Annotated in this window: 51 protein-coding genes and 1 pseudogene (2 of these 52 cut by a window edge); 27 read left to right on the top strand and 25 right to left on the bottom strand. The window is 70.4% G+C overall.

Annotation, left to right across the window (positions count from 1 at the left end; translation table 11 throughout):
• Nucleotides 1-392, top strand: partial view of a M28 family peptidase gene (locus ABZS40_RS02010; RefSeq protein WP_354940884.1) — the final stretch only. It extends 1987 nt beyond the left edge of the window; the window shows 392 of its 2379 coding nt (coding positions 1988-2379); its start codon lies beyond the left edge, outside the window; it ends in the stop codon at nucleotides 390-392.
• A 54-nt stretch (nucleotides 393-446) separates the two neighbouring features.
• Here the strand turns inward: ABZS40_RS02010 and ABZS40_RS02005 are convergent, their stop codons facing one another.
• Entirely contained in the window at nucleotides 447-935 is a 489-nt protein-coding gene (locus ABZS40_RS02005) for a hypothetical protein (RefSeq protein ID WP_238678090.1), read from the bottom strand.
• Nucleotides 936-1216: 281 nt separating this feature from the next.
• Here ABZS40_RS02005 and ABZS40_RS02000 point away from each other — a divergent pair, with 281 nt between their 5' ends.
• Nucleotides 1217-3367, top strand: coding sequence for a tetratricopeptide repeat protein (locus ABZS40_RS02000; protein WP_354940817.1), 2151 nt, complete (start codon nucleotides 1217-1219; stop codon nucleotides 3365-3367).
• 4 nt (nucleotides 3368-3371) lie between these two features.
• Here the strand turns inward: ABZS40_RS02000 and ABZS40_RS01995 are convergent, their stop codons facing one another.
• The 3 genes from ABZS40_RS01995 to ABZS40_RS01985 all read right to left on the bottom strand — a co-directional run bounded on the left by ABZS40_RS01995 (nucleotide 3372) and on the right by ABZS40_RS01985 (nucleotide 5795).
• Nucleotides 3372-4313 (bottom strand): threonine/serine dehydratase, encoded by a 942-nt coding sequence (locus tag ABZS40_RS01995; RefSeq protein WP_354940814.1) that lies wholly within the window; start codon nucleotides 4311-4313, stop codon nucleotides 3372-3374.
• Nucleotides 4314-4329: 16 nt separating this feature from the next.
• On the bottom strand, nucleotides 4330-5130 hold the full coding sequence (locus ABZS40_RS01990; RefSeq protein WP_354940811.1) for a proline hydroxylase: 801 nt from the start codon (nucleotides 5128-5130) through the stop codon (nucleotides 4330-4332).
• A gap of 524 nt (nucleotides 5131-5654) precedes the next feature.
• Nucleotides 5655-5795 (bottom strand): hypothetical protein, encoded by a 141-nt coding sequence (locus ABZS40_RS01985; RefSeq protein WP_354940808.1) that lies wholly within the window; start codon nucleotides 5793-5795, stop codon nucleotides 5655-5657.
• A 97-nt stretch (nucleotides 5796-5892) separates the two neighbouring features.
• On the opposite strand from ABZS40_RS01985, the gene ABZS40_RS01980 reads away from it, so the two are divergent.
• Nucleotides 5893-7167 carry a helix-turn-helix transcriptional regulator gene (locus tag ABZS40_RS01980; RefSeq protein ID WP_354940805.1) on the top strand — a complete coding sequence of 425 codons (1275 nt, stop codon included), beginning with the start codon at nucleotides 5893-5895 and terminating at the stop codon, nucleotides 7165-7167.
• Between the two features lie 85 nt (nucleotides 7168-7252).
• On the opposite strand, the gene ABZS40_RS01975 is transcribed toward ABZS40_RS01980, so the two are convergent.
• From ABZS40_RS01975 to ABZS40_RS01965, 3 genes are all read right to left on the bottom strand, one after another.
• Nucleotides 7253-8194 carry a fructosamine kinase family protein gene (locus ABZS40_RS01975; RefSeq protein ID WP_354940797.1) on the bottom strand — a complete coding sequence of 314 codons (942 nt, stop codon included), beginning with the start codon at nucleotides 8192-8194 and terminating at the stop codon, nucleotides 7253-7255.
• 30 nt (nucleotides 8195-8224) lie between these two features.
• Nucleotides 8225-8722 (bottom strand): NUDIX domain-containing protein, encoded by a 498-nt coding sequence (locus ABZS40_RS01970; RefSeq protein ID WP_354940794.1) that lies wholly within the window; start codon nucleotides 8720-8722, stop codon nucleotides 8225-8227.
• 313 nt (nucleotides 8723-9035) lie between these two features.
• Entirely contained in the window at nucleotides 9036-9728 is a 693-nt protein-coding gene (locus ABZS40_RS01965; RefSeq protein WP_354940791.1) for a hypothetical protein, read from the bottom strand.
• Between the two features lie 23 nt (nucleotides 9729-9751).
• On the opposite strand from ABZS40_RS01965, the gene ABZS40_RS01960 reads away from it, so the two are divergent.
• Nucleotides 9752-9961, top strand: a complete 210-nt coding sequence (locus ABZS40_RS01960) for a hypothetical protein (protein ID WP_354940788.1) — start codon at nucleotides 9752-9754, stop codon at nucleotides 9959-9961.
• Between the two features lie 174 nt (nucleotides 9962-10135).
• Entirely contained in the window at nucleotides 10136-10621 is a 486-nt protein-coding gene (locus ABZS40_RS01955) for a GNAT family N-acetyltransferase (protein ID WP_354940785.1), read from the top strand.
• Nucleotides 10622-11316: 695 nt separating this feature from the next.
• Here the strand turns inward: ABZS40_RS01955 and ABZS40_RS01950 are convergent.
• Nucleotides 11317-11640: a hypothetical protein gene (locus ABZS40_RS01950; protein ID WP_354940782.1), complete on the bottom strand. Its 324-nt coding sequence runs from the start codon at nucleotides 11638-11640 to the stop codon at nucleotides 11317-11319.
• 148 nt (nucleotides 11641-11788) lie between these two features.
• On the opposite strand from ABZS40_RS01950, the pseudogene ABZS40_RS01945 reads away from it, so the two are divergent.
• Nucleotides 11789-13200, top strand: a pseudogene (locus tag ABZS40_RS01945) (helix-turn-helix transcriptional regulator).
• Here ABZS40_RS01945 and ABZS40_RS01940 read toward each other — a convergent pair.
• Nucleotides 13201-13767 (bottom strand): NUDIX hydrolase, encoded by a 567-nt coding sequence (locus tag ABZS40_RS01940; RefSeq protein ID WP_354940779.1) that lies wholly within the window; start codon nucleotides 13765-13767, stop codon nucleotides 13201-13203.
• Between the two features lie 1563 nt (nucleotides 13768-15330).
• Between ABZS40_RS01940 and ABZS40_RS01935 the strand changes: the two genes are divergently transcribed.
• Entirely contained in the window at nucleotides 15331-15630 is a 300-nt protein-coding gene (locus ABZS40_RS01935; protein WP_354940776.1) for a hypothetical protein, read from the top strand.
• A gap of 57 nt (nucleotides 15631-15687) precedes the next feature.
• Here the strand turns inward: ABZS40_RS01935 and ABZS40_RS01930 are convergent, their stop codons facing one another.
• The 3 genes from ABZS40_RS01930 to ABZS40_RS01920 all read right to left on the bottom strand — a co-directional run bounded on the left by ABZS40_RS01930 (nucleotide 15688) and on the right by ABZS40_RS01920 (nucleotide 17508).
• A complete protein-coding gene (locus ABZS40_RS01930) occupies nucleotides 15688-15942 on the bottom strand; it encodes a Smr/MutS family protein (protein WP_007465523.1) in 255 nt (84 codons plus the stop codon).
• A 287-nt stretch (nucleotides 15943-16229) separates the two neighbouring features.
• Complete coding sequence (locus ABZS40_RS01925) at nucleotides 16230-16598, bottom strand: tetratricopeptide repeat protein (protein ID WP_112584722.1); 369 nt, start codon at nucleotides 16596-16598, stop codon at nucleotides 16230-16232.
• Between the two features lie 139 nt (nucleotides 16599-16737).
• Nucleotides 16738-17508 carry an ROK family protein gene (locus ABZS40_RS01920; RefSeq protein WP_354940772.1) on the bottom strand — a complete coding sequence of 257 codons (771 nt, stop codon included), beginning with the start codon at nucleotides 17506-17508 and terminating at the stop codon, nucleotides 16738-16740.
• 62 nt (nucleotides 17509-17570) lie between these two features.
• Here ABZS40_RS01920 and ABZS40_RS01915 point away from each other — a divergent pair, with 62 nt between their 5' ends.
• The 3 genes from ABZS40_RS01915 to ABZS40_RS01905 all read left to right on the top strand — a co-directional run bounded on the left by ABZS40_RS01915 (nucleotide 17571) and on the right by ABZS40_RS01905 (nucleotide 20487).
• Nucleotides 17571-19208 carry an ABC-F family ATP-binding cassette domain-containing protein gene (locus tag ABZS40_RS01915; protein WP_354940769.1) on the top strand — a complete coding sequence of 546 codons (1638 nt, stop codon included), beginning with the start codon at nucleotides 17571-17573 and terminating at the stop codon, nucleotides 19206-19208.
• Nucleotides 19209-19246: 38 nt separating this feature from the next.
• Nucleotides 19247-19555 carry a hypothetical protein gene (locus tag ABZS40_RS01910; RefSeq protein WP_354940766.1) on the top strand — a complete coding sequence of 103 codons (309 nt, stop codon included), beginning with the start codon at nucleotides 19247-19249 and terminating at the stop codon, nucleotides 19553-19555.
• Between the two features lie 206 nt (nucleotides 19556-19761).
• Complete coding sequence (locus tag ABZS40_RS01905; protein WP_354940763.1) at nucleotides 19762-20487, top strand: methyltransferase domain-containing protein; 726 nt, start codon at nucleotides 19762-19764, stop codon at nucleotides 20485-20487.
• Nucleotides 20488-20503: 16 nt separating this feature from the next.
• On the opposite strand, the gene ABZS40_RS01900 is transcribed toward ABZS40_RS01905, so the two are convergent.
• Nucleotides 20504-21511, bottom strand: coding sequence for a LacI family DNA-binding transcriptional regulator (locus tag ABZS40_RS01900; protein ID WP_354940760.1), 1008 nt, complete (start codon nucleotides 21509-21511; stop codon nucleotides 20504-20506).
• 146 nt (nucleotides 21512-21657) lie between these two features.
• Here ABZS40_RS01900 and ABZS40_RS01895 point away from each other — a divergent pair, with 146 nt between their 5' ends.
• The 5 genes from ABZS40_RS01895 to ABZS40_RS01875 all read left to right on the top strand — a co-directional run bounded on the left by ABZS40_RS01895 (nucleotide 21658) and on the right by ABZS40_RS01875 (nucleotide 27430).
• Nucleotides 21658-23172 (top strand): alpha-N-arabinofuranosidase, encoded by a 1515-nt coding sequence (locus ABZS40_RS01895; protein ID WP_354940757.1) that lies wholly within the window; start codon nucleotides 21658-21660, stop codon nucleotides 23170-23172.
• A 61-nt stretch (nucleotides 23173-23233) separates the two neighbouring features.
• Nucleotides 23234-24565 (top strand): ABC transporter substrate-binding protein, encoded by a 1332-nt coding sequence (locus ABZS40_RS01890; protein WP_354940754.1) that lies wholly within the window; start codon nucleotides 23234-23236, stop codon nucleotides 24563-24565.
• Between the two features lie 6 nt (nucleotides 24566-24571).
• A complete protein-coding gene (locus ABZS40_RS01885; protein ID WP_354940751.1) occupies nucleotides 24572-25537 on the top strand; it encodes a sugar ABC transporter permease in 966 nt (321 codons plus the stop codon).
• A 10-nt stretch (nucleotides 25538-25547) separates the two neighbouring features.
• On the top strand, nucleotides 25548-26405 hold the full coding sequence (locus ABZS40_RS01880; RefSeq protein WP_354940748.1) for a carbohydrate ABC transporter permease: 858 nt from the start codon (nucleotides 25548-25550) through the stop codon (nucleotides 26403-26405).
• Complete coding sequence (locus tag ABZS40_RS01875) at nucleotides 26402-27430, top strand: glycoside hydrolase family 43 protein (RefSeq protein WP_354940745.1); 1029 nt, start codon at nucleotides 26402-26404, stop codon at nucleotides 27428-27430. The genes ABZS40_RS01880 and ABZS40_RS01875 overlap by 4 nt, the downstream gene beginning before the upstream one ends.
• Before the next feature lie 51 nt (nucleotides 27431-27481).
• On the opposite strand, the gene ABZS40_RS01870 is transcribed toward ABZS40_RS01875, so the two are convergent.
• Complete coding sequence (locus ABZS40_RS01870) at nucleotides 27482-28978, bottom strand: amino acid permease (RefSeq protein ID WP_354940743.1); 1497 nt, start codon at nucleotides 28976-28978, stop codon at nucleotides 27482-27484.
• A 202-nt stretch (nucleotides 28979-29180) separates the two neighbouring features.
• Here ABZS40_RS01870 and ABZS40_RS01865 point away from each other — a divergent pair, with 202 nt between their 5' ends.
• Both ABZS40_RS01865 and ABZS40_RS01860 read left to right on the top strand, forming a co-directional pair.
• Nucleotides 29181-30839, top strand: coding sequence for a family 10 glycosylhydrolase (locus tag ABZS40_RS01865; RefSeq protein WP_354940740.1), 1659 nt, complete (start codon nucleotides 29181-29183; stop codon nucleotides 30837-30839).
• A 180-nt stretch (nucleotides 30840-31019) separates the two neighbouring features.
• The gene (locus tag ABZS40_RS01860) at nucleotides 31020-31556 is read left to right on the top strand and encodes a phospholipase (protein WP_354940737.1); all 537 of its coding nucleotides are present in this window, start codon (nucleotides 31020-31022) and stop codon (nucleotides 31554-31556) included.
• A gap of 148 nt (nucleotides 31557-31704) precedes the next feature.
• Here the strand turns inward: ABZS40_RS01860 and ABZS40_RS01855 are convergent, their stop codons facing one another.
• Both ABZS40_RS01855 and ABZS40_RS01850 read right to left on the bottom strand, forming a co-directional pair.
• Nucleotides 31705-34545: an NB-ARC domain-containing protein gene (locus ABZS40_RS01855; RefSeq protein WP_354940734.1), complete on the bottom strand. Its 2841-nt coding sequence runs from the start codon at nucleotides 34543-34545 to the stop codon at nucleotides 31705-31707.
• 152 nt (nucleotides 34546-34697) lie between these two features.
• Entirely contained in the window at nucleotides 34698-34913 is a 216-nt protein-coding gene (locus tag ABZS40_RS01850) for a zinc ribbon domain-containing protein (protein WP_354940731.1), read from the bottom strand.
• Between the two features lie 55 nt (nucleotides 34914-34968).
• Here ABZS40_RS01850 and ABZS40_RS01845 point away from each other — a divergent pair, with 55 nt between their 5' ends.
• The 5 genes from ABZS40_RS01845 to ABZS40_RS01825 all read left to right on the top strand — a co-directional run bounded on the left by ABZS40_RS01845 (nucleotide 34969) and on the right by ABZS40_RS01825 (nucleotide 42541).
• Nucleotides 34969-36408 (top strand): lytic murein transglycosylase, encoded by a 1440-nt coding sequence (locus tag ABZS40_RS01845; protein WP_354940881.1) that lies wholly within the window; start codon nucleotides 34969-34971, stop codon nucleotides 36406-36408.
• Nucleotides 36409-36480: 72 nt separating this feature from the next.
• Nucleotides 36481-37497, top strand: a complete 1017-nt coding sequence (locus tag ABZS40_RS01840; RefSeq protein WP_354940878.1) for a GNAT family N-acetyltransferase — start codon at nucleotides 36481-36483, stop codon at nucleotides 37495-37497.
• A 92-nt stretch (nucleotides 37498-37589) separates the two neighbouring features.
• A complete protein-coding gene (locus tag ABZS40_RS01835; RefSeq protein WP_354940728.1) occupies nucleotides 37590-40868 on the top strand; it encodes a lamin tail domain-containing protein in 3279 nt (1092 codons plus the stop codon).
• Nucleotides 40869-41024: 156 nt separating this feature from the next.
• Nucleotides 41025-41594 carry a sigma-70 family RNA polymerase sigma factor gene (locus tag ABZS40_RS01830; protein ID WP_354940725.1) on the top strand — a complete coding sequence of 190 codons (570 nt, stop codon included), beginning with the start codon at nucleotides 41025-41027 and terminating at the stop codon, nucleotides 41592-41594.
• A gap of 17 nt (nucleotides 41595-41611) precedes the next feature.
• Nucleotides 41612-42541: a CU044_5270 family protein gene (locus tag ABZS40_RS01825; RefSeq protein WP_354940722.1), complete on the top strand. Its 930-nt coding sequence runs from the start codon at nucleotides 41612-41614 to the stop codon at nucleotides 42539-42541.
• An 8-nt stretch (nucleotides 42542-42549) separates the two neighbouring features.
• On the opposite strand, the gene ABZS40_RS01820 is transcribed toward ABZS40_RS01825, so the two are convergent.
• From ABZS40_RS01820 to ABZS40_RS01795, 6 genes are all read right to left on the bottom strand, one after another.
• The gene (locus ABZS40_RS01820) at nucleotides 42550-43053 is read right to left on the bottom strand and encodes a helix-turn-helix transcriptional regulator (protein WP_354940719.1); all 504 of its coding nucleotides are present in this window, start codon (nucleotides 43051-43053) and stop codon (nucleotides 42550-42552) included.
• 266 nt (nucleotides 43054-43319) lie between these two features.
• Complete coding sequence (gene hemB / locus ABZS40_RS01815) at nucleotides 43320-44303, bottom strand: porphobilinogen synthase (RefSeq protein ID WP_354940716.1); 984 nt, start codon at nucleotides 44301-44303, stop codon at nucleotides 43320-43322.
• 20 nt (nucleotides 44304-44323) lie between these two features.
• Nucleotides 44324-45904 (bottom strand): uroporphyrinogen-III synthase, encoded by a 1581-nt coding sequence (locus ABZS40_RS01810; RefSeq protein ID WP_354940713.1) that lies wholly within the window; start codon nucleotides 45902-45904, stop codon nucleotides 44324-44326.
• On the bottom strand, nucleotides 45901-46869 hold the full coding sequence (gene hemC, locus ABZS40_RS01805) for a hydroxymethylbilane synthase (RefSeq protein ID WP_354940710.1): 969 nt from the start codon (nucleotides 46867-46869) through the stop codon (nucleotides 45901-45903). The genes ABZS40_RS01810 and hemC overlap by 4 nt, the downstream gene beginning before the upstream one ends.
• Nucleotides 46866-48275, bottom strand: a complete 1410-nt coding sequence (locus tag ABZS40_RS01800; RefSeq protein ID WP_354940707.1) for a glutamyl-tRNA reductase — start codon at nucleotides 48273-48275, stop codon at nucleotides 46866-46868. Before ABZS40_RS01800 ends, hemC begins: the two co-directional genes overlap by 4 nt.
• Nucleotides 48272-49042: a redox-sensing transcriptional repressor Rex gene (locus ABZS40_RS01795; RefSeq protein WP_354940704.1), complete on the bottom strand. Its 771-nt coding sequence runs from the start codon at nucleotides 49040-49042 to the stop codon at nucleotides 48272-48274. The genes ABZS40_RS01800 and ABZS40_RS01795 overlap by 4 nt, the downstream gene beginning before the upstream one ends.
• Nucleotides 49043-49520: 478 nt before the next feature.
• Between ABZS40_RS01795 and ABZS40_RS01790 the strand changes: the two genes are divergently transcribed.
• Entirely contained in the window at nucleotides 49521-50825 is a 1305-nt protein-coding gene (locus ABZS40_RS01790; protein WP_354940701.1) for a sensor histidine kinase, read from the top strand.
• A gap of 79 nt (nucleotides 50826-50904) precedes the next feature.
• A complete protein-coding gene (locus tag ABZS40_RS01785) occupies nucleotides 50905-51558 on the top strand; it encodes a response regulator transcription factor (RefSeq protein ID WP_030329744.1) in 654 nt (217 codons plus the stop codon).
• Here ABZS40_RS01785 and ABZS40_RS01780 read toward each other — a convergent pair.
• Genes ABZS40_RS01780 through ABZS40_RS01770 form a run of 3 tightly spaced genes read right to left on the bottom strand, consistent with a single transcriptional unit; the run spans nucleotide 51539 to nucleotide 54073 of the window.
• Entirely contained in the window at nucleotides 51539-52201 is a 663-nt protein-coding gene (locus tag ABZS40_RS01780; protein WP_354940698.1) for an HAD hydrolase-like protein, read from the bottom strand. The two genes, ABZS40_RS01785 and ABZS40_RS01780, sit on opposite strands and share 20 nt — an antisense overlap.
• Nucleotides 52202-52221: 20 nt before the next feature.
• On the bottom strand, nucleotides 52222-52476 hold the full coding sequence (locus tag ABZS40_RS01775) for a glutaredoxin family protein (RefSeq protein ID WP_030490173.1): 255 nt from the start codon (nucleotides 52474-52476) through the stop codon (nucleotides 52222-52224).
• Nucleotides 52466-54073: an AMP-binding protein gene (locus tag ABZS40_RS01770; RefSeq protein ID WP_354940695.1), complete on the bottom strand. Its 1608-nt coding sequence runs from the start codon at nucleotides 54071-54073 to the stop codon at nucleotides 52466-52468. Before ABZS40_RS01770 ends, ABZS40_RS01775 begins: the two co-directional genes overlap by 11 nt.
• 586 nt (nucleotides 54074-54659) lie before the next feature.
• Here ABZS40_RS01770 and ABZS40_RS01765 point away from each other — a divergent pair.
• From ABZS40_RS01765 to ABZS40_RS01755, 3 genes are all read left to right on the top strand, one after another.
• Nucleotides 54660-55616 carry an ECF subfamily RNA polymerase sigma factor, BldN family gene (locus ABZS40_RS01765; protein WP_354940692.1) on the top strand — a complete coding sequence of 319 codons (957 nt, stop codon included), beginning with the start codon at nucleotides 54660-54662 and terminating at the stop codon, nucleotides 55614-55616.
• Between the two features lie 289 nt (nucleotides 55617-55905).
• Complete coding sequence (locus ABZS40_RS01760; RefSeq protein WP_354940689.1) at nucleotides 55906-56775, top strand: DUF5667 domain-containing protein; 870 nt, start codon at nucleotides 55906-55908, stop codon at nucleotides 56773-56775.
• Between the two features lie 129 nt (nucleotides 56776-56904).
• On the top strand, nucleotides 56905-57106 hold the 5' end (the start) of the coding sequence (locus ABZS40_RS01755) for an HAD-IB family hydrolase (RefSeq protein WP_354940685.1). It continues 668 nt past the right edge of the window; 202 of the gene's 870 nt are visible here — the first part of the coding sequence; it begins with the start codon at nucleotides 56905-56907; the stop codon falls past the right edge of the window.

Genomic DNA, 57106 nt, shown 5'->3' with positions numbered 1-57106 from the left:
AGGTGCTCTCCGACACGCGCTCCGGTGACGAACGGCTCGTGCGGGTACGTGTCCTTCCACAGCGTCCGGTCCGCCTGCTCACGCTGCACGTGAACGGACCGACGGAAGTGACGTCGGCGACGGTGAACGGACGACAGTTCGACGTTCGGATGGCGCCGACTCAGAAGCCCTGGGGCTTCGGCGTGGTGTTCCACGCGCCACCAGCGGAGGGGGTCGAAATCGCGCTGACCATGTACCCGGGGCCGGATGACGACCCGGTCGCGCTGCGGGCCATGGACGCCAGTGACGGGCTGGACGCGCTGCCCGGCTTCCGCCCCCGGCCGCCGGCCGTCGGCGTTGTCGGGTCGCACACCTCCGAGATGCTGGCTGTCGCCCGCACCTACCCCCTCTGAGGTGAAATGGGTGGTCCGGCAGGAGCACTTCTTCCGCCGGACCACCCAAACCGGTCAGCCCACCGGCTCCGGTTGGCCGGCACCGATCCGGTGCCAGCGATTACCGTCGTGGTCGGTGAAGGTGAGGTCCACCAGAACGGTGTCGGCCGGGCGGAGCCGGTGCTCCGCCGCGACGGTGACGAAGAGGTCGTGCACGTCGTGGCCGGGGATCCGACGGACCTGTTTCGCCGCGGCCAGCCCGACCGGTGGGGCGTCCGGATCGTCGGGCGGAACGAGTCGAGCCAGCACCACCACGTCCAGCACCGGGGCGTCGCTCTCGTTGGCCACGCCGACCCGCAGCACCGAGGTGCCGCGAATCTCGGCCACCGCCGAGACCAGCCGGGCCTGGGTGGCGCGAATTCGGAGATCGTCGTTGCGGCGCGCGCGAATCTCCCGCCGCAATCCGAGGTAGACGAAGAGCACGCTGGCGATGGAGCCGACCGCGCCGAACCAGTCCGGCACGGTTCCCCAGTCGATGACGTCCTGGATTGACGACCAGTTCATAAGTCCATCGTGGAGGCACCTGTCGAGCGCCGGGCCCGGCGGATCGGCCGGAATCAGTCGCGAATTGGGAATTCCGGCACCGATTCCGGTCAGTCGGGCGGCCTAAACGGAGAGTGTGCAACCCGGTACGGGGATGGATACGCTTGCGGTCGACATGGCGCCTGTGGCAATCCCTCCGACTGTCCACCAGATGGACAGGATCTTTCGCCGCCGGCCCATTGTGAATTCGCCACCGAAGGGGGACCGCATTGACTGCGGACGTTCCACCCGAGGATGCCGGCGTGCCTCGGCCTGCGTACGACAGGCCGAGTCGGGTCTCCGTCGACCCACCGCTCGGGCGACTGGACAGCCCGCTGCACGGGCGCGACGACCTGATCGACGAGATCGTCCAGCCGGGGGAGATCGCCGGAGGCCGGCCCTCCGTGCACATCCTGTGCGGCATGGGCGGCTCCGGCAAGAGCCACGTCGCGCTGGAGATCGCCCGCCGGGCCCGCGCCGACGGCCGGACGGTCTGGTGGGTGCAGGCCGGGCGGCTCAACTCCGGGATGCGGGAGGTGGTCAGCCAACTCGGCGCGTCGGAGACCCAGGTCGACCAGGCCTGGGCCGGGATGATCAGCGCCACCGACCTGGTCTGGCGCTACCTCAACCAGGCCGCACAGCCCTGGTTGTTGATCTTCGACAGTGCGGACGAGCCCGCCAGCCTGGGCCCCACCGACGGAGTGCTCGCCGACGGCACCGGCTGGCTGCGCAGCCCGGAGGCCGACGACGGCATGGTCATCGTGACCAGCCGGGACGGCAACCGGGCCACCTGGGGCACCTGGTCGGTGCTGCACCAGGTGCGCCCTCTCGGCGCCGACGCCGGCGCGCAGGTGCTCGTCGACCGGGCCGGCGCCCAGGCCGGCGGCCCGGCCGACGCCCGGGAGCTCGCCCGGGAGCTGGGCGGGCTGCCCCTCGCCCTGCGCGCCGCCGGCAACTACCTGCGGTCGGTCAACGCCAGCCCGGTCTGGCGCGGCTCGTCCACCATCACCACCTTCGCCGACTACCGGACGGCCGTGCAACGTCGGTTCCGCTCACCGCGCGACGCTGACGACATCGATCTCGACGAGTCCCTCGGCCTGGAGATCGTCCGCGAGGTCGACGACATCTCTCTGGACCTGCTGGCCCGCCGCCAGCTTCAACAGAGCCGGCCACTGCTCAACGTGCTGGCCTGCCTGAGCATCTCCCCGGTGCCCTACGAGGTGGTGCTCAAGCCGGCCATCCTGGCCGGGTCGCCGCTCTTCAAGGGGCTCACCGGCCGGCAGCGGGTGAAGGTGCTGGAGGGCATCGGCAACCTTGCCCTTGTCGACTTCGACGTGCAGGAGGAGGTCACCGACCCGGCGTTCGCGCACGTGCTCTCGCTGCACCCACTGGTGCACGCGATGTTCCGCGACCGCGACGAGGTGCGTGAGCAGATCGCCGAATACCACGGGCTGGTCATGAAGCTGCTGCTCGCCGCCACCGAGGGGCAGAACCCGGACGACTCGGCGGCCTGGACCAACTGGGACGTGCTGGTGCCACACCTGGTCGAGGCCGTGCGCGAATACCTCGTGCCGCAGAAACACAAGCACGACCCCGAGACGGTACGCCGCGCACTGGAGTTGACCCGACTCACCGCCCGCTACCTCATCGCGGTCGGCCTACCCGGATCGGCCTTCGACATCCTCGACCCGATCGTGCGCGGTTGCGCCGCGTACGACCACGACCTGGACCGGCCGCAGGTGCTCGCGCTGCGCCACGAGCTGGGTCGCACCTGGCTGGAGCGCAACCAGCCGGAGATGGCCGACCGGGTGCTCCGCGAGGTGATCGCTGACCGCACCAGGGTGCTGGGCAGCGACGACGCCGACACCCTCGCCAGCCGGCACAAGCTCACCAAGGCGATCATGGCGCAGCGCCAGTGGCCGGAGGCCGAGCTGGAGCTGCGGCAGATCGTCGCCGCCGAGGACCAGGTACGCGGCCCGGAACACTGGGACACCATGATCGTGCGGCACAGCCTGGCGCTGGCGGTGCTGGCCCAGCAACGGGCGCCCGAGGCCGAGGAGATGTTGCACGCCATCCTGGAGGTCCGCTACCGGTTGTGGCCGCTCAACCAACCCGAGACCTGGCAGGCCCGGCACACGCTGGCCCGTTGCATGCAGGCGCAGGGCCGGCTCACCGAGGCCGAGGCCGAGCTGCGGGCAACAGTGGCCACTGTGGAACCCCGGCACGCCGACCGCAGCGAGGTGCTCGCCATCCGATCCACCCTGGCCCTGGTGCTGCTGCTGGAGGAGCAGGTCGACGCGGCGATCGAGGTGTACGAGCAGTTGCTGGCCGACCGTCGACGACTCCTCGGCGACACCCACCTGGACACCCTTCAGGTGGAGCACGCGCTGCGCCGGCTGCGCGACGGCGACTGACAGGTCAGTGCGGCGCGGCCGGGCCCAGGTCACTCGGGTCGGTGTTGCCACCACAGATGATCACTGCCACCCGCTCCCCCGGCTGCGGCACGTACGCGCCGCCCACCAGCGCGGCCAGCGCGGCGGCACCACCCAACTCGGCGACGACCCGCAGCTCCGACCAGAGCAACCTGCGCGCCCGCACCAGGTCCTCGTCGCGGACCAGCACCGACACCACCTCGGTTCGGCGGGCGGTGTCGAAGGCGATCTCGCCGATCCGCCGGGCACCCAGCGAATCGGTGGCGATGCCACCCACCTCGATGTCGACCGGCCGACCCGCCTTCAGGGCCGAGTGCAGGGTGGGGATCTGCTCCGGCTCGACCGCCACGACACGTACCGAGCCACCGAACCAACTGGCGATACCGGACACCAACCCGCCGCCGCCGACCGCCACCAGCACTGTGTCGATCCCGTCCACCTGCCGCTCCAGCTCGCGGCCGACGGTGCCCTGACCGGCCACCACCTCCGGTTGGTCGTACGCGTGCACTACCAGCGCGCCGGTCTCCCCGGCCCGCTGGGTGCTCGCGGCCAACGCCTCGGCGTAGTGCTGGCCCACCTGGCGCACCTGTGCGCCCAACCCCGCCAACCGCTGCACCTTCACCGGCGAGGCGGTGACCGGCACGAAGACCTCCGCCGGCACGCCCAACGACCGGGCCGCGTACGCGACGGCGAGGCCATGGTTGCCACCCGACGCGGCGATCACTCCGGCCGACGGCAACGACCCCTGGAGCATCCGGTTGAACGCGCCACGCGGCTTGAACGAGCCGGTGTGCTGGTGCAGCTCCAACTTGAGGCTGAGCTGCCCGGGCACACCGAGGTCGGCGCCGTCGACGGCGATGACCGGGGTTTCCCGGACCCGCCCCTCGACAAGGGCCGCTGCCGCCTCGACGTCGCTTCTGTCCACCATGGGGAAACGCCCTTCACTACGACCAGAGGGCCAGTCGACCATCGTCGGTGAGCCCGACGAAACATCCTATGGAGATCCGTCGGCCATCCGACGCCTGACGCACCGTGTGATAGTGCCGCGGATCAAACAGAAAGCCCTCCCCGAGCGTGGGGCGCAACGTCAACGACTGCGTGTCGGCGGCCACCGCCTCGTGGAAGCCGTACCCGCCGGGGATCCGTAGCGGCTCGTCGTCCGGCTGCCAGCGCCGCCGCCACAGCACTGTCTCACCACCGGCCGGTGGCACCCGGATGTAGATGTTGAACGCCAACTGGGCCACCACCTCGCTGTCGAGCAGCCGGCCCGCGTACTCCCGTACCGCGTCGTCGAAGTGCACCTGGAGCCCCGCGTTGATCTCGCGGACGATGCCGACGTGCATCTCCCGACCCTGCCGCCGCCCGGGTGCCACATCCGGCCAGGCACCACGGAACGCGGCCAGGCACAGGTCGCGGGGCGAGTCCGACAGGCCCAGCGTCGACCAGCTCTTCTCGGCCGCGCGGGCCGCGTCCCAGTAGTCCTCGCGGAGTTCCCCAGCGGACCGGTGGTCGTTGATGGCCGGACCGAACTTGGCGACGACGGGAAAGACCCGGCTCTCGTCGTAGCGGTCCATCGGCGCGTTGGCGAGCGCGGCGGTGATCGCCTGGCAGCGGGCTGCGGAGAGCAACCCCGGCACCCGAACGGCGGCCAGCCGCCCCGCGATGAGCCCGGCGACATCCGCTCGGGTGATCGAATCTGCCTCGACGGCGACGAACAAGGGATCGGTCCTGCTCGAATGCTGCACGGCGGTCCTCCCGTAACGAAGATCCCTCACCGGACTTGTCGCGCCCCCCGACCCGCGCACCGTGCAATGTACAAAGCGCAGGCAAGACCAGGTAATCGCAGTTCCGGGCAGCCTGGCGCGGCCACCGCTACCATCGGCGCAACCGGGGTAAGTGACACCGAGCCGTACGGCGGAAGCTTTCCACCGATCGGGGAGTGGTGACGATTCTCGGCGTGACGCATGATGCGACTAGTTCGAACGCTGACAAGGAGTTCGAGATGGCAGGCGCCGGCCCGACGGATCTTGACTTGCACATCGACCGCCTGGAAATGGCGCGTCGAATAGCCCGGGAAATGATCGAGTCCGACCATCAGGCTCTGGAGCTCGCCGTCCGGCAGCGCCCACAGTGCTGGTCCCGACGCCCGGTCGGCCACGGCTCTCGCGTCGACACTTCGGGCCACTGACCTCGTCAACCGGCCCACCGCACCATCGGTGCGACCAGTCGGAGTAGTGCACACCCTCGTCGCCCGGCTGGATACTGCCCATCAGCGCGTCCACGCCACAAAACGCTCGTACAGCTCTGGCGGCGCCACGTCGGGCAACTCCGCGGCGACGATGAAGAGCAGGCCGCCGACGTACATGGAAAGGCCGATACGGTCACGTCCATACGCCTCGGCCAGGCGCACCCGGGCGGGATGGCACGGCCAGGGCTTATCCGCCTCACACGTCAGACACCACCACTGCGGCCGGCGCGGCCACCACGCCTCCCACCGGTCACTGCGCGTGCTCGTCCGGTCCACCCTGCGGCGGTACGCTCACATCGGTCGACGGGTTGCGGGTTGCCAATCCGCTCCGGCAACCTGGCAACTCCGGCGGGAGGCGCGAGACATGCCAACATTCGGCGTCCGAATGCGGAGAGCGCGAGAAGCGCGTGGCCTCAGCCTGGCCGCGCTCGCCGAGCTGTCGCCCGCCGACAAGGGGCATCTTTCCCGGCTTGAGAACGGCCGTCGCCGCCCCGGCGAGGATCTGGCCCGCCGGATCGACGACGTCCTCGCCGCTCGCGGGGAACTGATCGCTTGCGCCGCCCTGGATGTCGCCGCCGCTTCCGACACCCGGCCGTCCGAGACCGTCGAACTGCTACATCGAATGCACGCCAGCGACACCGCCCCCGCCACCATCGAGACGTTGCAGGCGACCATCACCGAGCTGTGCTGCCAATACGGGTGGCGCGACGCCGGGGAACTCCGCACCGAGGGTCAGGGTTGGCTGCGGGAGGTCGCGCGGCTGCTGCAGCGACCGACCGGGCTACGGCAGCACCGCGAATTGTTGGTGTGCGCGGGCTGGCTGGCACTACTGATTGGCTGTGTCGAGTACGACCTCGGCGTGCGCGCCAGCGCTGAAGCCACCCGTATCGCCGCCCGCCAGCTCGGCGACGAAGCCGGTCATGCTGACATCACCGGCTGGGCGTGGGAGATGACGGCCTGGTTCGCACTCACCCAGTCCCGACACGAGGCGGCGCTGACCGCTGCCCGAGCCGGCCAGGAAGTCGCCGGCCGGCACCGGGTGGGGGTTCAACTGATCGCACAGGAAGCCAAATCGCTGGCACGGCTCGGCGACCTCCACGGCGCGCGGACGGCACTCGATCGAGGTCGACGGCTACTCGACGAACTCGGTACGCCTGACCGCCCCGACAACCACTTCGAGGTCGATCCAGGCAAGTGGCTGTTCTATGCGATGGATACCTGCCGGCTCGCCGAACACGACGCTCTCGCCGAGCACTACGCCAACGAGGTTCTGCGTCTCGGCGCTGGCCCTGACGGCATCGAACGCTCACCTATGCGGATGGCCGAAGCCCGACTCACTCTCGCCGCCACGGCCCTGCGCGCCGGCGAGCTGGATCGGGCCATCGAGCAGGGGGTGGCGGCCTTTGCTGCTACTCGCCGGTCCCTACCGTCGTTGCTGCTGGTCGCTGGCGAGGTTGACTTCGAACTTCACCGTCGCTACCCGCGCGAGCATGCCACCTCCGACTTCCGCGAAGCACTGAATGCGGTTCGGTAGCTACCCTCGAAGCTAGATGCGATCTTACTTCGGAGCGATCTACCTACTTCCAAGGTCGCTACGGTTACGCCGTCGCTGGGACTGGCTATTCGTATGTCGCGATGGCCTGGGCGACGCGGTTGAGGAACGGACGTCCGAAGGCCGACGTGCCGTCGACGGTGATCACGGCGAGGTAGCCGAAGAGACGCCAGAGTTCCCGCCGATACCGGAACCCCGGGTCGATCGGCGTGATCTCGGCGTAGGCGTCGAAGACCGCTCTGGGGACCGGCTCGAAGTAGTCGACCAGGGCAAGGTCGATCTCGGGGTGCCCGAAGTACGGGGCCGCGTCGAGCAGGATCGCCTGGGTGGCGGTGGTCAGGAAGTTGTTCTGCTGAGCGTCGCCGTGCAGCAGCGTGGGCCGAGTTTCCGGCCCGCAGAGGGCGGGCAGTCGGTTGATGAGCCGTTCGACGCCGACGGCCAACTCCACGGGCAGGTGACCGCTGTCGACCGCCGACGTCAACCGCGGCAGCAGACGACGCTCAGCGTAGAAATCGACCCACCGGTTCGAGGCCACCGGGCGGTTGTCCTGGCGCAGCGGGCCGAAGAAGCCGTCGAACTGCTCAAGACCGAACCGCTCCTCGTGAACCTGGTGCAGGGCGGCCAAGGCATGTCCGATGGACCGCCAATGGTTCACCGAGCGCGCCTCGACGGGAATCTCAGGGATCGCCTCCAACAGCAGTAGCGAGTCAGCACCGAAGTCGATCACCCCCGCTCCGACGGACGCGGGCGTCACGACGGCGGCTCGCTGGCGCAGCAGGTTGAGGCCACGCAACTCGGCGACGAACTGCTCGTGTCCCTCAGCTGAGGCGTCAAGCTTCGCGAAGACCGAGAACGCGTCGCCGTGCAGGAGCCCGCACGGGTGGGACGCACGATCGTTCAGGTCGGTGAAACCGGACGCCGCCCACGCTCGTCCGAGATGAGCTGATGCCGCCCGTTCGATCTCGCGGACAATCGGCGCGTGCGCGAGCGGATGATTCCTCAGCAGCACCAAGATGTTAGGTCGTCTGCCCCCACTCGTTCACAGGCCGAGCGCCACCGGTTGGGTTGGTACTCCGTCGGCGATCAGTGCGGCCAACGGCGTGGCGAGATCGCGCGGCGAGAACAGTTCCGGGCCGAGGTACTCCCGGATCTCTGACAGCGACCACCAACGCCAGCCGATGACGTGCTCGGCGGCGAGTTCTTCATCGCTCATCGCACCGCGCGGCGTGAACGATGCGGTCCGCACGAAAAAGTAGTCATTTACAACGCCATCGTGGCCGGGTGTGTGCCCAGGGGCGATTATTTCCTGGCGCCAGACCTGAGGCGGGTTGGCATCGAGAGCAAGACCGACCTCTTCGTGCAGCTCTCGCCGCAGGGCGACCAGCGGCGTCTCACCGTCCTCGACGCCACCCCCGGGAGTGATCCACACAACGATCGTGCCAGCGGGGTCGGGAATGGCGAGTCTGAGCAGCAGAACACGGTGATCGTCATCGACGACGACCGCACGCGCCGATCGCCGTAGGTTCACCGTCGACATCAGGACACTCTATTGGGTCAGGGATACCGCCTATCGCATCGCGGCGGAGACGTTAGTAGCAAAGGCCCACCTCTCCAGGGCCACCTTGGGCTCGGCTGCCGAGCACCACCAACCCGCTGCGCCCAGCCACCCCAGAGCGCCGATGCCCCACAACACCGCACTGAACAGGAACTGCCGTTTACTGGCCCGGATCAGTGACATCAGCTTCAGCCCAACGACTTCGGCCTAGTTGCGGTGGTTGACTCGTTCGAGGACGCGAACACGATGGTCGCTGAGATCGGGGCCTGACGCGTGTGGTGCCGCAGTAAGCGCGCTAGAGGCCGACCGGCGGGGCTACGACCAGTTCGGTGGCCGGGTCGTGGTCAATCCCCGAAGAGCCGGCGACGATCAGGGTGGCTCGGGACCACGGTCGTTCTTGCAGCATGAAGGGCAGTTCCTCCCGCAGCCAGTTCGTCGCGTGCTCCTGCTGTTCGGAGGAGTCGCCGTCGCGAGCGACCATCAAGCGCTCTTGCTCATCAAGATCGCCCTGTATGTACACCGAGGCGTCCAACCACGGGACAAGTTCGTCTCTGATGATGCCGGTGCCCTCGACCCAGACGAAGTCAGCGCCGGCAGGGATGGTGATCGAGCCAGCCCGGTCGTGGCTGATCCAGGCATCGGGACGGAAGTTCACCGACTCCCCTCGGTGCAGGGGTTGCAAAATGTTCTCGGCGAGCACGGTGCCCCAGTCGAAATAGGCGTGGTTCCAGGCGACGTCGTCGGTGTGCACGATGGCGGAGTTGGACTCCACCTTGCGCAGCCTCTCGGCTAAGGTCGTCTTACCCGCACCACCCCGGCCATCGATCGCAATCACCCTTGAGCGTCCGGCGACATCAGGTGATGCATCCCGCAACTGCCGGACGACGTCGGACAGGGTCACCAGCCGCCAACCGACGGCTTCGGTCTCACCGGAATGTAAACGCATCGACGGTTCGTACCCCAACGCCTGCCGATGATGCCGCGCCATGGCGTGTCACTAGGGTGAGCGGCATGGATCTCCGGTACACCCGCAGCGGACCTACCCGAGTCGGCGGCAACGTGGCGCTTGGAGCTGGTCTGCTGATTGCTGCGCTGATGGTCAGTCCGGAGAATCCTCAGACCGGCGGGTACGTCTTGGCCGGCGTGCTCGTGTTGACGGGTGTGGGATTACGGGTCGAAGCAGCGCTTATCGCCTTGCACGAGCAGCGCGGCGGCCAATGATCCAGGGGATTTGGACCCTTACACTTTTCGACTTCGATGATCGTTTGACACGGATTGTCGGTTCCCGGTCGTGCCGGATCTGAGTCCGATGATCCTCGCAACCCCATGACGACTGCGTAGCCCGGAGCTCGCCCGAAAGCATCCGGTTGCTTGACCGTCGGCCACACTTACGGCGTGACGACGACAATCGTGCCGATGGCCTCCGCTCATCCGGCGTTCGATCAGCTAGCTGCTCTGTTCGACGACTACCGGGCGCACTACGGCCAACCGTCATCTCCTGAGATCACCCGCTCCTGGCTGCACGACCAGCTCGCACAGCACCGGATTTCCGCAGCCGCCGCCATCCGAGCCAATCAAGTCTGCGGCTTCATCACGGCCACGATCATGCCGGCATCGCTCATGCTGGGTACCGCATGGTCTATCCGCGACCTCTACGTGGTCCCGCACCATCGCCGTGGCGGTATCGCGAACTCCCTCCTTCAGCACGTCATCCGCAACGCGCGTGCTGCTGGCGCGCATCGCGTGTCACTTCAGACCGAGACCGACAACATCCCGGCTCTGACGCTCTACTCCGAAGTCGGCTTCCAGCCCGTCACCGGCCTGGAACTACTCAACCTCACCCTCGATCCCACCCACCAAATTCCAGAAGGCACCCCTTAACCGAGGTCGCGGAGTTCGCCGATCCGAGTTGCGCTGTAGCGCTCGAGGCCATCCGCCTGTTCGCGCGCATCTCGGTCCGTTTCTGCCGGCACGGGTTGAACAATCGCTGGATTCAGACGAGACGCTGGATGCGTACCTTCGGGTGCTCGTTCCTCAGGTGGGCTTGCTTGTGCTGGCGGACCTCTTCGTCCCAGACCGCTTGGTCGTAGTCCGGGTTTGGGGGATCCACTTGTGGGAGCCATCGTTGTAGTGGAACTTTTCGTCGCCCGCCGGAGGACGCTCATCGGGTCCAACCGAGAAAGCGACGGTGCAGGACCCCCGCCGGCACCCAGGTCAGGTCCCGCGAGGCGCAGACCAGTTGAGCACTCATGTAGAGCGCGAGGGAAACAGGTGCGCCCTCGTACTCCGCGCGTAGTTCCTGCTGTCGGGTCCGGCAGGGCCAGGCCGCATTGCAACCTCCGCAGGTCCAGATCGGCATCACCGGGCCGTGGGTGGTCACCTTAAGTCGCCGATGAGGTGTACGAAGTGCGCCCGCCTCTGGAGCCACCTCAATCGCTCTGGGCAGGGGTGCGGCCGGCCGCATCGGCACAGGTCGAGTCCGACCTCGTCGTGGCGGTTCAGGAGTTCGTCGGCAGCGTCGACTTGAGCTTGTGCGTGGCCAATGAGGGCCTCCAGGCCGTAGATCGCAGCCATCCTCACCCCGTCAGGCCCGCACGGCTGCGGTGCCAGCCTGCCTCCGCCATGACGGCGGCGAGGTTGATGTCGCCCGTGGCGATGCGGCTCCGGGCGACATCAAGCCACAGCGGTGACGCGACGGCCTGCTCGCCGCTAGCGGTTCGCAGGCCTTCTACGGCGAGGCGTGCCAGGCGGCACGGCACGAGTTGGTCGTCGTGCACGCAGCCGACGATGAAGTAGCGGGCGGCACGGTCCTCCCACAGTGCTCGGCACAGACGCCACAGCAGCCTGTGGCGACAGCCGTCGGGCGGCTCGACCGGTGGGTTTTCGACATCGAACAACATGCCCAAGACGGTCCTGCCAGCTGCGGTCTCCCGGCCATGTCCGCTAGCCATGTCACGGTGACATGAGCGTGCTCGACCTGCACCGGAACCAGACTCAAACTCCAGGTCGTGCACGATGCGTAGTCACTCGACGACGGTGGAGGCGGTTGTGCCACTCGACGATCTTCGGATTCCGGACGGCTTCTGGTCGCGGGAGGACGTCAGGACCGCAGTGCATACCCGGGACATCGGCACTCTGTTCCGGCTTCTTGCCAGACACGCGGGAGCGAGTCAAACGCGCATCGGAGCCGTGGTCGGCCTCGAACAGGGTTACGTCAGCCGGGTGATTGCCGGCCGGAAGGTGACCTCCATCGACGTGTTGGAGCGGATCGCCGACGGCTGCGGTATGCCGGACGAGGTCCGGATGTCGCTCGGCCTCGCACCGTGCCACCAACCACGCCACCCCACCCCCGGCAGCCATCGGGGTGATGTGCCAAACGACCGATCCTGGCGCGAGGACGTCCGCGCCGCCACGCAGTTGTGGGAAGGCGACGTGAACCGCCGAGACATGCTCCGTCAGACAGTGTTCAGCTCCGCTGGCTACACCCTGCCCGCGCTGCGTTGGTTCACCGCCCCCACCACACAACCCGTCACCCAGAAAGTTCACCGGTCAGTCGGTCAACCCGATATCGACACCATCCGTGAGATGACCTCGACCTACCGACGACTCGACAACCAGCACGGAGGCGGTCACGCCCGCGAAACCCTCGCCCGCTACCTCAACCAGGAGGTCACGCCCCTGCTGACCGAGGGTCGCTACGATCCGGCGACCGGCCGAAAGCTATTCGCCGCCGTCGCCGAGCTGACTCAGCTCGCCGGTTGGCAGGCATACGACACGGCCGAACACGGCCTCGCCCAGCGCTACCTCACCCACGCCCTCGACCTCGCCCGAGCTGCCGACGATGCTGGGCTCGGCGCCGAAATCCTCGCCGCGATGAGCCACCAAGCCACCTACCTCGGTCACAACGCCACCGGCGTCGACCTCGCCCGCGCCGCCCGGCAGACGGCACAACGCGCCGGCCTCGCGGTGCTGACCGCCGAGGCACTGGTCATGGAAGCTCATGCCCACGCAGCCGCGCGCAACGAACGCGCCTGCGCCACCGCGCTGCACCAGGCAGAACAGACCCTCGACCGAGCCGACCGCAGCAGCGACCCGCACAATGGCTCGGCTACTTCGACGAGGCGTACCTGTCAGCCAAGTTCGGCCACTGCTTCCATGCCCTCGGCCACCACCAGCAGGCTGAACGCTTCACCGTCCGCTCACTGCAAATGGACGAACGCTACATACGCGGAAAGGCCTTCAATCTCACTCTCCTCGCGTCCATCCACGCCCATAACGGCGAGCCCGATCGCGCCAGCGCCATCGGCGGCAAAGCGCTCACGCTGACCACTCAACTGCGATCAGCCCGAGCCGTCCGGTACCTACGCGACCTGCAGACCGAACTCACAGCGCACCGCCGCCGGCCAGCCGTACGACACTTCATCAACCGCGTCGACGCGACCCTCGGTCAACGCCGCTGACTACAGCTCACCCCGGGCTTTGCGCGCGACCAGTTCCAACACGGCGATCACCGTGCCGGATCCCACGATCTCGCCCCTAGACACGAGGTCCCGCGCTTGCGCCAACGGCATCCAGGCCACCCGCTCGGCCTCGTTGACGTCCGCCGGTGGACCGATATGTGTCGCATCGCGCGCAAGGAACAACAGGTTCTCCGCGTCCGCGGTTGCCACCCACGGCTGGAACGACAGCATCGGTTCCACCGCACCCGGACGCCATCCGGTTTCCTCCTCGACCTCCCGGACCGCGCATGCCGAAGGCTGTTCGCCGTCGTCGACGTAACCCCCAGGCAGCTCCCACACCCACCTGTCGAACACGAACCGGTGCCGCCGCATCAGCAGCAGGCGCTCCTGCTCGTCAAGCACCGCAACCATGGCCGATCGAGGTGCACGAATCACGTACTGCTCGAAACGGACCCCATCCGGCAGTTCCACGTCGGCAATGCTCAAGCGCGCCCGCCGGCTGCCGTCCACCACCCGCTCACCGTGAATCGTCCACCGCGTCGACTCGGTAACCTGCTCCTCCGTCACCCGCCCAGTATCCGACCACTGGCGCAGACGCATTGCTGGGCCTCGACACGAAGATTCGGCTCCAGTGGGCAAGTCAAGGCCGATCGGGCTCCTACTTCCAGCGGAATTGATCTAGGGTGGGGCCACAGTCGACCAAACCAGACAACTGATGCACTGAGCTGCTGTTACACCTGGCATGGATGGTCAACAATGGTCACTACTGGCTCTCGTTCGACGGCCTACAAACGGCATGATCTTGGAAGCCTCCCCCTGTAGCCGCGTTGGTGATCCTCTGGCATTGTGATCTCGGCCGGGCCAGCCGGCGCGAAGGGCGACCGACTTCCGCCTGTGGGCGGCTGAACGCCGAGACACGAGAGCGGGGAACGTGGCAACGCTGCTTCTGAGCCGGCCGTTTGACGCTGGCGCTGTGCTTCGGCGGATTTGGGTGAGCGTGAATGGGCGTCGAGTCGCCGGGCTGAAGCCTGGTCAATCCGTCAGCCTCAACATCGGGGGTGGCACGTGCGTCGTCCAAGCTGCCCTGGACTGGATCCGCAGTGAGCCCCTGTCCATGCAGCTAGGCGACGCAGAGGCGGTTGCGCTGGAAGTGTCGTTCCCTGTCCGCGCCTACTGGGGAACGTGGGTAAAACCGAGAACGGCACTGGACATCCGGCGGTCCCCGCTTCCCCCTTACCGTTACGCCTCCTAGCCATCCCGTCGGCCTTCGTCCGCACACCGTGAAGTGGGTGGGGCCTGCCCGGTCAAGGTGGAGCACCCCACCGTCTGAACGACCTTGACCGGGCAGGCCCCACCTGCTCGGCTTCGCCCGGACGAAGGTTGTCGGGATGGCACCAACCATCCCAGAGCGCCCGAGCGCCCCGCCAGAGGCACTGCCTGCGTCTCGACCAAACCGAAGCCCCGGAACTGCCATCGATCATGGCGGCCCGGGGCTTCTTCGTATGTCGCGCCGCCGGCGGGCTATCACCGATCGCGCTGTGGCCGAAGGCCTAAGGCGCGAGCGGCGGGCCATCGGCCCGGCCCAGGTTCGGCGGCGCGAGCGGTCCGCGAAGCGGGCCGCCTTGATCTCGTACAGAAAGTTCTCACACCGTTGGTTCGGCCCGATCATAACTGGAAGCGAACATCACCTGCTGAATCAGGCAAGCTGCTCTTGCTGGTGAGGTGACCGACGTGTCGATAGCTAGGTCTGGACTATCCAACCGAGCAGTCTCATCCCACGCATCAAGCCGGACAAGCGTGTCATCGGTCGCTCGCTCAGCGATTCGGATAGCTGCTACCTCCCGCCGGCACCAAAGCTCTACGACCGTCCACGAAATCTCGGGCACTCCGCGAACGACAGCCTTCACTGCAGATCACTCGGCAGATCAAACTCGTTCGCGGTTCGCTGATCTTCGCGCCGCCGAAGGGCGGCAAGTCCCGCGAGGTCCCGTTACCGGACTCGGTAGCCGGCCGGCTCAAGCAGCACACGCGGGATTGCCCGCCGGTCCCGGTGACCCTGCCGTGGGAGACGCACCGGCGAGCCGCGGACCGTCGAGCTGTACCTGACCCGGTCAGGCGCTGTCTCGCTCGATGTTCAACTCCGGTGTCTGGAAGCCCGCGATCCGGGCGACCGGCATCCCCGATGACCGACACAACGGCATGCACGTCCTGCACTACACCTACGCCTCGGTCCTCCTGGACGCCGGGGAGAGCATCAAGGCTCTGTCGGCCTACCTGGGCCACGCAGACCCGGGCTTCACCCTCCGGACCTACACCCACCTACTGCCGGCCAGCGAGGATCGCACCCGCCGGGCCATCGACATGGCACTCGGTGAGGACCAGGCCGGCAATGATGCTCCGCAAGCCCTTGACGGCCGGGACACGGCATGATCATGGTTTCGCGACCCTGGCAGCGGCCTTATATGCAGGTCAGAGGCTATTCCGCTCTCATTTCCAGCGGAAATGGACGAAGAGGCGGCCGAAGTTCTTCGAGTCCTTCTCGACGCGGTGATAGAGCTGCTTGACGTCCTTCTGGTCGAGGAACCGCAGCACTCGCTTCTTGAGCTGGCCGGACCCCTTGCCGGGGATGATCTCGACGAGGGTGGCCTTCTTCGCCACCGCCTCGTCCATGATCCCGCGCAACGCCCGGTCGATGTCCTGGCCCTTGTTGAAGATCTCGTGCAGGTCCAGCTTGAGCTTCATGCCGCAGCCCCCCGCCGGTCAGGTCCCATGTCCGCCATCCTAGGGCGTGTGTCGAAGCCCCTGGCCGGCCTGCGGCGGGCCCAGACCACGGCCGGCCGCGTTGGAGGTTGGCCCGGATACAACACCGGTATCCGGGCCAACCTCCGCCTTGCCGGACCGCCGCCTGGACTCCGCCTCGGCTCGACCGAGGACTTCGACACACGCCCTGGGCACGTCCGACAGGTCGCCCGCCAGACGACGAAGGGGCGGCCCCGAAGGGCCGCCCCGCACGCGTCACCGGGTCAGGCTCAGCGCCTGCCGCCGAGGCGGGTCTCCACCCGCTCCAGCGCGGTCCGGTAGTCGTCGTTGGCCGCGTACATCGCGGCGGCGATCCGCAGGTGCCGCAGCGCGTCGGTGTGTCGGTTCAGCCGTTCGAGCGTCCGACCGAGCACGTGGTGCGCGTAGTGGTCGCTCGGGTCCCGCTCGACCAACTCACGCAGGTGCTCCTCGGCCCGGTTGAGCTGGGCCGACTGGAAGTACGCCCGGGCCAGCAGTTGCCGGACCGCCGCGTTGCCGGGTTCGGCGTCGATGATCGGCTCCAGCAGTCGGGCTGCCCCGCTGGGGTCACCGGTTTCGAAGAACATGGTCGCCCGCCGGTAGTCCGCCAGAAGATCCATCTGCCACCTCCTCGGGTCGCACCGTCACCTGTTCCGACGCTGGCACAACACCGGAAGTTTGGCGACTGTTCCCGGCGTCGAGATCGGGTCAGTTCGGGCCGCCGAAGGCCGCCGACGGGCGCCGACGGGCGCCGAAGGCTCAGGCGCGGGCGTCCCGGCGTCCGGCGGAGAGTTCCCAGGCGCGGACACCGCCGACGATTCCGGCGGTGTTCGGCACCACCACCACGTCGTCGCCCATCCGGGCCAGCTGCTCGGGCCGGATCAGTCGGGAGTTGCCTCCGCCCAGGTAGAGCCGGTCCCAGCGGAACACCGGGCGGAGCCCGTCCACCACCTGCCGGATCCGACGGGACCAGAAGGCGTCGCCGAGCCGCCGCCGTTCCGGCTCGCCGACGTACGTGTCGTAGGTGGTGCCCCAGCGCACCGGCGCGTGCGACAGCTCCAGGTGCGGTGCGAGCACCCCGCCGTCGAAGAGCGCGCTGCCCAGCCCCGTCCCCAGGGTCAGCACCAGCTCGCACCCGGTGCCGGCGACCACCCCGGCGCCGTGCACCTCGGCGTCGTTGAGCACCAGCGCCGGCACCCCGAACGCGTCGGCAAGCGCGCCGCGCGCGTCCCAGCCGGACCATTCGGCGACCAGGTCCGGGTCGACCCGGCTTCGGGGGCCGCTGCGGGTCACGTAGTGCGGCGTGCTCACCACCACTCCGTGCCGGATCATCCCGGGTACGCCGACAGTGAGCCGGTCCGCCGTCGGCAGGCGCCCGCCGAGATCCCGCAGGGTCCGGACGAACAACGCGGGCGGCAGCGGGTACGGGGTGGGCACCCGCAACGGCCGGGCCCGCATCGTTCCCGCCTCGTCGAGCACGGACGCCTTGATGCCTCCGCCGCCACAGTCGATCGCCAGTGTGGTCACCACGTCGTTGAGTCTGCCCGCTGCCGGCCGGTCGTATGCGGGCGGCCGGATAGGCTGCCGTCCTGATGAGCGCCACGATGATCGTCAAGGACCTGGCCGCCGGGCACGGCGACCGCCCGCTCTTCGCCGGATTGGACCTGGTGGTCGCCCCCGGCGACGTGGTCGGGCTGGTCGGGCCGAACGGGGCCGGCAAGTCGACGCTGCTGCGTACCCTCGCCGGATTGTTGCCGGTCGAGGCCGGCAGCGTGCGGCTCAGCCCGCCCACCGCGAGCGTCGGACACCTGCCCCAGGAGCCGGAACGGCGACCGGGCGAGACGGTACGGGACTTCCTGGCCCGCCGGACCGGGGTGACCGCCGCGCAGGCGGCGTTGGACGCGGCGACCGAGGCGCTGACCGCCGGGGCGGCGGGCGCCGACGACGCGTACGGCGACGCGCTGGAGCGCTGGCTCGCCCTGGGCGGCGCGGACCTGGACGAACGCGCCGAGCAGGTGAGCGCCGACCTGGGGCTCGCTGTCGATCTGGACCACCCGACGATCGGGCTCTCCGGCGGTCAGGCGGCCCGGGCCGGGCTCGCGTCGCTGCTGCTCAGCCGGTACGACGTGTTCCTGCTCGACGAGCCGACAAACGACCTGGACCTGGCCGGGTTGGAGCGGCTGGAGGAGTTCGTCACCGGGCTGCGCGCCGGCACGGTGCTGGTCAGCCACGACCGGGAGTTCCTCACCCGCACTGTGACCCGGGTCGTGGAGCTGGACCTGGCACAGCAGCAGGTGCACCACTACGGCGGCGGCTACGCGGCCTACCTGGAGGAGCGCGAGGTGGCGCGCCGGCACGCCCGCGCGGACTTCGAGGAGTACGCCGACACCAAGGCCGGGCTGGAGGCTCGGGCCCGCACCCAGCGTGGCTGGATGGAGAAGGGCGTGCGGAACGCCCGCCGCAAGGCCACCGATAATGACAAGATCGGCCGCAAGTTCCGCAGCGAGTCCAGCGAGAAGCAGGCCGCCAAGGCCAAGCAGACCGAACGGCTGATCGAACGGCTCGACGTGGTCGAGGAGCCCCGCAAGGAGTGGGAGCTGCGGATGGAGATCGCCGCCGCGCCCCGCGCCGGCGCCGTCGTGGCCACGCTGCGCGGAGCCGTCGTACGCCGGGGCGGCTTCACCCTCGGCCCGGTCGACCTCCAGATCGACTGGGCGGACCGGGTCGCGGTGACCGGGGCGAACGGCTCGGGCAAGTCCACCCTGTTGGCCGCGCTGCTGGGCCGGCTGCCGCTGGACGCCGGCACCGCCTCGCTCGGGCCCGGCGTGGTGGTCGGCGAGGTGGACCAGGCCCGCGGGCTGTTCCTCGGCGACGTGCCGCTGATCGACGCGTTCGAGGCGGCCGTACCCCACCTGTCGCCGGCGGACGCGCGGACCCTGCTGGCCAAGTTCGGCCTGCGGGCGGCGCACGTGCCCCGACCGGCGGCCACCCTCTCCCCCGGTGAGCGGACCCGGGCCGCGTTGGCCCTGCTCCAGGGCCGTGGGGTCAACCTGCTGGTGCTGGACGAGCCCACCAACCACCTGGACCTGCCCGCCATCGAGCAGCTCGAATCGGCGCTGGCCAGCTATCCCGGAACGCTGCTGCTGGTCACCCACGACCGGCGGATGCTGGCCGCCATCGAGACCAACAGGCGACTGCGGGTCGACGCCGGGCGGATCGCCGAGGATTGATCCGTGCCCGCGGGCCGGCGCGGGGTGAGAATGACGCCATGCTCAAGTGGGAGTACGCCCTGCTGGTCCGCCGCCGCCAGGCCGCGACCACCGACCTCGGCTGGGAGGTCGTCTTCGTCTGGTACGGCCCGGACGGCTCGATGGTCGACGTGACGCCGTACGGCGACACCTCGCTGGCCCACCTGAACCGGGCCGGCGACCAGGGCTGGGAGTTGGTCGCGATGAGCGAGGACCCGTCCCTGCCCGGCAACCACGAACTGCACCGCTACCACCTCAAGCGGCCGAAGCCCGCCGACCCGCCGCCCCGCCAGCGGATGCGCGGGGGCCGGCGTACCCTCTCGGGCTGACCCCACCCGGTCCGTGACGGCGGTGTCTCCTACGAGCGTGATGCCACACAGTCATTCTGATGTCTGTGTGGCATCACGACGATTGTGGTCCTGCCCCGCATCCTGCGACACGCCCTTGGCCCGCCGCGCCCGGGCAACGACGGACGTGGACGAGCGGGGCATAACGGGCGCGATTGCGGGTATCGCGCGGCGGGAGGTGGCCCCGAATGGTCGCTTTGGCACAGACTCCGCCCTCGGCCGACCGGCTGCGGGCGATAGACGATTTCCTCGCCCAGGCATGGGCGGACCAGGTCCGCCACGATGATCGGCTGCGGGACCTGGCGGTCGAGGTGCGGTTCGACCGCGGGGTGGCGCATCTGAGCGGCGACGTGGCCGAGCCCGCCCAGCTACGGCTGGCGCGGGACCTGGTGGGACGGCTGGCCGGTGTCTACGGCGTCTGGTGCCGCGTCGGCATCGGCGGGCGCGCGCCAGTGGTGGTGGATCTTGGTTGTGGGCCGACCAAGCAGTGGTCGAGCAACCTGGGGCTGGACATCTACCCGGCGCCCGGCGTGAATGCCGTGGCGGACCTGTCCGGCTCGCTGCCGCTCGCCGACAACTCGGTGGACGTCCTCTTCGCGGTGCACATCCTGGAGCACCTGATCGACTTCCTGCCGCTGGTCGACGAGTGTCACCGGGTGCTCCGCCCCGGTGGGGTGCTGCACGTGATGAGCCCCTGGTGGGGGCATGTGAACGCGGTGGCCGACCCGACCCACGTCCGACTGATGGACGTGCAGACGTTCAAGGGGATCTGCCAGGGCCGTCCACCGGGCACCCCGCTGTGGTATCCCCTGCACGCGGGCTGTGACGGCGCCTCGATCTTCGCCGACCTGACTCCACTCCCCCCGGACGCCGAGACCGCCCCGAGAACCCACCTGGCCCGCTTCTTCGACTGACGGACCCGGTACCGGGTCAGCGGGCCTCGGTGGATTCGCGGATCTCCAGACGGTAGGGGGCGGAGACCTCTCTCGCCGGGGCGGTGCGGTCGCCGTCCAGTCGGTTGGCGAGGAGTTCGACGGCCAGTTGGGCGATCTTCTCCTTGTCCGGGGCGACGGTGCTCAGGGTCGGAATCGAAAAGCGGCCGTCCTCAATGTCGTCGAAGCCGACCACCGCCACGTCCTCGGGCACCCGCAGACCGGCCTCGTGCAACGCACGCAGGGCACCGAGGGCCAGCGTGTCGTTGAAGCAGAAGACGGCGTCGGGGCGTACGCCGGAGGTGAGCAGGCCGCGCATCGCGGCCGCGCCGTCGGCGCGGTGCCAGGCCGACGCGGGCGCCACCATTGTCTCGTCGTAGCCGAGCCCGGCGGCGAGCAGCGCGTCGCGGTAACCGGCCAGGCGCAGCCGGGCACTGGCACCCTCGTCGGTGCGCTGCGAGCCGATGGCCGCGATCCGGCGGTGGCCGAGCCGGATCAGGTGGGCGGTGATCTCGCGGGCCGCCGTCACGTTGTCGATCACCACGCGATCGGCGGGGCCATGATCGACCCGCTCGCCGAGCAGCACCATGGGAGTGCCGTCCAGGCCGGCCAGATCCTCCGCGGTGAGCGCCAACGGGCTGAAGATGAGCCCGTCGATCAGGTGGTCGGTGATGCCGGAGGCAACCACCCGCTCCTGCTCACGCCGACCGCCGGTCTGGTCGATCAGCACCGTCCAGCCGTACTGGGCGGCGGCGGTGACCACATGGCGGGCCAGCTCGGCGAAGTACGGGATGTCCAGTTCCGGAACGGCCAGCGCGATCACGCCCGTGCGGCCCTTGCGGAGGTGACGGGCGGAGAGGTTGGGCCGGTAGTTGAGCTCGGCGATCGCCTCTTCGACTCGGGCGCGGGTGTCCGGCCGAACGTGCACGTAACCGTTGACCACGTTGGAGACGGTCTTCACCGACACCCCGGCCCGTTCGGCCACATCTTTGAGCCTTTGTCGCACTCCGAAACCTCCCCGATGTAACACTCCGCACCCTACCGCCTCAGCAACCCTTTACAACGTTGCCTACAACGTTGTAAAACGATGGACACAAGGTGAACGGTGACCGCGCTCACCTGAGCATCGGCACGAGGAAAGGTGGCACCCCCTTGCGGACCGCGCAGCTGACGATCGACCCGGCCTTCTCCATCGGCCCGGCCGACCGACGCCTCTTCGGCTCCTTCGTCGAGCACATGGGGCGGTGCGTCTACGGCGGCATCTACGAGCCCGGCCACCCCACCGCCGACTCCCGCGGCCTGCGCCGCGACGTACTGGACCTCACCCGCGAGCTGGGCGTCTCGGTCGTCCGCTACCCGGGCGGCAACTTCGTCTCCGGCTACCGCTGGGAGGACGGCGTCGGCCCGGTCGGTGACCGGCCGCGCCGGCTCGACCTGGCCTGGAAGACGATCGAGACCAACGCGTTCGGGCTTGACGAGTTCATGACGTGGGCCGCCGAGGCCGGCGTCGAGCCGATGATGGCGGTCAACCTCGGCACGCGGGGTGTCCAGGAGGCACTGGACCTGCTGGAGTACGCCAACCACCCGGGCGGCACCGAGCTCTCCGACCTGCGGCGCAAGCACGGCGCCGAGGACCCGTACGGCGTGCGGCTGTGGTGCCTGGGCAACGAGATGGACGGCCCGTGGCAGGTCGGCGCCAAGACCGCCGACGAGTACGGCCGCCTCGCCGCCGAGGCCGCCCGCGCGATGAAGCTGATCGACCCGTCGATCAGCCTGATCGCCTGCGGCAGCTCCAACCGGCGGATGCCCACCTTCGCCTCGTGGGAGGCGACGGTGCTGGAGCACACCTACGAGCACGTCGACTACATCTCGGCGCACACCTACTACGACCCGTCCGACGGCGACCAGGCCAGCATCCTGGCGTCGGCCGTCGACATGGACAACTTCATCACCGAGGTCGTCGCGACCGCCGACCACGTGGCCGCCAAGCAGCGGCACAAGCGCAAGCTGAAGATCTCTTTCGACGAGTGGAACGTCTGGTACGAGTCCCGCCTCCAGGCCGACCTGGACCGCCGTGGCTGGGTCGAGGCCCCGGCGCTGATCGAGGACGACTTCACGGCGATCGACGCGGTGGTCGTCGGCGATCTGCTGATCACCCTGCTGCGGCACGCGGACCGGGTCGGGGTGGCCGCGCAGGCCCAGCTGGCCAACGTGATCGCGCCGATCCGTACCCGCAACGGCGGCCCGGCCTGGCGGCAGAGCATCTTCCACCCGTTCGCGCTGACCGCCCGGTACGCCCGGGGCACCGTGCTGCGCACCGACCCGGTGTCGCCGCGCTACGACACGAAGAAGTACGGGGACGTGCCGGTGCTCGACACGGTCGCCGTGCACGACGAGGAGACCGGCGAGCTGACCGTGTTCGCGGTCAACCGGGACTCCACCGACCTCCCGCTGGAGATCGATCTGCGCGGGTTGCCGGTGATGTCCGGCCTGTCCTTCCAGAGCATCGCTGCCGGGTCTGACCCGTCGGCGACGAACACCGAGGCCGACCCCGACCGGGTGACGCCTCGGGACCTGCTCACCCCCACCCCCGACGGCGGCCGGTGCACAGTGCGCCTGCCCGCCGTGTCCTGGAGCGTGCTCCGCTTCGGCCCGGCCAACGCATAGGTGTCACACCGGTTCTGAGCAGGCACAATTCATTCCGTTCCCCCTCAAGGAGAGATAAAGCATGATCCAGAACGACATGAGCCGGCGTCGCCTGCTCGGCCTCGGTCTCGGACTCGGCGCCGCGGCCTCGCTGACCCTCGCGGGTTGCGGCGGCGGCGATGACAGCGCCTCCGGGCCGGCCGCCGGCAACGGGGGCAAGGAGTACACCGGACCCAAGGTGGACCTGAAGCTGTGGAACGGCTTCACCGGCGGTGACGGCGACATCTTCAAGACGCTGGTGAACCAGTTCAACACCGAGCACAAGAACATCGCCGTGTCGGTGGCCACCTACCAGTGGGAGGACTACTACAACAAGCTCCCCGGTGCGGCCTCCAGCGGCAACGGCCCGGACATCGCGGTCATGCACATGGACCAGCTCGCCACCTTCGCCGCCCGCGGCGTGATCACCGAGCTGGACGACGTCGCCAAGAATCTGGAGCTCGCCGAGGGCGACTTCGCCCCCACGGTGTGGAAGGGCGGGCTCTACAACAACAAGCGGTACGGCATCCCGCTGGACATGCACCCGCTGGGCTTCTACTACAACAAGGCCGTCATGCAGAAGGCCGGCCTGGACCCGAACAAGCCGCCGACGACCAAGGACGACTACGTCGCCGCGCTGACCGAGCTGAAGAAGGCCGGCATCCAGGGCTTCTGGGTCAGCCCGTTCCAGTTCACCGGCGGCATGACCTTCTACTCGCTGCTCAACCAGTGGGGTGCCACCCTGTTCGACGCGGACGTGGCCAAGGCCACCTTCAACTCGGACCCGGCGGTCGAGGCGTGCACCTGGCTGGTCGACATGGTCAAGCAGGGCTTCTCGCCGGCCAACGTCGGTCAGGACGCCGACTACCTGTCGTTCAAGAGCGGCAAGAACGCCTTCACCTGGAACGGCATCTGGCAGATCAACGATCTGAAGAAGAGCCCCGACGTGCAGTGGGGCGTCGCTCCGCTCCCGCAGATCGGCAGCAAGCCGGCCGCGTGGGCCAACTCGCACAACTTCACCATCGTCAAGCAGCGGGCCAACGACGCCAACAAGGTCTCCGGCGCCAAGGTCTTCATCAACTGGCTCAGCGAGCACTCGCTGGACTGGGCGAAGGGCGGCCAGGTGCCGGCCCGTAAGGCCGTCCGCGAGGGCGCCGAGTTCAAGGCGCTGCCGGAGATCTCGTCGCTCGCCCCCGAGCTGGAGTACGCGGCGTTCCCGCCGGCGGCCCCGGGTCTCGGCGAGGTCATGACCACTTTCTACAACTCCTTCAACGAGGCGGCGCTGGGCAAGAAGTCGCCCAAGCAGGCGCTGGACGACGGTGTGGCCAAGGCCAACAAGCAGCTCGAGGACAACCGCAAGAAGTACGGGAGCTGATACCCCGTGGCGGACGTGATCGAGGTCGGGGCGGCGCGCGGTGACGCGCCGCCCTCGGCGGCCAACGCAGCCCGCCGGGCCGCCTCGGCGGGTCGGACCAGACGGGCGACGCCATATCTGCTCCTCGCTCCCTACCTGGTCCTGTTCGGGGTGTTCGGCCTGCTGCCGATCGTCCTCGGCGTCTGGCTGAGCGTGCACCAGTGGGACTTCCAGCTGCCCAACCGGCCGTTCGTCGGGTTGGACAACTACAAGCAACTCTTCTCCAGCGACTCCGCCGTCTACGGCGACTGGTGGCAGAGCGTCCGGGCCACCGCGATCTTCACGGTGCTGTCGGTGCCGCTGCTGGTGGTCGTACCGCTGGGGTTGGCACTGCTGCTCAACCGCTCGTTCCCGGGACGGACGTTCTTCCGGGCGATCTACTTCGCGCCGTACGTGCTGGGTGTCGCGGTGATCGGCCTGCTCTGGCGGTTCCTGCTCGACGCCAACCTGGGCCTGGTCAATCGGCTCCTCGGGGCGGTCGGGCTGCCGTCGGACACGCCCTGGGTGACCAACATGCCGTGGGCCTGGATCTCTCTGGTCGGTGTCACCGTCTGGTGGACGTCGGGCTTCAACGCGGTGATCTACCTGGCGGGCCTCCAGGACATTTCACCCGAGCTGTACGAGGCGGCCCGAATGGACGGTGCCAACGCCTGGCAGCGGTTCCGGAACGTGACAATGCCCGGGCTGCGCCCGGTGCTGCTCTTCGTGATCACGACGACAGTGCTCGCCTCGGCGAACATGTTCGGCCAGTCGTTCCTGATCACCCAGGGGACGCCCGGCACGGAGACCCGCACCGTGGTGTGGTTCATCGTCGAGGAGGGCCTGCGGAACAACAACGCCGGTCGCGCCGCCGCGATGAGCATCGTGTTCGCCCTGCTGCTGGCGGTCGTGAGCATCGCCAACTTCCGCCTCTTCCGCTACAAGGAAGACTGAGGGGACCGCCATGACGACGCCCACGCCGACCACCGACGGCACCGCACCGGGGCTGCGCCGGGTCGGGCTCTACGCCACCCTGGTCGCCCTGGCTCTGATCTTTCTGGTTCCGCTGGTGTGGATGGTCATCACCTCGCTGAAGACCTACACCGCCGCCCAGCAGATCCCACCGAGCTGGCTGCCGAACCCACTCGCCGGGTACGGCTACGAACAGGTCCTCAACAACTCGGCCAACCCGGTGCTGCGCTGGTTCCTCAACAGCATGCTGGCCGCCACGCTGCACTCGGCGCTGGTGCTGGTGACCGCCTCGATGGCCGCGTACTCCCTGGCCCGGCTGAAGTTCCGGGGACGCGGGGTGACCTTCGCACTGATCGTCGGGACGCTGTTCATCCCGCCGACCTCGCTGATCATCCCGAACTTCCTGATCGTCGACCAGCTCAACTGGATCGACACCCTCGCCGTGGTCGTGGTGCCCGGCGCGGCCAGCGCGTTCGGTGTGTTCTTCCTGCGGCAGTTCTTCCTCTCCCTGCCGAACGAGCTGGAGGAGGCCGCCACGCTCGACGGCGCCAACCAGTGGCAGATCTTCTTCAAGGTGGTGCTGCCGCTGTCCAGGCCGGCGCTGGCCACGCTGGCCGTGCTGTCGTTCCTCACCAACTGGAACGACTTCCTCTGGCCGATCTTCGTGCTGTTCAGCCCTGAGCAGCTCACCCTGCCGCCGGGCCTGGGCCTGCTCCAGGGCGCCTTCGTCACCGACTACCCGGTGATCATGGCGGGTGCGGTACTGGCCAGCCTGCCGGTGCTGATCCTCTTCGTGCTGGCCCAGCGACACATCATCCAGGGCGTCTCCCGCAGCGGTCTGAAGGGATGACGCGCGTCATCGCCCGGCGACGCGGCGCGGCGGCGATCGTTCTCGCCGCCGCGCTGCTCGTTGCGGGCTGCGCCGACGACACCGAGCCCACGCCCACCACGAGCAACGGGAGCGACCCCAGCATGTTCACCAACCCCGTGGTCAGAAGCGACGCCCCGGACCCGCAGGCGATCCGGGTGGGCGACACCTGGTACCTGTTCCACACCAACTCCGGGGGCCGCAACGTCCCCGTGCTCACCTCGACGGATCTCATCGACTGGACCGAGGCCGGTGACGCCCTGCCGGCGCTGCCGGACTGGGCGGACGCTGGTAAGACCTGGGCGCCGGAGGCGATCCAGCTCGCGCCGGACCGCTTTCTGCTCTACTACACCGTCGCCGGCCGCGAGTCGGGGCGGCAGTGCGTCGGGCGGGCGGTGGCCAGCGCACCGCAGGGACCGTACCGCGATGATGCGGCCGGCCCGCTGATCTGCCAGGCCGACCTTGGCGGGGCGATCGACGCCAGCCCGTACCGGGACACCGACGGCAGCCTGTGGCTGCTGTGGAAGAACGACGGCAACGCGATCGGGGTGGACACCTGGCTCTGGTCGCAGCGCCTCGCCGACGACGGCCTGACCCTCATCGGCGAGCCGACGAAGCTGCTGAAGCAGACCGAACCATGGGAGGGCACCCTTATCGAGGGGCCGTTCTTCCACCGTCAGGACGGCCGGCTGCTGCTCTTCTTCGCCGCCAACGCGTACGACCGGGCGGAATACGCCGAGGGCTACGCGGTCTGCGAGAGCCCGACCGGCCCGTGTGTGAAGGCCGCCGAGAACCCGATCCTGAAGAGCAACGAGGCCGCCTCGGGCCCCGGCCACGCGTCGATGGTGGTCAAGGACGGCCGGACCTGGCTTTTGTACCACGCCTGGCCGCCCGGCCAGGAGGGCAGCACCGACCCGGGTCGACAGGTGTGGCTCGACGAGGTGACCTGGGTCGACGGCAAGCCAGTCGTCAAGGGCCCGACGGCCACGCCGCAGCCCCGCCCCTGAGCTGATCGTGCGGAAGGGCCCCGGAAACGGGGCCCTTCCGCACCTCGCAGGTCAGTCGGTCGGCTCGCGCGGAGCCGGGGCAACCGCGGGCTCGTGCTGGGCCAGCCGGTTGCGGCGGTAGCCGTAGCCGAAGTAGATCAACGCGCCGAGCAGCATCCAGGCCAGGAACCGCAGCCAGGTCTCCACCGACAGGTTGAGCATCAGGTAGAAGCAGGCCAGCGCCGAGACGATCGGCAGCACCGGTGAGAACGGCACCCGGAACGGCCGCTCCAGATCCGGCCGCTTGCGGCGCAGGATCGGCACCGCCACCGACACGAGGACGAACGCGCAGAGCGCGCCGATGCTGACCAGGTCGGCCAGCGCGGACAGCGGCAGGAAGCCGGCCAGCAGCGCGACAGCCACCGTCATGATCGCCGAGATCCGGTACGGGGTGCCCCAGCGCGGGTGCACCTTAGCGATCGAGGGTGGGATCAACCCGTCCCGGGCGATGGCGAAGCCGATCCGGCCCATCGCGACCAGGTCGACCAGGATGACGCTGGTCAGGCCCGCGACCGCGGCGATGGAGACCAGCACGGCGGCCCAGCCCGCGCCGACCGACTCGAAGGCCGACGCGATCGGGGCGCCCCGGTCGATCTCGGTGTACGGCACCATCCCGACCAGCACCAGCGAGACGCCGATGTAGAGCACTGTGGAGATCAGCAGCGTGCCGAGCAGACCCAGTGTGAGGTCCCGCTTGGGCTTCCGCGTCTCCTCGCCCAGGTTGGCCACTGCCTCGAAGCCGGTGTACGCGAAGAAGACCACGGCGGCGGCGCTGAGCACCCCGACGAAGCCGAAGACCGACGGCTCCAGCCCGAAGAGCGCCTGCGTGACCGGCTGCTTGATGCCGTCGTCGCCGCTCCCGGCGGGCTCGGCCGGCGGGATGAACGGGGTGAGGTTGGCGGCCTTGACGAAGAACAGCCCGGCGACCACCACGAAGACGCAGATGGCCACCTTGACCAGCACCAGCAGGTTGGTGATCCGGGCGGATTCCCGGATGCCGACGATCGCCACGATGCCGAGGATCAGCACGATGGCGATGGCGCCCACGTTGACAGTGCTGCCCTCCTCGCCGAACCAGCGGGTCGGCAGGTCGAGCAGTTCGGCGAGGTAGCCGGACCAGCCTCGGGCCACCACGGCGGCGCCGAGCGCGAACTCCAGCAGCAGGTCCCAGCCGATGATCCAGGCGACGATCTCACCCATCGTGGCGTACGCGTAGGTGTAGGCGCTGCCGGCGGTCGGCACGCTGGAGGCCAGCTCGGCGTAGCAGAGGGCGGCGAGCAGGGCGACCACGCCGGCGATGGCGAAGGAGATCACGACGCCCGGCCCGGCGCTGTCCCGGGCCTCGATCCCGGTGAGCGTGAAGATGCCGGTGCCGATCACGATGCCGATGCCGAAGCCGGTGAGGTCGACCGCGCCGAGCCGTCTCTTCAGCCCCAGCTGGCCGTCGCTGCCGTCCGCCTCACCCTGGGCTATCACGTCCTTGATTGGTTTCGTACGCAGCACGGACACCCGGTCACCCCTCCCACCGTGCGACCACCTCCGTGGCGGCCGGTGACCGGCGTTGCTACCCAGCGGCGCGATTGGTCAACCACGAACTCTTGCGGCGACGGCCAGACTGTGAAAATTTCCTACCAGCAACGCGGACATCGACGGCGAATCTTGCCGCGCGCCGCGCGAAACATCCGGGAGCCCCAACGAAGGGACACACCGCATGAAAGCCACCCGACTCGGAGTCGCCGGGCTGGTCGCAGCCCTGCTCGGCACGTTCGTCAGCGCCACCCCCGCGAGCGCCGCACCCAGCGCGGCCGACACCACCACCGCCACCTGCGCCACCGACCCGGCCACCCCGAAACGGCAGTTCCGGGCCATGTGGATCTCGTCGGTGGTCAACATCGACTGGCCCAGCAAGGCGTCCCAGACCAACCCGGACCGGATCGCGGCCCAGCAGGCCGAGTACCGCGAGCTGCTCGACCTGGCCGGGCGACTGCACCACAACGCCGTCGTGGTGCAGGTCCGGCCCACCGCCGACGCGCTCTGGCCCTCGCCGTACGAGCCCTGGTCGGAGTACCTGACCGGGATACGCGGCCAGGACCCGGGCTGGGACCCACTGGCCTTCCTGGTTGACGAGTCGCACAAGCGGAACCTGGAGTTCCACGCCTGGTTCAACCCGTACCGCGTCTCCATGCCGGCCCCCGGCGGCGCCGGCGCCGACCTGACCCAGCTCGCCCCCGGCCACCCGGCCCAGCAGCACCCCGACTGGACCTTCGCCTACCCGCCGGCCGGCGTCGCCGGCAGCCGGCTCTACTACAACCCCGGAATCCCCGAGGTACGCGAGTTCGTCCAGACCGCCATGATGGACGCCGTCAAGCGGTACGACATCGACGGCGTCCACTTCGACGACTACTTCTACCCCTACCCCAGCGGCACCTACCAGGTGCCGGACGACGCGACGTTCGCGGCTCACAACCGGGGCTTCACCGACCGGGCCGACTGGCGGCGGGACAACATCAACCTGCTGATCCAGGAGATGAACGGCAAGATCAAGGCCGCGAAGCCGTGGGTGAAGTTCGGCGTCAGCCCGTTCGGCATCTGGCGCAACAAGACCGTCGACCCGCTCGGCTCGGACACCACCGGCAGCCAGTCGTACGACATCATCTCCGCCGACACCCGCAAGTGGATCAAGCAGGAGTGGATCGACTACGTGGTGCCGCAGCTCTACTGGTACATCGGCCAGTACCCGGCCGCCGACTACGCGCGCCTCGTGCCGTGGTGGGCCGAGACGGTGCGCGGCACCCGCGTGCAGCTCTACATCGGCCAGGCCGACTACAAGAGCGGCGACCCGGCGTACGGGCCGTACTGGCAGAACCCGCGTGAGCTGTCCGACCACCTGACGCTCAACCGGTCGTACCCGGAGGTGCAGGGCAACGTGCACTTCTCAGCGGTGCAGGTGCGGGCCAACCGCCTCGGCGCCACCGACATCTACGCGGGCGAGCACTACTCCCGCCCGGCACTGGTGCCGGCCATGCCCCACCTGCCGGCCCGGCCGCTGCTCTTCCCGGTGGTCAGCAAGGCGACCCGGCAGGCCGACGGGGTCCGGCTCACCTGGCGGCAGCCCGCCGACGGCGTCGGCCCGCTCGGCACCGCCACCTCGTACGCGATCTACCGGTTCGACGGCACCACGCTGCCCGGCCGGTGCGCCACGGCCGACGCGGCACACCTGGTCGACACCGTCCGGGCCACACCCGGAAACGTCCAGTCCTGGGTGGACGCCTCGGCCGAGCCCGGTCGGCGCTACACCTACCAGCTGACCGCCCTGGACCGGTCGGCCAACGAGAGCCCCGCCAGCCCGCCGACATTCGTCAGGCGCTGACCCGCTTCTCCGAATGCCCCGGACGCCTCGCGCGTCCGGGGCATTCGTCTGTTTCAACGTATGTCACCAATAGTTGGCGAGACGCATACCGCCTAGTTGATCAGCTGATCGACACTCATCGACATCCGGTAACTCGCCGGTAACTTCCGTCCCACCCGCTCACCCCCGCGGAGGTAAACCGTGCCCCGACGTCTCGCCACCCTGCTCGCCTCGGGCGCATTAGCGCTGCTCGCCACCCTCGCCATCGCCTCCCCCGCCGCCGCCGTCACCCCCGCCCAGAAGCTGTCCGTGCTGTCCAGCTGGACCCAGACCAGCGCCTCCAGCTACAACTCGTGGAACAGCGCCCGGGTCAACCGGGCCCCCTGGGCCGAGTACAACTTCAACTGGTCCACCGACTACTGCTCGTCCAGCCCGGACAACCCGCTCGGCTTCACCTTCAACCTGGGCTGCTACCGGCACGACTTCGGCTACCGCAACTACAAGGCGGTCGGCCAGTTCTCCGCCAACAAGTCGCGCCTCGACAGCGCCTTCTACGAGGACCTGAAGCGCGTCTGCACCACGTACAACTCGGTCGTCCGCCCGGCCTGCTACAGCCTGGCCTGGACCTACTACCAGGCGGTCAGCATCTTCGGTTCGGTAGCGGCCGTCCAGCAGGCCGACATCGACCGCGCCGCCCGAATGAAGGCCCAAGCCGAAGCCAAGGCCGCAACCCGCTAAAACCCGCAACCCGCAACCCGTCCCGTCCCGTCCCGTCCCGTCCCGTCCCGTCCCGGTGATCATGAAGTCATTGCCCGTGCGCCCGGCGTGTCCGGCAATAACTTCATGATCAACCACGCGGGGTGGGGTGGGGCTGGGGTGGGGTGGGTTAGGCGCGTTCGGTTCTTGTGGCTGGGTGGCGGTCGGGGTCGGCGGGACGGCGGGGGGTTGGTTGGGACAGGCCGGTGCTGAAGCGGGTCGAGTCCGCCGCCAGGTCCGGGTGTTCCACGTCGAGGGCCAACGCCGCTGCCTCGTCCAGCCCCAGCTCGGCACCCTCGCCGTACGCGTCGTCGAAGGCCGCGTCGCCCAGCACCGCGCGCAACTCCGCCTGCTGTTCGGCCCAGTAACCGCCGAAGATGCCGGGGGTGGCACGCATGCTCGCCCGGGTGGCCTGCGCGGCCCCGAACAGCCGGGCAGCGGTCAGCCGCTCCCCGCCGATCGCGCAGCGCACCGCTACCGCGTTCAAGGTGTCGCACGCCCGGCCGTGGTAGCCGTGGCCCATCCGGGAGCGCAGCGCCACCAGCAGATGCTCGTGTGCGGCGATCACGTCGCCCCGGGCCAGCGCGACCATGCCGAGCAGCATGTCCACCGAACGGCGGCCCCGCTCCACGGGCCGGGCCGCCTCCACCGGACGCACCGCTCCCAGCAGCTCCGCCGCCTCCTCCAGGGCGCCCCGCCGCCAGAGCAGCTCGGCCAGGCTGAACACCGCGAACAGCGCCTCGCCGATCACGTCCTGCCCGTGTGCCCAGTCGATGACCTCCCGGCACACCCGTTCGGCCTCGACGAACTGCCCCATGTCGACCAGGGGCGCGGCCCTGCCGGCCAGCACCCGGGCCAGCAACCCGGCGTCGCCGGCCTGCCGGGCCGCCGCCTCCGCCCGCTGGGAGTAGCGCAGCTCCTCGGCGAACTCGCCGTCGGCGCTGGCGTGCAGCGAGTGCATGTGGTAGGCCGCCGCCAGCTCCGCCTCCGGGATCCGCTCCCCCGTCTCCGCGATTCGCCCGTACAGCCGGAACAGCCACAGCCGCCCCTCGCGGGCCAGGCCCCGCTCCAGCCACCACTGGTCCAGCCCACCCGCCAGACCGAGGCCGGCACGGGCGCTGCCGCCGGTGGCGCACCACCGCAGCGCGGCGCGCAGCTCCCCGGCCAGTGGATCGAGGGCATACAACGACAGCGTCACCGGTCGGCCGTCCTGGCCCAGGTGGGCCCGGTCCAACGCGTGCGCCGACCAGGCCACGTGCCGGTCCCGAGCGGCCTGCTCCTCGCCCGCCTCGGCCAACCGCCGCGCCGCGTACGCCCGGATGGGGTCGAGCATCCGGTATGTGCTGCCGGCGGCACGCGGCTCGGCCAACACCATCGACTTGTCCACCAGGACCGAGAGCGGGTCCAGCGGATCGTCACCCAGCAGCCACTCCACCGTCGCCAGATCCACCGGGCCGGCGAAGACCGCCAGCCACCGCAGCAGGCGGGCCGCCCGAGGCCCCAGCGTCCGGTAGGACCAGGTGACGGTGGCCTGCATGGTCAGGTGCCGCTCGGTGGCCGAGCGCTGCACCGCACGGCTCGCCGGGGTGGGTGGCGACGCCCCGGCCGCCGCGGCGACCAGGTCAACGGTGTCCTGCTGGTTGCCGGACCAGCCCCGCTCCACCGGCGGCGGATCCGGGTCCTCCCGGCCGGCGTCCAGGGTGCCGAGGACGTCGTCCAGGCGCTCGGCGAGCTGACCGACGGAGAGCACCCGCAGCCGGGCGGCGGCCAACTCGATGGCGAGCGGCAGGCCGTCCAACCGCTGCACGACCCGACGCAGGTCGGCGGACTCGGCCGGTTCGGGCTGCCGACCACCGCGCGCCGCCGCCGTACGGTCCAGCAGCAGCGCCACCGCGTCGCTCTCCGCACCGTCAGCGCGAGGGTCGACCGAGAGCGGCGGAATGCGCCACACCACCTCGCCGGGCAGGCTGAACGACTCACGACTGGTTGCCAGCACCCGTACGCCGCTCCCGCCGGACAGCAGACGCGCGATCACCTCGGCGCAGGCGGCCGGTTGGGTGTCGCAGGTGTCCAGTACGACAAGCATCCGGCGGCCGGCCGCGTACTCGACGAGGGTGTCCAGCATCGGCCGGCCGGGCTCGGGGCGCAGGCCGAGCACGGCGGCGATGGCGAACGCCACCAGCCCCGGGTCGGTCACCGAGGCGATGTCGACGAACCAGACCCCGTCCGGGTACGCCTCGACGACCCCGCTGGCCAACTCCACAGCGAGTCGGGTCTTGCCCGCGCCGCCGGCGCCCAGCACGGTGACCAGGCGGTGCTGTCGCACCAGCAGTCCCAGCTCGATGCGCTCGGCCTGCCTGCCGACGAACGAGGTCACCTGGGTGGGCAGGTTGTGCGCCACCGCGTCGGCGGTGCGGGGCCGGGGGAACTGCCGCTCCAGACCCGGCGCGACCAGTTGGAACAGTCGTTCCCGGTCGTCGAAGCCGCGCAGTCGGTGCAGGCCCAGGTCGAGCAGGGTCGCGCCCGGCGGCATCGGCTCGGCCCGGCGGGCGGTGGACGCCGTGCAGAGCACCTGCCCCCCGTGCGCGGCGGCGGCCACCCGGGCGGCCCGGTGCACCTCGGGGCTGGCGTACTCGCCGTCGCGTGGCTCGGCATAGCCGGTGTGCAGGCCCATCCGCACCCGGGGCGCGGCCTCGGGGGTGGGCCAGTCGTGGCTGGACAGTGCCCGCTGGGCGGTCAGGCACGCTGTCATCGCCGCTGTCGCTTCCTCGAAGGCCAGGAAGAACGAGTCGCCCTCGGTCAGCAGCTCCGCGCCACCCGTGCTGGCCAGCGTGCGGCGCAGCAGCCGTCGATGCTCGGCGAGCACCGGGCGGTAGTCAGGGCCGAGCAGCTGAGCCAGCCGGGTCGAGCCCTCGATATCGGTGAATACGAAGGTCACCCAACCGCTCGGGAACTGGATCCGTGGCGACATGCGAGGAACCTCCGCCCGTGACGTCGGGTTCATGCTGCCTGAGTCCGGACGATCACACATCGTGAGAACGGTCGGGCAAGTGCCGCCTCAACGTGCCACTCGGACCCGCTCCCGGCAAGGCCGGCCCACCAGGCGGCGGCGAATTGGCCCGATCAGCAGCCGCAGGCGCCGCCGCAGCAGCCACCAGCGGCCGGCGCCGGGGCACCACCGGCACCACCACTGCGGCCGGTGACCGCGACCGCGGAAAGAAGCTTGACCGTGTCGGCGTGTCCCTGTGGGCAGTTGGCTGGCTCACCGGCCGCCGCCATCGATCGGTTGACCTCGAAGGTGTCGCCGCAGGCGCGGCAGCGGAACTCGTACCTGGGCATGCCACCCAGGGTACGTGGATCTGACGGTTGGCGGAGCATGGGTGATACTCGACAGGTGGTGGACGGCGAGGACGACACGCGTGTGCAACCGTTACGACCGGCCGCGCCGCTGGACGGGCCTCTCGAAGGCTCGGGGGCCGCGCCCGACCCGGTGCGCAAGGTGCCCCGCCCCCGCCGCCCCTGGCTGAGCGGGCGTTCCGCGAGTGCGCCGAGCACGCCACCGGCCACCGCGCCGGCTCCGCCAGCGGCCACGGAGCCGGCTCCGCCAGCGGCCGAGCCCACCGCAGCCGACCCCGACGGGTCCGAACCGGACGCGAGCGCCACCGGCACGAAGGTCCCGGCCGAACCCGTCCCGACCGCCAGCCCAGCGACCGCTCCCCAGACCGAGGACCTGAAGGCGGCGGCACCCAAGGCCGAGGATGCGAAGGCGGAGGACCCGAAGGCGGCCGGCGCGTCGAGCGCCGACACGCCAGCTGACGATGCGAAGACCGGTGCCGCGGACCCGGCGAAGACCACTGTGGATGAGATCCCGGTCGTGCCGGCGTCCGATCCGGCCCGTCGGCGGCGGGTGCAGTTCGCGCACGCGGTACGGCTGCCGCCCCGCCGGGCAGCGGCCGCCGCGGCCCGGGCGACCCGCGCCTGGGCGCGCCGGCCGAGCGGTCGGCTGACTCTGCCCGGCGTCTTCCTGCTGGCGCTGGTGGCCGCGACCGCCTCGGCGGGAGCGCTGCTCGTACCGGCCGCGATCCGCGCACCGCGTCCGGTCGCTGTCGACGCCTCGGCCGCGCCGAGCGGGGTCGCACCGCCCGGGGTGCCGTCCGGCCTGCCCACCAGTCCGCTGCCCACCGGGCCGCTGCCGACTCTCCCGCTGCCCACCGGCGGGTTGCCCGGCAACGGGCTGCCGACCGGGTCGGCGATCGGTGGCCGGCCGTCGGACGCCCTTGCCGGCTGGGCGCAGCAGGTCGGTGCCAAGGTCGGCGTTCCGGCGGTCACCATGCAGGCGTACGGCTACGCCGAGCTGGTGCTCACCCAGACCAACCGCAGCTGCGCGCTGAGCTGGACCACGCTGGCCGCGATCGGTCAGGTCGAATCGGGGCACGGCTCGGCCAACGGCGCACGGTTGGGACAGGACGGCAAGGCGATACCGAAGATCATCGGGCTGCCGTTGGACGGCAACGGCGGCCGGATGCGGATCATCGACACCGACCGTGGGGCGCTCGACGGGGACGCGACCCTCGACCGGGCGATCGGGCCGATGCAGTTCATCCCGACCACCTGGCAGGAGATCGGCGCGGACGCCGACAACGACGGGATCAAGGACCCGCACGACCTGGACGACGCCGCCCTGGCAGCGGGAAACTACCTCTGCAAGGGCGGCCGAAACCTGAGCATCGCGGGCGACTGGTGGAACGCGATCCTCTCCTACAACGATGTACGGCGGTACGCCCAGGACGTCTACGAAACCGCGAACCGGTACGGACGGGCCAGTCGGTCGTGAAGTGATCGTCTCGATACGTTGGAGAACTGGACACTTCCCCCGGGCCTCTGTTAGCGGCAAGCTAGACGAGTGATGGTGCGCGAGTGGGACCCCAGGACCGCGTCGTCCGCCGAGATCGCGTCGCTGTTGGCCACGCTGAACGCGGTCCTGGCGGCTGACCTGCCGCAGGATCCGCCCTGGCGGCAGGCTTCGCTACGGGAGTACCTCGCCGAGGTGATGCCCGGCGAGCGGCGGATCTCCTGGATCGCCCAGGGCGAGCCGACCGCCCCGGGCGATACGGGCGCGGTGCTCGGCCAGGTGCACGTCCTCCTTCTGGGTGACATCGGCGTGCTCGAGGTGCTGGTGCACCCGTCCGCTCGGCGCACCGGCCTCGGCCGTGACCTGGTGTTGCGTGCCGCGCGCCGGGTCTACCAGGAGGGCTTCCGGTCGATCGGGGTCGAGGTCGTGGGCGACACGCCGGCGGTCGGGTTCTACGAGTCGCTCGGCTTCACCCGGGAGTACGTGGAGACGCGCAGCGTGCTCGACCTGACAGCTGTGGACTGGGCCGAGCTGGCCGAGATGGCCACCGGCATCGGGGCGGGCTACCAGCTGGAGTTCTACCCGGGCGGGCCGCCGGACGACCTGATCGAGGCGTACGCGCGGGCCAAGGCCGAGGTGCGCGACGTCGACGACGGTGAGTTGCGCCCCAGCTCCTACGACCCGGAGCGGCTGCGCGACAGCCTCGACACGCTGCACCGGCGGGGCATGAAGCCGTACATCGTGCTCGCCCGCCACGAGCAGAGCGGCGAGGTGGCCGGCCTGACCGAGGTGGTGGTGCCGGCGCAGCACCCGACCCGCGCCGACCAGTACGACACGATCGTCGCGCAGGATCACCGGGGCTACGGCATCGATCGGGCGATCAAGGCCCGGATGCTGTTGGAGCTGCGCTCCGCCGAGCCGGAGCTGATCGAGGTGCAGACCTGGAACGCGCAGGCCAACGAGGCGATGTTGAAGGTCAACGCGGAGCTGGGCTACCGCCCGGACCGGGACTGGTGCGAATACAGCGTCGACGTCGCTGAGCTGGTGCACCGCCTCGACCCGCCACGCTGAGGAATTCACGAAACTGTCCATTAGGGGATGGACGGTGGACAGTTGCGCACCTTAACGTGCGTTGACCCCCATCCACCCATCGTGGAGGCCCTATGCGCCCGCGCCGCTCAATCGCCGCGCTCGCGACCGCCACCGCCGCCGTGACCCTCACGGCGCTCGGCGTCGCACCCACCGCGGCCAGCGCCGCGCCCACCGACCTGTTCATCTCGGAGTACGTCGAGGGTTCGTCGAACAACAAGGCGATCGAGCTGTTCAACGGCACGGGCGCCGCCGTCGACCTGGCGGCCGGTGGCTACCAGTTGCAGCTCTACTTCAACGGCGCCACCACGGCCACCACGATCGCCCTGACCGGCAGCGTGGCGGCCGGTGACGCGTTCGTGTTCGCCAGCGCCTCGGCCGGGGCGGCCATCCTCGCCCAGGCCGACCAGACCACCGGGGCGAGCCTCTTCAACGGTGACGACGCGCTCGTGCTGCGCCGGGGCACCACAGTGCTCGACTCGATCGGCCAGGTGGGTGTCGACCCGGGCACCGAGTGGGGCACCGGCGTCACCAGCACCGCGGACAACACAGTGCGCCGGTTGCCGACCGTGACGGCCGGTGACACCGACCCGTCGGACGCCTTCGACCCCGCCGCACAGTGGGCCGGTCTTCCGGTCGACACGTTCGACGGGCTGGGCGCGCACACCGTGGACGGTGGTGGCCCGGTCGACGTACCGGCCACGCTGACCTGTGGTGGGCCGCTGGTCACCGCCGCCGGCACGGCCGCGAGCCGTGAGGTGACCGCCGCCGACGCCGATGACACGATCGTCGACCTGGCGGTGACCGCGATCAGCCCGAGCCCAGCCGCCGGCTCGATCACCCGTACCGCGTTCACCCCCGCCGACGGGGTGGGCGGCACCGCCCGTGCCACTGTCGGCGTGAGCGCCGACCTCGCCGCCGGGGCGTACACAGTCACCCTCACCACTACCGACGCGGGCGGTGGCACCGCGAGCTGCGCGCTTGTCGTGCAGGTGACCCGGGAGCTGACCGTCGGCGAGGTGCAGGGTCCGACCACCGACGCCGAGTCCGGTCCGGGCGACCGGTCACCGCTCGCACCGGCGAGCGGCAACGGCACGAGCAGCACGCTGTACGACGTACGCGGCGTGATCACCCAGTTGACACTGGCCCGCACCTCGGCCGGTGCGGAGCAGCACGGGTTCTTCCTACAGAGCCGCGTTGGTGACACCGACGGCGACCCAACCAGCTCCGACGGCATCTTCGTGTTCATGGGCACGTTCACCTCGCTGATCGGCGGTTACGTGCCGACGGTCGGCGACGAGGTCGTGCTGCGGGCCCGGGTGTCGGAGTACTACAACTTCACCCAGCTCTCCGGCGCGTCGCTGGTCCGCCGGATCGGCGGCGGCCTGGCCGTGGACACCGCGGTCGCGGTGACCGACGCGGTGCCGCCGGCTCTGCTGACCGACGCGCAGCGCTTCTGGGAGCGGCACGAGGGCTCCCGAATGCGGGTTCGCGCGGGCAGCGGTGCGGTGAGCGGCCGGGACGTCTTCTCCTCCACCGCCGACGCGGAGCTGTGGGTGGTCGACCGCGACGACCCGCTGCTGGACCGCTCGGACGCGTACTCCCGGCGGGTCTTTCGTGATTCGCACCCGCTGGACAACGACCCGACCCGCCGCTTCGACGACGGCAACGGCCAGCGGACGCTGCTCGGCAGCATGGGCGTGAAGGCCACGGCCGGGGACAGCGCCGCGCTGCTCCCGCCGGCGCACACCTTCGACACGCTGCGGGCGGACGCTGTGGGCGGGGTCTACTACTCGTTCGAGAAGTACGGCGTCCAGGTCGAGCGGGCGGAGTTCGCCGCCGGGGCCGACCCGTCGAAGAACAACCCGCCCAAGCCGGCCGACCGGTCGCAGGAGGTGGCCGTGGCCACCTACAACGTGGAGAACCTGTACGACTACCGCGACGACCCGTTCGACGGCTGCGACTTCGCCGGTAACGCCGGTTGCGTGGGCGTCGACCCGCCGTTCGACTACGTCCCCGGCAGCGAGGCGGAGTACCGCGAGCAACTGGCCGCGCTCGCCGACCAGATCGTCAAGGACCTGCACGCACCGGACCTGATCCTGGTGCAGGAGGCCGAGGACCAGGACATCTGCACGGTCTCCGGGGCGGCGCTGAACTGCGGCGACACCAACAACGCCGACGGCGCTCCGGACAGCATCCAGGAGCTGGCGCTCACCGTGGCGGCGGCCGGCGGGCCCGCGTACGCCGCCGCCTATGACCGGACCGGCGCGGACGCCCGCGGTATCACCGCCGCCTTCCTGTACCGCACGGACCGGTTGTCGTTGGCTGCCGCGACGGCGAACGACCCGCTGCTGGGCTCGACGCCGACCGTCCAGTACCGGGCTGCGGGGCTGCCGGCCAACGCCGACGTGCAGAACCCGAAGGCGCTCAACGCGGTGCTGCCGGCGGATGTGGACACCTCGACGGGTCGGGACGGGAGCAACGTCTTCACCCGTGCACCGCAGCTGGGCAAGTTCAGCGTGGCCGCGGCGCCCGGCTCGACCGAGCGGTTCATCCTGTACGCGCTCAGCAACCACTACTCCTCCGGCCCGGACAGCCGGGTCGGGCAGCGGCGGGAGCAGGCGCGTTACGGCGCGGCGATCGTCACAGCGATCGAGGCGGCCGACCAGACCGCCCGGGTGGTCTACGGCGGGGACCTGAACGTCTTCCCCCGCCCGGACGATCCCATCGCCACCGGCGACCAGCCCACGCCGTCGGACCAGCTCGCCCCGCTCTACGAGGCGGGCCTGCACAACCTGTGGGACAACCTGGTGGCGGACGTGCCGGCCTCGGCCTACTCGTACAGCTTCGAGGGGCAGGCGCAGACTCTCGACCACCTGTTCGTCAACGACGCGTTCCACGGCGACCTGGTGCAGGTGCGGGCGGCGCACATCAACGCCGACTGGCCGGCGGAGTTCGCCGGTGACGGGTCGCGGGGTTCCAGTGACCACGACCCGCAGGTGGCCCGGTTCCGGTCCCGGGCGTCGTTGACAGTGGCCGACACGGCGGTGGCCGAGGGCAACCAGGGCACCCGGCAGCTCACCTTCACCGCCACCGTGTCCCGGCCCCTGTCCCAGTCGGTGCTGCTCTGCGCCGCCACCGTCGGCCTCACGGCCCAGGCGGGCTCGGACTTCGACCCGTACGCCGGCTGCAAGGTGTTGGCCGCCGGGCAGACGTCGGTGGCGTTCCCGGTGTCGGTGCGTGGTGACCGCAGGCGGGAGGCGGACGAGAAGGTGACGCTGCTGGTGGCCGGCGTGCCCGGCCTGCGGCTGGCTGATCCACTCGCGACCGGAACGATCACCAACGACGACTGAGATTCGTCTCAACCGCGCTTCACCCAGGATGTAGTGGCCTCCGCCGACCAGGGGGCCACTACATCCTTGTTTCAGCGTGATCTCGCGCAAGACGTAACAACTCGTCGCCGTCGGACCAATGAAGGGGTGTAAGGACGGCCAACGAGAGGACTGCCTGTGACTATCCCAAGCCCGGGCGGGGATGACCTGGCGGCAGTCAGCAGGGACCCCGAAGCCTTGGAGGTGTTCTACCGGCGGCACGTCGAGACGATCAGCCGGTTCGTCGCCCGTCGCGTCGACGACCCGCACACCGCCGCCGACCTCACGGCCGAGGTGTTCCTCGCGGTGATCGACAGCGCGGCGGGTTACCGGCCGGAGCGGGGCAGCGAGTTGGGCTGGCTCTTCGGCGTGGCCCGCAACGTCATCGCGGCCGAACATCGGCGGGCGACCCGACTCCTTCGGGCCAGCGGTCGCATAGCGGGACGACGGCTGCTCGACGCCGACGACATCGCCCGGATCGAGGAACGCATCGACGCCGAGGCGCTGGCCCGCCGCACCTACCAGGCGCTGCGCGGCCTGCCGGAACGCACCCGCGCCCTGTTGGAACTCGTCGCCGTCGACGGCCTGTCCGTGGCGGACGCCGCCGACGCGCTCGGCATCTCCCCGGTCGCCGCCCGGGTCCGTGTGCACCGGGCACGCCGAGCGGTACGCCTCGCGCTCGCGCAGTCCGAATCCGCACTCGTCTGATCGGAGGGATGATCACCATGACCCACACCCCACTTGGCAACTTCGAGGAACGACTCCTCGGCGAACTGCGGGACCACGTCACGAACCAGACCTCCGACCCGGAGCCGTTCGCGCCTCCCGTTCGGGCAGCCCGCCGGGGCCCTCGTTGGCGTACGCCGGGCTGGCGCCTGGCCGGGGTCGGTGGGCTGGTCGCCCTGCTGACCATCGGCGGGTTGGTGGTGCAGACGGTGGATGACGCGCCACCGACGGCGAGCGCGGCCGAGATCCTGACCGAGGCCGCGGATACCGCCCGGCAGCAGCCCGACCTGGTAGCACGCCCCGGCCAGTTCCTCTTCATCGAACTGCGACTCATCTGGCGAGATCGGCCGGCAGCCGGCCCGTACACCGAGGAGCGGCTCCAGCGCTGGGTGCCGGTCGGCGACGACCCCACCTGGCAGCAGCGGCGGAGGCTGGAGAGCCGCCCCGACGAGTGGCGGACCGACAACGTCTCGCACCTGGCGCCACCGCCCGGCTACTTCCAGGGCCTACCCACCGAGCCGGAGCAGATGGCGCAGTACCTGCGGGATCACCCGATCCCCCTGGATCTGCCCGCCGGCGCGGACCTGGAGGCCATCAGGAACGACCCCCAGACGATCTTCGCCGACGGGATGTGGATGCTGGAGGGCTATGTGCCGCCGCAGTCGCTCGGCGCGCTGTTCCAGGCGATGGCCCAGGTGCCCGGGGCCACCGTGTTGCCCGACGAGATTCGGGACGCCGCCGGTCGGCGTGGTGTGGCACTGCGGACGCCGGGCGTGTTCGGGGCTCACGTCGACCTGATCTTCGACCGGACGACCTACGCCTACCTCGGCACCCGCCGTCTCATCGTGCGGAATGGCAAGGAGTCGCCCTACACGAGCACCGCCGTCACCCAGCTGGCCATCGTCGACCGCCCGGGGCAGCTGCCCTGATCATGGACTCAGTAGTAATCGTGGACCGGTGGTGGGGGTGGCGCGGTGCGATGCTGCGCCACCCGCACCTCCCACTGGCTGCGTCGGCGTCGCGCCTCGCGATCTGCCGAACTGCGGTGGTAGGTCTCCGGAGGTCGGGTCAGCCCGTAGATGTCCCCCCACCACTCCCCCTGCTCCGGGTCGAGGATCGTGTCGAGGTGGGACGGATAACGGCGACCCGCCCCGTCCTGAACGTCGTCCCGGTCGTCCATCGGCAGGACGACCCGGCCCTCCTGGTCCACCACGACCAGGAAGAGCCCCGCCGCGCCGAGAAGCCGCTCGAACACTGCCAGGCTCGGCGCAAGGTTGCCCGCTTCAACCCGACCTATCGTCGAGGGCGCGACCTTGGCGAAGCGGGCCATCTGCTGCTGGCTCAGCCGGACGATGCGACGTGCCCGGCGAACCAGACCGGCGATGGGAAATCGTCCGACAAGGGGACCAGGAGGTTGGGGAGAATTAAGCGCCGACGCCATCCGACCACCATCCCGGGCGCAAGAGCCATGCTCAATACCTGTGGATAAACCTGTGGACAGCCGTCATCGAGTGGCGGAGACAGCGGGGAGCGGCCGCCTGGTCCGAGTCCTTTGCTCTGCTTCAATCGACGCAACGGTTAGGCCCGCAATGTGTTGCGCCGGTTGAAGCAGAGCAAAGGACTCGCAGAAGCACCACGGTCCCCCGCACTGAACTGCCCGAAAGCGCAGTCGCGTCGGTTCCGACCGGGAGACCCTGAGCGGGCCGGTCAGTAGCGCTGGCGGAGCAGGCCGGCGGCCTCGACCGCCCAGTAGGTGAGGATGACCTGCGCGCCGGCCCGCTTGATCGAGGTGAGCGTCTCCAGCATCACCCGCTCGCGGTCGATCCAGCCGTTCGCGGCGGCCGCCTCGACCATCGCGTACTCACCGGAGACCTGGTAGGCGGCGACCGGGACGTCCACAGCGGCCCGCACCGCCGACACCACGTCGAGGTAGGGCAGCGCAGGCTTGACCATCACCAGGTCGGCGCCCTCGGCGACGTCGAGCGCTACCTCGCGCAGCGACTCACGCAGATTGGCCGGGTCCTGCTGGTAGGTGCGCCGGTCGCCCTCCAGCGCCGACTCCACAGCCTCCCGGAACGGGCCGTAGAAGGCGGAGGCGTACTTCACCGCGTACGCCAGCACGGAGACGTCCTGGTAGCCGGCGGCGTCGAGCGCCCGGCGTACCACGCCGACCTGGCCATCCATCATCCCGGACGGCCCGACCATGCCGACCCCGGCGGCGGCCTGGGCCACCGCCATCTCGGCGTACGCGGCCAGGGTCGAGTCGTTGTCGACTTCACCGTCGGGGGTGAGCAGCCCACAGTGCCCGTGCGAGGTGAACTCGTCGAGGCACAGGTCGCTCATCACCACAGTGGCGTCGCCGACCTCGGCCACCACGTCGCGGATGGCGACGTTGAGGATGCCGTTCGGGTCGATGCCGCCGGAGCCGGTCGGGTCCCGCTGTTCCGGCACGCCGAAGAGCATGATCCCGCCGACACCGGCCTGGACCGCCTCGACCGCGGCCTTGCGCAGGGAGTCCCGGGAGTGCTGGAGCACCCCCGGGAGCGAGGAGATGGCTCGGGGCTCGGTCAGCCCCTCCTTGACGAACATCGGCACGACCAGCTCGGCCGGGTCGACCCGGGTCTCGGACACCAGCCGGCGGACCGCCGGGTTGCGGCGCAGCCGGCGGGGCCGGATCTCGGGGTACGACATGGCAGTGCCTCCTCGAACGACTACCGGAAGCGCAGGGCGGTGGGGCCCTGCACCTTCGAGCCACGGCGCTGCTTGGCCGGCATGGCGGCCAGCTTCTCCCGCAGCTCGACGGCGTAGGCGGCGAGCGCCTCCACCAGGTCGGGCACCGAGGCGTGCGGTGGCTGGACGTCGACCCGCAGGCCGAACTCCGTCGCGGTCTCCGCCGTCTTGGGCCCAATGACGGCAACAACGGTCCGGGCGTGCGGCTTCCCGGCGATGCCGACCAGGTTGCGCACGGTGGAGGACGAGGTGAAGAGCACCGCGTCGAACCCGCCCGACTTGATCGCGTCGCGGATCTCGGCGGGCGGCGGAGCGGCCCGCACCGTCCGGTACGCGGTCACGTCGTCGACCTCCCAGCCGCGCTCGGTGAGCCCGGCGGCGAGCGTCTCGGTGGCGATGTCGGCACGGGGCAGCAGCACCCGACCCACCGGGTCGAGGATCTCGTCGTGCGGCGAGAACTCGGCCAGCAGACCCTCCGAGGACTGCTCCCCGGCGGGGATCAGCTCCGGCTGGATGCCGAACGCGCGGACCGCGTCCGCGGTGGCCTCACCGATGCAGGCGATCTTGACGCCGCCGAAGTGTCGGGCGTCGAGGCCGTGCTCGGCGAACTTCTCCCAGACCGCGCGGACGGCGTTCACCGACGTGAAGATCACCCAGGCGTACCGGCCGTCGACCAGGCCCTTGACCGCCCGCTCCATCTGCGCCGGGGTGCGCGGCGGCTCGACAGCGATGGTCGGCACCTCGCACGGGATCGCCCCGTACGCGCGCAGCCGGGCGCTCATCGCGCCGGCCTGCTCCTTGGTCCGGGGTACGAGCACCTTCCAGCCGTACAGCGGGCGGTTCTCCCACCAGCTCAGCTTGTCGCGCTGCCCCACGCCGACACCGACGGTGAGCACCACCCGGCCGGTGAAGCCGAGCGCGGCGGCCACGAAGCTGTCCACTGTCGACGTGGTCGTGTACTGGGTCTCGCCGGTGCCGTCGCCGGTCACCCCGACGCCGGTCGTGCCGTCGACCCCGGCGGCGAGCAGCCCGTCCCGGACGGCGGCGAGGTCACCGGCGTCCACGGCGAGCGCGAGCGAACCCCGGCCGACGGCCGTGGCCAGCGCCTCGAAGTCCAGTACGCTGACGTCCTCGACGTCGGCGGCCGTCCGCACACCCGGCAGCGGAACCCCGGCGTAGGTGGCCACACCCTCGGCCTGGCCGACGCCGGGCACCACCTCGAAGTGGGCGGCGGTGCGGGCCACCGCCTGCACCTCCTTGACCACCGAGTCGTGCCCGAACGGGTCGCCGGCGACCAGGTGCACCGCGTTCAGCCCGGAGCGGGCCGCGGAGATCAGCACCTTCGCCACGTCCCCCGGCGCGCCCTCGGCCGGGGTGAACTCGGCATCGTCCCTGGCCTCGGCGCGGACGACGGTGAGCAACGACTCCGGGACTCCCCGGTCGTAGATCACCTGGTCGGCGTCGACCAGGGCGTCGTGGGCCCGACGGGTCAGCAGGCCCGGGTCACCGGGGCCAGCCCCGACGAACGCGATACGACCGACGGGCTTACGGGTGCGGGTCATTCTGTGCTCCCAAATTGCTGGGTCCCCGGGCCGGTGTGTCCTTCGTGGCCGAGGATCGAGTCGGCGCCGAGGTCGAGGAGTTCGGCGGCGAGTGCCTTACCGATCTCCGCCGCGTCGGCGGGCGTTCCGGTGCGGGACAGCCGGAGGTCACGAGTGCCGTCCGGGCTGATCACCGCCCCGCGCAGGTAGATCTCATCGCCGGTCTCGCCTTCGGCGAGTTCGGCATAGGCGGCGACGGGTGCGCTGCACCCGGCCTCCAGGGTTGCCAGAAACGCACGTTCCGCGGTGACCGCGGCACGCGACGGTGTGTGGTCGAGCACGGCGAGCAGCTCGACCAGGTCCTGGTCGTCGACCCGGCACTCCACGGCCAACGCGCCCTGAGCGGGAGCGGGCAGCATGAGCATCGGGTCCAACGACTCGGTGATCACGTCGAGCCGGCCGAGTCGGGCCAGACCGGCCCGGGCCAGCACGACGGCGTCGAGGTCGGCCTCGGGGCCGAGCACCCGGCCCAGGCGGGTGTCGACGTTGCCGCGGATCGGGGTGACCTCCAGTTGCAGGCCGAGGGCGTGCAACTGGGCGATCCGACGCAGCGCGCCGGTGCCCACTGTGGCCCCGGGTGGCAGCTCGGCGAGCGTGCGGCCTTCGCGGGCCACCAACGCGTCGCGCGGGTCCTGCCGGGCCGGCACCGCCGCTATGTGCAGCCCACCGGCGGCAGCCGTGGGCAGATCCTTGTACGAGTGCACCGCGAAGTCGATCGTGCCGGCGGTCAGCGCGTCGCGCAGGGCGGAGACGAACACCCCGACGCCCAGCCGGTGCACCGGCGCGCTGGAGCGGTCGCCAGCAGTGACCACCTCGACCAGCTCGACGGGGCGGCCGGTGGCGGCGGTCACCGCCTCGGCGACCTGGCCGGACTGGGCCATCGCCAGGGCGCTGCCCCGGGTGCCGAGGCGCAGGGGGGCGGTCATCGCGCACCTCCGGTGGGTGGGGTCGGCTCGGCGGCGTCGGCGTCGGCGTCGGCACCGGACACCGGGTCGGTGCCGGGGAGCGCCATGCCGAAATCGGGGGTCAGCACGTCCGGGACGGTGTCCACCGGCGAGGTCTGGGGCACCTCGAGGTCGAACAGCTCACGCAGCAGTGCCGCGTACTGGTCGCCGCCGGGCTCCGCTGCCAACTGGCGGACCTTGACGGTGGGCTGGTGCAGCAGCCGCTGCACGACCCGGTGCACGGTGCGGGCCACCTCGGCCCGCAGGTCGTCGCCGAGGTCGGGGCGACGCTGGGCCAGTCGGCGCAGCTCGGCGGTGACCACGTCGTCGGCCCGGCCGCGCAGCGCGGCCACTGTGGGTGCCACGTCGGCGCCGCGCAGCCAGGTGAGGAAGCCCTCCACCTCGCCGAGCACGATGCGTTCGACGGCGGCGGCGTCGGCAGCCGCCGGACCGTCGGCGAGCAGCGCCGCCATCCGGTCGATGTCGATCACCTCGACGCCGGGCAGTTCGGCGACGCCCTCCTCGACGTCGCGCGGGACGGCCAGGTCGAGCAGGACCAGTGGGCCCCGGGCCGGGTCGCGTTCGGCCAGTGCCGTGGTGACCACCGACCGGGTGAGGACCGGTTCGGTGGACGCGGTGGCGGCCACTACGATGTCCACTGTGGAGAGGGTGTCGGCCAGCTCGGTCATCGGCGCGGCACTCGCCCCGTACGACTCGGCGAGCCGGACGGCCCGGTCGGCGCCCCGGTTGCTGACGGTGAGCGGCCCGGCGCCCAGCCGGGACAGCGTGGCCACCCCGAGCGAACCCATCGCGCCGGCGCCGACCACCAGGGCCGGGTGGCCGACGAGGTCGCCGTCGAGGTGCCCGGCGGCCAGCTCCAGGGCGGCGGTGACGACGCTCTGGCCGGCCCGGTCGATGCCGGTCTCGGCGTGGGCCCGCTTGCCGACCCGCAGCGCCTGCTGCATCAGCTCGTGCAGCAGCCGGCCGGCAGAGTCGGCGCCGGTAGCCCAGTGGTACGCGTCGCGCAGCTGGCCGAGGATCTGCGCCTCGCCCACCACCATCGAGTCCAGACCGGTGGCGACCCGGAAGACGTGGTCCACGGCCGCGGTGTCGTAGTGCACGTACAGGTGGCTGGCGAGCGCGGTCGGCGAGCTGCCGGCCTGCTCGGCCAGCACGGCGCAGACGTCGCCGAGCCCACCGTGGAAACCGGACACGGCGGCGTAGACCTCCACCCGGTTGCAGGTGGAGACGATCACCGCCTCGGCCACGTACGGCTGGGCGACCAGGCGGTCCAGTGTGCGGGTCAGGTCGGCGGGGGGCACGGCCAGCTGCTCCAGCGTGGCGACCGGGGCGGTCCGGTAGGACGCGCCGACGACGAGCAGTTTCACGTGCCTATCGCCTCCTGGGTGTCGGTGGCCGCGAACCCGCCCGGCAGGGCGGTGAGAGCGGACCCGCCGGTGGCGGGCAGCGCGGTCAGCGACGCCTTGCGGTGCTCGTGGAAGGACAGAATCTGCAGCTCGATGGCGAGGTCGACCTTGCGCACGTCGACCCCCTCCGGAACCGAGAGTACGCACGGCGCGAAGTTGAGGATGCTCGTCACGCCGACGGCGACCAGTTGGTCGGCGACCTGCTGGGCGGCGGCGGCCGGGGTGGCGATCACGCCGATCGCGAGGGATTCCTCCGCGGCGACCGTCGGCAGGTCGTCAACATGCCGGACCACCAGGCCGTTGATCTCCTCACCGACCCGGGACGGATCGGCGTCGAGCAGTGCGGCGATCCGGAAGCCCCGGCTGGCGAAGCCGTCGTAGCCGGCCAGAGCGTGACCGAGATTACCCACGCCGACCAGGGCGACCGCCCTGCGTTGAGTGAGCCCGAGCACAAACTCGATCTGCTCGATCAGCAGTGCGACGTCGTAGCCGACACCCCGGGTGCCGTACGAGCCGAGGTGGGAGAGGTCCTTGCGGAGCTTGGCGGAGTTGACCCCGGCGGCGGCGGAGAGACCCTCGCTGGAGACCGTCTCGTGCCCGGCGTCGGCAAGGTTGTGCAGCGCGCGCAGGTACTCCGGAAGCCGAGCGACGGTCGCCTCGGGCAGATCCGGGAGCGCCGGTACGGCACCGGCGCGGCCGGGCGCGCCTGGGTGACGGTGCTGACTCATGAGACTCCGTGCGGTGCGATCCTCGGCCAACTCCGCTGGTGGGCCGTTTGTGGACTCCCGCTGGCGACCGAGGTTGCCGGCTGTGCTAGCAGGGCGCGTCGGAGTCACAGCGTAGGCGCTTGTGAAGACGTGCACAAATCGCGATCTTGTCGCTGCGTGGCGCGACCGCACCAGCCCCTCCATTCCACAAGATCGATTGAACGCCCAGGTCCACCCACGGCCCCGGGCGATTATTGCTCAATCCCGACTTCTCTGACAAATCCCGCGCCAGCCCGGCGCACGCCCGCCGCCAAGTCCCGCGATCTTGCACTTGCTGTCCCCGCTTTCCGCCCGTACCCGGACAAATCCCCAACAGCAAGTGCCAGATCGACGCGGTCGGGGGCACGAAGAGCGCCGCAGCGGGGGTAGGGGCAGCACTACGGAGGAGAGGCGGGGTTTCGGGATGGGGACACCGAGCCCAGATGCCTAGCCTTTGAGCATGACCGCCGTTGCCGCCACCAGCGACCGACCGACGCTGGCACCGAGCATCCCCCGCCAGCTCTTCGTCGACTCCGGGTACGTGCTGCTCGGCCTGCCCCTGGCGTTGGCCAGCTTCGTCGTCCTCATCGTCGGCCTCGCGGTCGGCATCGGCCTGGTGGTCACGGTGATCGGCCTTCCGATCCTCAGCGGCACCCTGTACACCGCCCGTGGGCTGGCCGACGTCGAGCGGCTGCGGCTGCCCGCGGTGCTCCACCAGCCCCGGATCCGGCCGCACTACCGGCTGCCCGAAGCGGGCGCCAACGCCTGGCGGCGGATCTTCGTGCCGATGCGGGACGCCCAGTCCTGGCTCGACCTGGCGCACGGCATCCTGCGGTTGATCGCGGCGGCGGGCACCTTCGTGGTGACGCTGTCCTGGTGGGCCGCGGCGATCGCCGGGTCGCTCTACTGGGCGTACGACTGGGCCCTGCCCCGGGCCGATGGCGAGGGTGACCAGGACCTGGCGCAGTTGCTCGGCCTGGGCGACTCGACCACGGCCCGGATCGGCCTGTACACAGCGCTCGGGGTGTTCTTCCTGATCACCCTGCCGATCGTGGTGCGGGGCTGCGCGCTGCTCCAGGCGAGCTTCGCCAAGGCGATGCTGACCGGGGTGGCCGAGATGCGCGACCGGATCACAGTGCTGGAGGAGCAGAAGCGGGCCGCCGTGTCCGCCGAGGCCTCCGCGCTACGCCGCTTGGAACGTGACATCCACGACGGCCCCCAGCAGCGCCTGGTCCGGCTGGCGATGGACCTCAGCCGGGCCCGGATGCAGCTCGCCTCGGACCCGGACGCGGCCGGCCGCACCATCGACGAGGCGGTCACCCAGACCCGGGACACGCTGGCCGAGCTGCGGGCGCTGTCCCGGGGCATCGCGCCGCCGATCCTGGTCGACAGGGGCCTGCCCAGCGCCCTGGCAGCGATCGCCGGCCGCGGGCTGATCCCGATCGAGCTCCAGGTGGACCCGCAGCTCGGCACCCCGGCCGGGCGGCTCGACCCGGCGGTGGAGAACACCGCGTACTTCGTGGTGTCCGAGGCGCTGACAAACGTCGCCAAGCACAGCCGGGCCACCGAGGCCACAGTGGCAGTGGCCCGGCAGGGCACCCACCTCCAGGTGCTGGTGGGCGACGACGGGCAGGGCGGCGCACACCTGGCGAAGGGGCACGGGCTGGCCGGCATCGCCGACCGGGTCCGCGCCGCCGGTGGCGAACTGATGGTGGTCAGCCCGACCGGCGGCCCCACCGAGATCCGCGCCGAGCTTCCCCTGTGACGCGCCGAGCTGCCGCTGTGAGCGGTCCGGCACCGCGCCGAGCCCGCACGGCGGGCCGGACGTGGTAGACAACACAGCCATGCGCATCGTGATCGCCGACGACGCCGTCCTGCTCCGGGAGGGGCTGGTCCGGCTGCTGACCGAGAGTGGGCACCAGGTGGTGGCCGCCGTCGGGGACGGTGACGCCCTGGTCGAGGCGGTGGTCGAGCACCGGCCCGACGTGTCGATCGTCGACGTCCGGATGCCGCCGTCGCACACCGACGAGGGGCTGCGGGCTGCGGTGGAGGCGCGCCGGCTGGTGCCGCGTACCCCGATCCTGGTGCTCTCCCAGTACGTCGAGGTGTCGTACGCCGATGATCTTCTCGCCACCACCGGCGGCGCCGGCGGCGGGATCGGCTACCTGCTCAAGGACCGGGTGGCCGCGATCGACGAGTTCCTGGACGCGCTGCGGCGGGTGGCGGGCGGCGGCACGGTGCTCGACCCGGAGGTGGTCGGTCAGCTCTTCGCCCGGCGTCGCCGCGACGACCCGCTGCGCGAGCTGACCCCCCGCGAGCGCGAGGTGCTCGCCCTGATGGCCGAGGGGCGCTCGAACACCGCCATCGCCCGCGCCCTGGTGGTCAGCGACGGCGCTGTGGAGAAGCACGTGCGCAACATCTTCACCAAGCTCACCCTGCCGCCGGACACCGAACAGCACCGGCGGGTGCTGGCCGTCCTCACCTATCTGCGGAACTGACCTCCCGGGCCAGGGCCACCGCGTCGGTGAGGGTGTCGGCCACCGGGTGACCGGAGGCGCGCAGCCGGGCCGGGTCGGTGAAGCCGCCGGTGTAGAGCACGGCACGGCCACCCACCGAGAGCGCCGCGTCCGCGTCGTCGATGGAGTCGCCGATCAGCACCACCGAGGTGCCGTCCACGCCCAGCTCGGCCAGGTGCTGCCGAAGCGACTCGGCCTTACGATCGCCACCGACAGTGGCCCGGAGCCCGTCGACGCGGGTGAAGTGGCTGGTCAGCCCGTACGTGTGCACGGTCGGGACCAGCTCCTCGTGGAACCACATGGAGAGCAGACTCTGGCTGCCGGGCCAGGCCGCCATCGCGTCGCGGGCGTCGGCGGCCAACTCACAGGTGGTCAACCCGGTGCGGTACGCGTCGTGGAAGATCTTGTCCAGTCGGCCGAACTCGTCGTCGTCCACGGCCTGCCCGAGCACCTCGGCGTAGTACTCGGCGATCGGCCTGCGGAACCGCACCCGGTGCTCGTCCGGGGTGACCGTCGGCCCACCCAGGCTCGCGAACACGACGTTGGTGGCGGACACCACAAGGCTCAGGTCGTTGAGCAGGGTGCCGTTCCAGTCCCAGACGAGGTGCGGGGGCGCAGAGGTCATCAGAGCACCTTAGGCACCCGTCAGAGTTGCGGCGTGGTCAGGTCCCGCAGCAGCCGGTCCTCCTCGACCCGCCAGTAGCCGTGCTCCTTGCCGTCGAGCATCACCACCGGCAGCCGGTCCCCGTACTCCCGCTCCAGCCCCTCGTCACCGGTGACGTCCCACTCGACCCACTTGTCGCCGGTGACCGCGACCACCCGGTCGAGCGCCGCCTTGGCGTCGTCGCACAGGTGGCAGCCGGGTCGGGTGATCAGGGCGAGTCGGGCGTCACTGGCCATCGGTTACCTCCGTGCGGTCGGTCGGCGTCGCCGACCGGAGTTGGGTCTTGCGTACCTTGCCGATCGCCGAGTGCGGCAGGGCGTCGACGAACTCGACAGCGGTCGGGCACTTGAACCGGGCCAGGTTCCGTGCGCAGTGGGCGAGCAGTTCCTCGCTGGTCACCGGTCGGCCCTGCGCCGGCACCACGTACGCCCGCACAGTCTCGCCGGTCCGCGGGTGCGGCACACCCAGTACCGCCGACTCGACCACCCCGGGATGCCCGGCGAGCACCAGCTCGACCTCGTGCGGATAGACGTTGAACCCGTTGACCAGGATCAGCTCGCCGAGCCGGTCGACCAGGAAGAGGTCGCCGTCCTCGTCGGCGTACGCGATGTCGCCGGTGCCCCACCAACCCTCGGCGTCCGGGCCGCCCCGACCGTCGGGCCAGTAGCCGGTGAAGAGGTTGGGGCCGGACACCACGATCTGCCCCGGGTCGGTGCCCGGCGCCACGTCGGAGATGTCCAGCTCATCCGGGTCGTCGTCGGGAACGGTCAGCCCGTCGCGCCACAGGTCCGCCCCGTCCGCGCCGACCAGGCGCAGCCGCACCCCGGGCAGCGGCCGGCCGATCGAACCCGGCTTGGCCACGCCGCCGACCAGGGTGGAGGTGAGCACCGGCGCGGTCTCGGTGAGGCCGTACCCGATGTGCACCTGATGCCCGGTGACCTCCGTGAAGCGCGCCGCGACAGCGGGTTCGAGCGGTGCCGCGCCGCAGACCGCCACCCGCACCGACGCGGTCGCCGCGCGGGCCGTGGCCGTGCCGGCCCAGGTCAGGAACATCGACGGTACGCCGACCAGCACGCTGACCCGGTGCCGCGCGATCTCGTCCAGCCCCGCCGTCGGACCCGGCTCGTCGAGCAGCACACCTGTCGCGCCGTGGTGCACGATCGCGCCGAGCCCCGAGTTGAGTCCGTACGCGTGGAACAGCGGCAGCGCCAGGAGAACAGTGTCCGTCGGCCCGACCACCGGCGGCTCGATCACCGCGACCTGTTCGTGGTTGGCGAGCAGCGCCTGGTGCGAGAGCATCGCCCCCTTGGGTCGCCCCTCGGTGCCGGAGGTGTAGAGCAGTACAGCCAGGTCTGCGCCGCCGCGTCGAGGGCGGGGTGCCGGTCCGGGCGCCTCGGCGGTCGGTGGCGTGCCGTGCACCGAGGCGAGCGCGGGCAGCTCGGCGGCCACCTCGGCGACCAGGCCCCGAACGTCGTCGGTGGCGATGAGCACCGACGCGCCGGAGTCGGCCAGCACGTGCCGTAGCTCCGGGGCGGTGAGGCCGGGGTTGACCGGCACTGTGACCAGCCCGGCGCGGAGCGCACCGAGCCAGGCGATCACGAAGTCCGGTGTGTTGGGCAGCGCGACGGCGACGCGGGGCGGCGTACCGCCGGGGTCGGTGGGTGGCGCGGCGGCGGACAGGCCGCGGGCGGTGGCGTCCACCGCGGCGTCCAGTTCGGACCAGCTGATGGTGTGCTCGCGCCAGTGCAGCGCGGGCCGTTCGGCGCGGTCGAGAGCCACCCGGCGGACCCGGTCGGCGAGGTTCGGCGCGGGGCTTTCCGAGGCGTCCTGCACGGTGATCGAGTCTGGCACAGCGGACGGCGACGGGCCACGCCCGATGGTCGGAGCCACGCTCGGAGGACGGCAGCGCGACAGTCCCATGTACGGGACTGTCCGGTGTGCCACCGGCGATCCGATCGGGTCCTGTCGATGGGACGTGCGACCCTTGCCGAGGGCAGTTCGGCCGCCCCCGTCCGACCGGCCGGCGCGCCGGGCCAACCGAACGGTCGGTAAGCCCCCGACCTGGGCATCCATCCTGGAACACCGGGCCGACGGAAAGTCAATCGCACACGACGGACAACCGGTCCGCCACTGGTGCGACGGAGCGGGAAATACTTCCGCCTTGTGTAACGGACTTGCCACGCGCGGGTGACGTTGGCCCTATCATCACTCGGGTCGGCTCACCCCATTTGCCGTGAGTCGACACCCCTCAGCCCGAGGAGGCCCCCGTGCCTGTGAGCGCATTGGACCAGCACCTCCAGGGGAATTGCCGCCCGTCGGCAACTCCCGTGACCGTCCTGCCCGACCGGTCAGCCGGTCGGTCCGCCCCGACGAGACCTAGACCGGCCCGCCCGGCGACCGACGGGACGGGGGCAACACGGTGACCACCTTCGGTTACGCGGAACGCCCGATCGGCCTGACCGGTCAACCCGCCCGCTCCCACGTCAACGAGCGGCCAGCGGCCCGTGCCCCATCGGACGAACATCACGGTGGCGTCGTACGGGGTGACGGCGCGGCGCAGCGGATCCGCAGCCGGCCGCACCACAACGAGCCACCGCCGCGACCCGCGGTGCCCGGTGGAAACGCGAAGCCGGCCGGCGGCCGGGTCGCCGTACCGCCCCGGCCCACCATGCCGGTGCAGGGTCGTCGGGTAAGCGACACACCGGCGGTCACCACCGACCCGGCGGCGGGCGAGACAGCGGTGATCCCGGCGGTGCCGGTCACCACCGCCACCACCCCGACCGGTTTCCCGAGCCGCCCGGACCCGTCCGACCCGGCAACCGAGGTCTGGACGCTGATCGAGCGGGCCCAGGCCGGCGAGTCCGAGGCGTTCGGTCTGATCTACGACCGGTACGTGGACACCGTCTTCCGGTTCGTCTACTTCCGGGTCGGCAACCGGCAACTCGCCGAGGATCTGACCTCGGACACCTTCCTGCGCGCGCTCAAGCGGATCGGCAGCTTCACCTGGCAGGGCCGCGACCTCGGCGCCTGGTTGGTGACGATCGCCCGCAACCTCGTCGCGGACCACTTCAAGTCGGGCCGGTACCGGCTGGAGGTCACCACCGGCGACGTGCTCGACGCCGACCGGGAGGACCGGGGCCCGGAGGGCAGCCCGGAGGCGGCGGTGGTGGAGCACATCACCAACGTCGCACTCCTCACCGCGGTGAAGCAGCTCAACCCGGAGCAGCAGGAGTGCATAGTGCTCCGCTTCCTCCAGGGCTTCTCGGTCGCCGAGACGGCCCGCGCGATGGGCAAGAACGAGGGAGCCATCAAGGCCCTCCAGTACCGCGCCGTCCGCGCCCTGGCCCGGCTGCTGCCCGACGGCTTCCAGCCGTAGTTTGTTACGGCGGGACCGACGCGCGTCGATCAGCGTCCGCGCAGCTCAGAGTCGGTCCCGCCCGGTGATGACCATCACTTTCTGTAATTTTCGCTCCGCCAGGCCCGTAACCCGTGCCCGGTCCGCCGCGTTTCTCCGGGTGCGACCGGTGGATGTCCCGGCAGGCCCGGGTCACCGAGGTCCGACCGGCATGCCGGCGGCACCTCACCTCCGTGGTGTCACACTGCCGCCCGGTCGCTGGCAACGACGGCGGCCGACCGGCCGTGACCAGCGAGAGGAGGTGCCTGCGGTGGACAACACCCTCTTCTCCCGCCGGCGCGCGGAGCGCTTCGCGCAGCTTCTCGACGAGGCCAACGGCGCTCGACGACACCACGTGCGATCCCGTGTGGACGGCCAACTGGCGCCGCTCGTCGCAGTGGGTCAACGGCTCAGCGTCGACCCCCCGGCTGTCGAGGTAGACCAGGACTTCCGTACCGGTCTGCGGGCGATGCTGCTCGCAACCGCCGAACGGGAAGGGCTGGGCAACACACCGGCGGCGGTCAGCGAACCGGCCGCCACGACCACCCGCGGGCGGCTGCTGCCGGCGGTCACCGCCCGGCGGGCCCGAGCACGGGGCGCGATCCTGGTCGGCATCGCCGCCGGGGCCATCGCCGTCTCCGGGATCTCCGCCGCCAGCGAGAACGCGGTGCCCGGTGACGCGCTGTACGGGATGAAGCGCTCCACCGAACGGGCGCAGCTCGCCCTGGCCAGCTCCGACATCAGCCGAGGCCAGCTCTTCCTGGACTTCGCCCGGACCAGGGTCGGCGAAGCCGCCAAGCTGCGCGGTGACCGGATCGGCTACAGCGCGGTCCTCGACGACATGGACGCCGACAGCCGGCAGGGCGTTCGCCTGCTGACCTCGGCCGCTGTGCAGCGGGCCGAGCCGGGCAGCCTGGACACTCTCAACACCTTCGTGTCGAGCCAGCGCCGCGCGGTACGCGGTCTGCTCGACGGGAGCACCCGGGTCGACCGGGAACGGACCCAGCGGTCGCTGCTGTTGCTGGACAGCATCCGGGAACGCTCGGACGACCTGCGCGCGGCGATCGTCTGCGGCCTGCCGGCACCGACTGCCAGCGACGCCCTCGGGCCGGACCCGAACACCTGCCCCGGGGCCCGCTGACCTGCGTCCCTATACCGCACATCCGACCGGCCGCGCCACAGTTCGCTGTGTGCCCGGCCGGTCGCCCGTCTACGGCGGATACCCTCGCTGGGGAGGAACATCCGTCGTACCGGTGAGGAAGGGATTCGCGTGGCGCGTAGCCGTAAGGTGACGGTCAGCACCGACGCCGAGGGGCATACCGCAGCCTGGGCGGAGACCGACCTGGCCCCGGTCAGCGCACCCGACCCGACCGCCGCGGCGTTCTTCGACGTGGACAACACGATGATGCAGGGCGCGTCGATCTACTGGTTCGCCCGTGGGCTGGCCTCCCGAAACTACGTGACCACCGCCG

This window comes from Micromonospora sp. NPDC005324 (assembly GCF_040607155.1).
In the GTDB taxonomy this organism is placed as follows: Bacteria; Actinomycetota; Actinomycetes; order Mycobacteriales; family Micromonosporaceae; genus Micromonospora; species Micromonospora trifolii.
The sequence above is the reverse complement of the archived record's forward strand: the minus strand, read 5'-3'. Positions and strand labels throughout refer to the sequence as shown.

What these genes read in the sequence shown, in the direction of transcription:
- ABZS40_RS02005 (WP_238678090.1), bottom strand. Translation starts at nt 935, where the DNA reads ATGAACTGGTCGTCAATCCAGGACGTCATCGACTGGGGAACCGTGCCG.
- ABZS40_RS01995 (WP_354940814.1), bottom strand. Translation starts at nt 4,313, where the DNA reads ATGGTGGACAGAAGCGACGTCGAGGCGGCAGCGGCCCTTGTCGAGGGG.
- ABZS40_RS01970 (WP_354940794.1), bottom strand. Translation starts at nt 8,722, where the DNA reads ATGTCGACGGTGAACCTACGGCGATCGGCGCGTGCGGTCGTCGTCGAT.
- ABZS40_RS01965 (WP_354940791.1), bottom strand. Translation starts at nt 9,728, where the DNA reads ATGGCGCGGCATCATCGGCAGGCGTTGGGGTACGAACCGTCGATGCGT.
- ABZS40_RS01960 (WP_354940788.1), top strand. Translation starts at nt 9,752, where the DNA reads ATGGATCTCCGGTACACCCGCAGCGGACCTACCCGAGTCGGCGGCAAC.
- ABZS40_RS01950 (WP_354940782.1), bottom strand. Translation starts at nt 11,640, where the DNA reads ATGTTGTTCGATGTCGAAAACCCACCGGTCGAGCCGCCCGACGGCTGT.
- ABZS40_RS01935 (WP_354940776.1), top strand. Translation starts at nt 15,331, where the DNA reads ATGTTCAACTCCGGTGTCTGGAAGCCCGCGATCCGGGCGACCGGCATC.
- ABZS40_RS01930 (WP_007465523.1), bottom strand. Translation starts at nt 15,942, where the DNA reads ATGAAGCTCAAGCTGGACCTGCACGAGATCTTCAACAAGGGCCAGGAC.
- ABZS40_RS01925 (WP_112584722.1), bottom strand. Translation starts at nt 16,598, where the DNA reads ATGGATCTTCTGGCGGACTACCGGCGGGCGACCATGTTCTTCGAAACC.
- ABZS40_RS01915 (WP_354940769.1), top strand. Translation starts at nt 17,571, where the DNA reads ATGAGCGCCACGATGATCGTCAAGGACCTGGCCGCCGGGCACGGCGAC.
- ABZS40_RS01910 (WP_354940766.1), top strand. Translation starts at nt 19,247, where the DNA reads ATGCTCAAGTGGGAGTACGCCCTGCTGGTCCGCCGCCGCCAGGCCGCG.
- ABZS40_RS01905 (WP_354940763.1), top strand. Translation starts at nt 19,762, where the DNA reads ATGGTCGCTTTGGCACAGACTCCGCCCTCGGCCGACCGGCTGCGGGCG.
- ABZS40_RS01890 (WP_354940754.1), top strand. Translation starts at nt 23,234, where the DNA reads ATGATCCAGAACGACATGAGCCGGCGTCGCCTGCTCGGCCTCGGTCTC.
- ABZS40_RS01880 (WP_354940748.1), top strand. Translation starts at nt 25,548, where the DNA reads ATGACGACGCCCACGCCGACCACCGACGGCACCGCACCGGGGCTGCGC.
- ABZS40_RS01875 (WP_354940745.1), top strand. Translation starts at nt 26,402, where the DNA reads ATGACGCGCGTCATCGCCCGGCGACGCGGCGCGGCGGCGATCGTTCTC.
- ABZS40_RS01865 (WP_354940740.1), top strand. Translation starts at nt 29,181, where the DNA reads ATGAAAGCCACCCGACTCGGAGTCGCCGGGCTGGTCGCAGCCCTGCTC.
- ABZS40_RS01855 (WP_354940734.1), bottom strand. Translation starts at nt 34,545, where the DNA reads ATGTCGCCACGGATCCAGTTCCCGAGCGGTTGGGTGACCTTCGTATTC.
- ABZS40_RS01850 (WP_354940731.1), bottom strand. Translation starts at nt 34,913, where the DNA reads ATGCCCAGGTACGAGTTCCGCTGCCGCGCCTGCGGCGACACCTTCGAG.
- ABZS40_RS01840 (WP_354940878.1), top strand. Translation starts at nt 36,481, where the DNA reads ATGGTGCGCGAGTGGGACCCCAGGACCGCGTCGTCCGCCGAGATCGCG.
- ABZS40_RS01835 (WP_354940728.1), top strand. Translation starts at nt 37,590, where the DNA reads ATGCGCCCGCGCCGCTCAATCGCCGCGCTCGCGACCGCCACCGCCGCC.
- ABZS40_RS01825 (WP_354940722.1), top strand. Translation starts at nt 41,612, where the DNA reads ATGACCCACACCCCACTTGGCAACTTCGAGGAACGACTCCTCGGCGAA.
- ABZS40_RS01820 (WP_354940719.1), bottom strand. Translation starts at nt 43,053, where the DNA reads ATGGCGTCGGCGCTTAATTCTCCCCAACCTCCTGGTCCCCTTGTCGGA.
- hemB (WP_354940716.1), bottom strand. Translation starts at nt 44,303, where the DNA reads ATGTCGTACCCCGAGATCCGGCCCCGCCGGCTGCGCCGCAACCCGGCG.
- ABZS40_RS01810 (WP_354940713.1), bottom strand. Translation starts at nt 45,904, where the DNA reads ATGACCCGCACCCGTAAGCCCGTCGGTCGTATCGCGTTCGTCGGGGCT.
- hemC (WP_354940710.1), bottom strand. Translation starts at nt 46,869, where the DNA reads ATGACCGCCCCCCTGCGCCTCGGCACCCGGGGCAGCGCCCTGGCGATG.
- ABZS40_RS01795 (WP_354940704.1), bottom strand. Translation starts at nt 49,042, where the DNA reads ATGAGTCAGCACCGTCACCCAGGCGCGCCCGGCCGCGCCGGTGCCGTA.
- ABZS40_RS01790 (WP_354940701.1), top strand. Translation starts at nt 49,521, where the DNA reads ATGACCGCCGTTGCCGCCACCAGCGACCGACCGACGCTGGCACCGAGC.
- ABZS40_RS01785 (WP_030329744.1), top strand. Translation starts at nt 50,905, where the DNA reads ATGCGCATCGTGATCGCCGACGACGCCGTCCTGCTCCGGGAGGGGCTG.
- ABZS40_RS01780 (WP_354940698.1), bottom strand. Translation starts at nt 52,201, where the DNA reads ATGACCTCTGCGCCCCCGCACCTCGTCTGGGACTGGAACGGCACCCTG.
- ABZS40_RS01775 (WP_030490173.1), bottom strand. Translation starts at nt 52,476, where the DNA reads ATGGCCAGTGACGCCCGACTCGCCCTGATCACCCGACCCGGCTGCCAC.